At 41.9% G+C, this 57,671-nt stretch carries 56 protein-coding genes, 1 tRNA gene and 1 pseudogene (1 of these 58 running past the window's edge); 12 read left to right on the top strand and 46 right to left on the bottom strand.

The window, feature by feature from the left end:
- Positions 1-276: 276 nt before the first annotated feature.
- Positions 277-618 carry a tyrosine-type recombinase/integrase gene (locus FGK98_RS02670; protein WP_241993320.1) on the top strand — a complete coding sequence of 114 codons (342 nt, stop codon included), beginning with the start codon at positions 277-279 and terminating at the stop codon, positions 616-618.
- An 83-nt stretch (positions 619-701) separates the two neighbouring features.
- Here FGK98_RS02670 and FGK98_RS02665 read toward each other — a convergent pair whose 3' ends face one another.
- The 10 genes from FGK98_RS02665 to FGK98_RS02620 form a co-directional block, all read right to left on the bottom strand.
- Complete coding sequence (locus tag FGK98_RS02665; protein WP_001019005.1) at positions 702-1,583, bottom strand: class II fructose-bisphosphate aldolase; 882 nt, start codon at positions 1,581-1,583, stop codon at positions 702-704.
- A gap of 139 nt (positions 1,584-1,722) precedes the next feature.
- Positions 1,723-3,051, bottom strand: coding sequence for a sensor histidine kinase VncS (gene vncS, locus FGK98_RS02660; protein WP_138099910.1), 1,329 nt, complete (start codon positions 3,049-3,051; stop codon positions 1,723-1,725).
- Positions 3,048-3,704, bottom strand: a complete 657-nt coding sequence (vncR, locus tag FGK98_RS02655; protein ID WP_138099909.1) for a response regulator transcription factor VncR — start codon at positions 3,702-3,704, stop codon at positions 3,048-3,050. The genes vncS and vncR overlap by 4 nt, the downstream gene beginning before the upstream one ends.
- 141 nt (positions 3,705-3,845) lie before the next feature.
- Entirely contained in the window at positions 3,846-5,225 is a 1,380-nt protein-coding gene (gene vex3 / locus FGK98_RS02650; RefSeq protein ID WP_138099908.1) for an ABC transporter permease subunit Vex3, read from the bottom strand.
- 50 nt (positions 5,226-5,275) lie between these two features.
- Complete coding sequence (vex2, locus tag FGK98_RS02645) at positions 5,276-5,923, bottom strand: ABC transporter ATP-binding subunit Vex2 (RefSeq protein ID WP_000173740.1); 648 nt, start codon at positions 5,921-5,923, stop codon at positions 5,276-5,278.
- A gap of 127 nt (positions 5,924-6,050) precedes the next feature.
- The gene (locus FGK98_RS02640; RefSeq protein ID WP_138099907.1) at positions 6,051-7,328 is read right to left on the bottom strand and encodes an ABC transporter permease; all 1,278 of its coding nucleotides are present in this window, start codon (positions 7,326-7,328) and stop codon (positions 6,051-6,053) included.
- Positions 7,329-7,597: 269 nt separating this feature from the next.
- Positions 7,598-7,683 (bottom strand) — tRNA-Leu (locus FGK98_RS02635).
- Positions 7,684-7,763: 80 nt separating this feature from the next.
- Complete coding sequence (locus FGK98_RS02630) at positions 7,764-8,339, bottom strand: cysteine hydrolase family protein (RefSeq protein WP_138099906.1); 576 nt, start codon at positions 8,337-8,339, stop codon at positions 7,764-7,766.
- Complete coding sequence (codY, locus tag FGK98_RS02625) at positions 8,339-9,127, bottom strand: GTP-sensing pleiotropic transcriptional regulator CodY (protein WP_138099905.1); 789 nt, start codon at positions 9,125-9,127, stop codon at positions 8,339-8,341. The genes FGK98_RS02630 and codY overlap by 1 nt, the downstream gene beginning before the upstream one ends.
- 282 nt (positions 9,128-9,409) lie before the next feature.
- Positions 9,410-10,987 (bottom strand): DEAD/DEAH box helicase, encoded by a 1,578-nt coding sequence (locus FGK98_RS02620; RefSeq protein ID WP_138099904.1) that lies wholly within the window; start codon positions 10,985-10,987, stop codon positions 9,410-9,412.
- A gap of 315 nt (positions 10,988-11,302) precedes the next feature.
- Here FGK98_RS02620 and FGK98_RS02615 point away from each other — a divergent pair, with 315 nt between their 5' ends.
- From FGK98_RS02615 to FGK98_RS02600, 4 genes are all read left to right on the top strand, one after another.
- Positions 11,303-12,619 (top strand): FAD-containing oxidoreductase, encoded by a 1,317-nt coding sequence (locus FGK98_RS02615; protein WP_138099903.1) that lies wholly within the window; start codon positions 11,303-11,305, stop codon positions 12,617-12,619.
- A 99-nt stretch (positions 12,620-12,718) separates the two neighbouring features.
- On the top strand, positions 12,719-14,062 hold the full coding sequence (murT, locus tag FGK98_RS02610) for a lipid II isoglutaminyl synthase subunit MurT (RefSeq protein ID WP_138099902.1): 1,344 nt from the start codon (positions 12,719-12,721) through the stop codon (positions 14,060-14,062).
- Complete coding sequence (gene gatD, locus FGK98_RS02605; RefSeq protein WP_138099901.1) at positions 14,062-14,844, top strand: lipid II isoglutaminyl synthase subunit GatD; 783 nt, start codon at positions 14,062-14,064, stop codon at positions 14,842-14,844. The genes murT and gatD overlap by 1 nt, the downstream gene beginning before the upstream one ends.
- A 127-nt stretch (positions 14,845-14,971) precedes the next feature.
- Entirely contained in the window at positions 14,972-16,054 is a 1,083-nt protein-coding gene (locus FGK98_RS02600) for a M24 family metallopeptidase (RefSeq protein WP_138099900.1), read from the top strand.
- A gap of 42 nt (positions 16,055-16,096) precedes the next feature.
- Here FGK98_RS02600 and FGK98_RS02595 read toward each other — a convergent pair whose 3' ends face one another.
- The 32 genes and pseudogenes from FGK98_RS02595 to recJ all read right to left on the bottom strand — a co-directional run bounded on the left by FGK98_RS02595 (position 16,097) and on the right by recJ (position 47,481).
- Positions 16,097-16,558: an ECF transporter S component gene (locus tag FGK98_RS02595; RefSeq protein WP_138099899.1), complete on the bottom strand. Its 462-nt coding sequence runs from the start codon at positions 16,556-16,558 to the stop codon at positions 16,097-16,099.
- Complete coding sequence (locus tag FGK98_RS02590) at positions 16,536-17,309, bottom strand: bifunctional hydroxymethylpyrimidine kinase/phosphomethylpyrimidine kinase (RefSeq protein WP_138099898.1); 774 nt, start codon at positions 17,307-17,309, stop codon at positions 16,536-16,538. The genes FGK98_RS02595 and FGK98_RS02590 overlap by 23 nt, the downstream gene beginning before the upstream one ends.
- Positions 17,299-18,048, bottom strand: a complete 750-nt coding sequence (gene truA, locus FGK98_RS02585; RefSeq protein ID WP_138099897.1) for a tRNA pseudouridine(38-40) synthase TruA — start codon at positions 18,046-18,048, stop codon at positions 17,299-17,301. The genes FGK98_RS02590 and truA overlap by 11 nt, the downstream gene beginning before the upstream one ends.
- 96 nt (positions 18,049-18,144) lie before the next feature.
- On the bottom strand, positions 18,145-19,296 hold the full coding sequence (locus FGK98_RS02580; RefSeq protein WP_138099896.1) for an MFS transporter: 1,152 nt from the start codon (positions 19,294-19,296) through the stop codon (positions 18,145-18,147).
- A 112-nt stretch (positions 19,297-19,408) separates the two neighbouring features.
- On the bottom strand, positions 19,409-20,032 hold the full coding sequence (locus tag FGK98_RS02575) for a Pr6Pr family membrane protein (protein ID WP_125449194.1): 624 nt from the start codon (positions 20,030-20,032) through the stop codon (positions 19,409-19,411).
- A gap of 2 nt (positions 20,033-20,034) precedes the next feature.
- Positions 20,035-20,373 carry a zinc ribbon domain-containing protein YjdM gene (locus FGK98_RS02570; RefSeq protein WP_001061600.1) on the bottom strand — a complete coding sequence of 113 codons (339 nt, stop codon included), beginning with the start codon at positions 20,371-20,373 and terminating at the stop codon, positions 20,035-20,037.
- 211 nt (positions 20,374-20,584) lie between these two features.
- A complete protein-coding gene (locus FGK98_RS02565) occupies positions 20,585-21,103 on the bottom strand; it encodes a Dps family protein (RefSeq protein WP_000229893.1) in 519 nt (172 codons plus the stop codon).
- A gap of 147 nt (positions 21,104-21,250) precedes the next feature.
- The gene (locus FGK98_RS02560; RefSeq protein WP_138099895.1) at positions 21,251-23,032 is read right to left on the bottom strand and encodes an ABC transporter ATP-binding protein; all 1,782 of its coding nucleotides are present in this window, start codon (positions 23,030-23,032) and stop codon (positions 21,251-21,253) included.
- Positions 23,033-23,040: 8 nt separating this feature from the next.
- On the bottom strand, positions 23,041-24,777 hold the full coding sequence (locus FGK98_RS02555) for an ABC transporter ATP-binding protein (RefSeq protein WP_138099894.1): 1,737 nt from the start codon (positions 24,775-24,777) through the stop codon (positions 23,041-23,043).
- A gap of 178 nt (positions 24,778-24,955) precedes the next feature.
- Positions 24,956-25,714 (bottom strand): triose-phosphate isomerase, encoded by a 759-nt coding sequence (gene tpiA / locus FGK98_RS02550; RefSeq protein ID WP_000087899.1) that lies wholly within the window; start codon positions 25,712-25,714, stop codon positions 24,956-24,958.
- 96 nt (positions 25,715-25,810) lie between these two features.
- Complete coding sequence (locus FGK98_RS02545; protein WP_138099893.1) at positions 25,811-26,488, bottom strand: DnaD domain-containing protein; 678 nt, start codon at positions 26,486-26,488, stop codon at positions 25,811-25,813.
- A gap of 8 nt (positions 26,489-26,496) precedes the next feature.
- Positions 26,497-27,441 (bottom strand): homoserine O-acetyltransferase MetA, encoded by a 945-nt coding sequence (gene metA, locus FGK98_RS02540; protein ID WP_138099892.1) that lies wholly within the window; start codon positions 27,439-27,441, stop codon positions 26,497-26,499.
- A gap of 186 nt (positions 27,442-27,627) precedes the next feature.
- Positions 27,628-28,140 carry an adenine phosphoribosyltransferase gene (locus FGK98_RS02535; RefSeq protein ID WP_001049316.1) on the bottom strand — a complete coding sequence of 171 codons (513 nt, stop codon included), beginning with the start codon at positions 28,138-28,140 and terminating at the stop codon, positions 27,628-27,630.
- A 177-nt stretch (positions 28,141-28,317) separates the two neighbouring features.
- A complete protein-coding gene (rplA, locus tag FGK98_RS02530) occupies positions 28,318-29,007 on the bottom strand; it encodes a 50S ribosomal protein L1 (protein WP_001085672.1) in 690 nt (229 codons plus the stop codon).
- A gap of 96 nt (positions 29,008-29,103) precedes the next feature.
- Positions 29,104-29,529, bottom strand: coding sequence for a 50S ribosomal protein L11 (rplK, locus tag FGK98_RS02525; protein WP_001085804.1), 426 nt, complete (start codon positions 29,527-29,529; stop codon positions 29,104-29,106).
- A 122-nt stretch (positions 29,530-29,651) separates the two neighbouring features.
- Positions 29,652-30,368 (bottom strand): LD-carboxypeptidase LdcB/DacB, encoded by a 717-nt coding sequence (ldcB, locus tag FGK98_RS02520; protein WP_131200176.1) that lies wholly within the window; start codon positions 30,366-30,368, stop codon positions 29,652-29,654.
- A gap of 17 nt (positions 30,369-30,385) precedes the next feature.
- Positions 30,386-30,847 carry an HIT family protein gene (locus FGK98_RS02515; protein ID WP_131200177.1) on the bottom strand — a complete coding sequence of 154 codons (462 nt, stop codon included), beginning with the start codon at positions 30,845-30,847 and terminating at the stop codon, positions 30,386-30,388.
- Between the two features lie 206 nt (positions 30,848-31,053).
- Positions 31,054-32,010 carry a hypothetical protein gene (locus tag FGK98_RS02510; protein WP_061417361.1) on the bottom strand — a complete coding sequence of 319 codons (957 nt, stop codon included), beginning with the start codon at positions 32,008-32,010 and terminating at the stop codon, positions 31,054-31,056.
- 17 nt (positions 32,011-32,027) lie between these two features.
- Positions 32,028-33,065, bottom strand: coding sequence for a M42 family metallopeptidase (locus FGK98_RS02505; protein ID WP_138099891.1), 1,038 nt, complete (start codon positions 33,063-33,065; stop codon positions 32,028-32,030).
- A gap of 98 nt (positions 33,066-33,163) precedes the next feature.
- A complete protein-coding gene (brnQ, locus tag FGK98_RS02500; protein ID WP_171011102.1) occupies positions 33,164-34,489 on the bottom strand; it encodes a branched-chain amino acid transport system II carrier protein in 1,326 nt (441 codons plus the stop codon).
- 140 nt (positions 34,490-34,629) lie between these two features.
- Positions 34,630-34,939, bottom strand: a pseudogene (locus FGK98_RS02495) (rhodanese-like domain-containing protein).
- A gap of 21 nt (positions 34,940-34,960) precedes the next feature.
- Positions 34,961-35,452 carry a prolyl-tRNA synthetase associated domain-containing protein gene (locus FGK98_RS02490; RefSeq protein WP_138099889.1) on the bottom strand — a complete coding sequence of 164 codons (492 nt, stop codon included), beginning with the start codon at positions 35,450-35,452 and terminating at the stop codon, positions 34,961-34,963.
- A 12-nt stretch (positions 35,453-35,464) separates the two neighbouring features.
- Positions 35,465-36,049: a uracil-DNA glycosylase family protein gene (locus FGK98_RS02485; RefSeq protein WP_138099888.1), complete on the bottom strand. Its 585-nt coding sequence runs from the start codon at positions 36,047-36,049 to the stop codon at positions 35,465-35,467.
- Positions 36,050-36,102: 53 nt separating this feature from the next.
- Positions 36,103-37,503, bottom strand: a complete 1,401-nt coding sequence (gene pepV, locus FGK98_RS02480) for a dipeptidase PepV (protein ID WP_138099887.1) — start codon at positions 37,501-37,503, stop codon at positions 36,103-36,105.
- 12 nt (positions 37,504-37,515) lie between these two features.
- Positions 37,516-38,121, bottom strand: a complete 606-nt coding sequence (locus FGK98_RS02475) for a nitroreductase family protein (RefSeq protein ID WP_138099886.1) — start codon at positions 38,119-38,121, stop codon at positions 37,516-37,518.
- A gap of 185 nt (positions 38,122-38,306) precedes the next feature.
- The gene (locus FGK98_RS02470) at positions 38,307-38,831 is read right to left on the bottom strand and encodes a hypothetical protein (RefSeq protein WP_000720917.1); all 525 of its coding nucleotides are present in this window, start codon (positions 38,829-38,831) and stop codon (positions 38,307-38,309) included.
- Between the two features lie 151 nt (positions 38,832-38,982).
- Complete coding sequence (locus FGK98_RS02465; protein ID WP_138099885.1) at positions 38,983-39,828, bottom strand: metallophosphoesterase family protein; 846 nt, start codon at positions 39,826-39,828, stop codon at positions 38,983-38,985.
- The gene (gene uvrC, locus FGK98_RS02460) at positions 39,818-41,665 is read right to left on the bottom strand and encodes an excinuclease ABC subunit UvrC (RefSeq protein WP_138099884.1); all 1,848 of its coding nucleotides are present in this window, start codon (positions 41,663-41,665) and stop codon (positions 39,818-39,820) included. The genes FGK98_RS02465 and uvrC overlap by 11 nt, the downstream gene beginning before the upstream one ends.
- A 100-nt stretch (positions 41,666-41,765) precedes the next feature.
- Positions 41,766-42,467: a M57 family metalloprotease gene (locus tag FGK98_RS02455; protein WP_138099883.1), complete on the bottom strand. Its 702-nt coding sequence runs from the start codon at positions 42,465-42,467 to the stop codon at positions 41,766-41,768.
- Positions 42,468-42,573: 106 nt separating this feature from the next.
- Positions 42,574-43,353, bottom strand: a complete 780-nt coding sequence (locus tag FGK98_RS02450) for an alpha/beta hydrolase (protein ID WP_138099882.1) — start codon at positions 43,351-43,353, stop codon at positions 42,574-42,576.
- Positions 43,354-43,422: 69 nt separating this feature from the next.
- On the bottom strand, positions 43,423-45,084 hold the full coding sequence (locus tag FGK98_RS02445) for a ribonuclease J (RefSeq protein WP_138099881.1): 1,662 nt from the start codon (positions 45,082-45,084) through the stop codon (positions 43,423-43,425).
- A gap of 174 nt (positions 45,085-45,258) precedes the next feature.
- Positions 45,259-47,481 (bottom strand): single-stranded-DNA-specific exonuclease RecJ, encoded by a 2,223-nt coding sequence (gene recJ / locus FGK98_RS02440; RefSeq protein WP_171011144.1) that lies wholly within the window; start codon positions 47,479-47,481, stop codon positions 45,259-45,261.
- 177 nt (positions 47,482-47,658) lie between these two features.
- Here recJ and FGK98_RS02435 point away from each other — a divergent pair, with 177 nt between their 5' ends.
- The 4 genes from FGK98_RS02435 to FGK98_RS02420 are packed head-to-tail and all read left to right on the top strand — an operon-like array spanning position 47,659 to position 50,581.
- Positions 47,659-48,417: an amino acid ABC transporter ATP-binding protein gene (locus tag FGK98_RS02435; RefSeq protein ID WP_138099880.1), complete on the top strand. Its 759-nt coding sequence runs from the start codon at positions 47,659-47,661 to the stop codon at positions 48,415-48,417.
- A 10-nt stretch (positions 48,418-48,427) separates the two neighbouring features.
- On the top strand, positions 48,428-49,222 hold the full coding sequence (locus FGK98_RS02430) for a transporter substrate-binding domain-containing protein (protein WP_138099879.1): 795 nt from the start codon (positions 48,428-48,430) through the stop codon (positions 49,220-49,222).
- A gap of 12 nt (positions 49,223-49,234) precedes the next feature.
- Complete coding sequence (locus tag FGK98_RS02425; protein WP_138099878.1) at positions 49,235-49,912, top strand: amino acid ABC transporter permease; 678 nt, start codon at positions 49,235-49,237, stop codon at positions 49,910-49,912.
- Between the two features lie 9 nt (positions 49,913-49,921).
- Positions 49,922-50,581 (top strand): amino acid ABC transporter permease, encoded by a 660-nt coding sequence (locus tag FGK98_RS02420; RefSeq protein WP_138099877.1) that lies wholly within the window; start codon positions 49,922-49,924, stop codon positions 50,579-50,581.
- A 38-nt stretch (positions 50,582-50,619) separates the two neighbouring features.
- On the opposite strand, the gene FGK98_RS02415 is transcribed toward FGK98_RS02420, so the two are convergent.
- From FGK98_RS02415 to FGK98_RS02405, 3 genes are all read right to left on the bottom strand, one after another.
- Complete coding sequence (locus FGK98_RS02415; RefSeq protein ID WP_138099876.1) at positions 50,620-51,639, bottom strand: YdcF family protein; 1,020 nt, start codon at positions 51,637-51,639, stop codon at positions 50,620-50,622.
- Between the two features lie 67 nt (positions 51,640-51,706).
- Entirely contained in the window at positions 51,707-52,144 is a 438-nt protein-coding gene (locus tag FGK98_RS02410; RefSeq protein ID WP_138099875.1) for an Rrf2 family transcriptional regulator, read from the bottom strand.
- Between the two features lie 56 nt (positions 52,145-52,200).
- Positions 52,201-53,043, bottom strand: coding sequence for a metallophosphoesterase family protein (locus FGK98_RS02405; RefSeq protein WP_138099874.1), 843 nt, complete (start codon positions 53,041-53,043; stop codon positions 52,201-52,203).
- Positions 53,044-53,240: 197 nt separating this feature from the next.
- Between FGK98_RS02405 and FGK98_RS02400 the strand changes: the two genes are divergently transcribed.
- The 3 genes from FGK98_RS02400 (at position 53,241) to thrS (ending at position 56,453) form a co-directional block, all read left to right on the top strand.
- Complete coding sequence (locus tag FGK98_RS02400; protein WP_138099873.1) at positions 53,241-53,606, top strand: hypothetical protein; 366 nt, start codon at positions 53,241-53,243, stop codon at positions 53,604-53,606.
- A 266-nt stretch (positions 53,607-53,872) separates the two neighbouring features.
- Complete coding sequence (locus tag FGK98_RS02395; protein ID WP_171011101.1) at positions 53,873-54,499, top strand: adenylate kinase family protein; 627 nt, start codon at positions 53,873-53,875, stop codon at positions 54,497-54,499.
- 10 nt (positions 54,500-54,509) lie between these two features.
- Positions 54,510-56,453, top strand: coding sequence for a threonine--tRNA ligase (thrS, locus tag FGK98_RS02390; RefSeq protein ID WP_138099871.1), 1,944 nt, complete (start codon positions 54,510-54,512; stop codon positions 56,451-56,453).
- A 211-nt stretch (positions 56,454-56,664) separates the two neighbouring features.
- Here the strand turns inward: thrS and FGK98_RS02385 are convergent, their stop codons facing one another.
- On the bottom strand, positions 56,665-57,671 hold the 3' portion of the coding sequence (locus FGK98_RS02385) for a TIGR00341 family protein (protein ID WP_138099870.1). It continues 43 nt past the right edge of the window; only the last 1,007 of its 1,050 coding nucleotides appear in the window; its start codon lies off the right edge, out of view; its stop codon occupies positions 56,665-56,667.

The following is a 57,671-nucleotide window of genomic DNA, read 5'->3' as shown; positions in this document are numbered from 1 at the left end:
CCTCATAACATTTCAATTAATACTATTATACATTATTTTCCGAATTAACTTCTAAATAACTAAACAAATTTCCTGTGGAATCTATTTTTCTACTTATTAAGAGTTAAGAGAAAATAATGGTTCCGTCCATCTTTTGCATTCTCCTTATTTAGTCTGAATCGGACTGACTGATTGGGCAAATAAGAACAAATCAATCATTTTAAACCTTCCAGTCCGCCAGTAGAATGACCTCCAATTAGTTTACTTCTCGCAATCCTTCTTGATACTGACTCACTCTTGAAAAGCATTCATAAACCAGATTACAACAAGAAGCCTCTGAATTATAGTATTCTAAATAATTTCTTAAACTCATCTGAAAATGGAAAGTTAAATAAAAACGGTAAACCAAGACGAGTAGGAATTGATATTGATAATAAAATAAGTTTCAATAAGCATATTTCAACTCACATTTTTCGTCACACACATATCAGCTTTTCAGCTGAGCAAGGAATCCCACTCGGAGCAATTCAAGATTGTGTTGGACATACACGAGGAAGTCGTAGCACCGATATCTATTTGCACGTTACGCAAAAAACAAAAGATCTAATCCTTCCCGTATTAGATTCGTTAACAAAATAAGTGTGGCAAATTTGTGACAAAACAAAGAAAAAAGGGTTATCCAAATCGGATAAACCCTGTTATATCAAGCTTTTACAAGCTTATTAAGCTTTACCTTCTGAACCGAATACGTCGATACGTTCTTCAACTGATGCTTGGATAGCTTTTACACCGTCAGCCAAGAATTTACGTGGGTCGAAGAGTTTCTTCTTGTCGTATTCTGCTTCGTTTGCTTCGTAGTCACGAGCAAATTTACGAGTTGCGTTAGCAAATGCGATTTGGCATTCAGTGTTAACGTTAACTTTTGCAACACCAAGTTTGATAGCTGCTTGGATTTGGTCATCAGGGATACCTGAACCACCGTGCAATACGATTGGGAAGCCTGGAACTGCTTCTGTCAATTTTTGCAAGTGGTCAAGGTGAAGACCTTTCCAGTTTGCAGGGTATGGACCGTGGATGTTACCGATACCAGCTGCCAAGAAGTCGATACCAGTTGCAACCATTGCTTTAGCATCTTCGATTGGAGCCAATTCACCATCACCGATGATTCCGTCTTCTTCACCACCGATAGTTCCAACTTCAGCTTCTACTGATACACCATTTGCGTGAGCAAATTCTACAACTTTACGAGCTTTTTCAAGGTTTTCTTCAACTGGAAGGTGTGAACCGTCAAACATAACTGAAGTATAACCAACTTGAATACACTCAAGTGCATCTTCGTAGTGACCGTGGTCAAGGTGGATAGCTACTGGTACAGTGATACCCATTGACTCAACAAGGTTAGCGATCAAGTTGCGAGCAACTTTGTAACCACCCATGTATTTAGCAGCACCCATTGAAGTTTGGATCAAAACTGGAGCTTTTTTAGCTTCTGCTGCGCGCAAGATAGCTTGAGTCCACTCAAGGTTGTTTGTGTTAAATCCACCAACTGCATAACCGTTGTCACGAGCTGCTTGGACAAATTTTTCTGCTGAAACGATTGCCATTTGTCAGGCCTCCTATATATTTTTTGGGACATCCCATTTACATTGTTCATTTTATCACTTTTTGACAAAAAAAGCTAGTTTTTCCCATACTTTAGATTGAATTTCTTACAATTAAAGCAATGTAAACCTTTTCTTTCCCCTAGTCTTGCACGACTTTAGGATAACGCATGAAGAAGGTCAAACGATCATCTTGCATCTCAAAATGATAAGGTAATTTCTCATGTTCTAATAGACTCTTGACCACAAAGAGTCCCATTCCTGAACCCTTGGCCTTGCGACTAGCATTGCCAGAAAAAGACTGGGCCAGTTTTTCTTGTTCTTCAGGACTACAGCTATTCTCGATAAAGAGTTCCCCTTCTCTCTCCCCGATGCGGACCAAGCCGCCTAGAGTGGAGTGCTTGATGGCATTGCTGATGAGATTCGATAGGATTAGTTTCATGACAGATGGGTTTATGTAAGCCTGCTGATGGGTTAGGCTAATGTCTATCTGAACTTTTCTTTCCTTGGCTAGTAAAGTATAATCCTTAACCAGAGTTTGCGTCATTTGGAGTAGGTCAATGTTCTCCTTCTCCTCTCGCAATTCCTGAACCGAAGAAAGAGAAAGAATCTGAAGAACGTGGTGACTAAGGTCGTCCACAATCCCCAAGGCAACTCCCAGATAGTGGTCTCTATCCTTGTAACGACCAATATTTTCTTTCATATTTTCGATTAGGATTTTGAGACTAGCCAGAGGGGTTTTCAGCTCATGAGAGGCTCCTCGTAGAAATTCAACCTTCATCTTCTCAAGCTGGAGAATGGCTTCATTTTTCTCATGCAAATCGGCAATGACAGTCAAAAGATGCTGGTAAAGGCTATTGATTTGTTCCTTGAGATCACCAATCTCATCCTTAGAGTCCACGCGCAATCGCACTTGAGCATCTAGTTCCATCATCCGACGGGTCACCCGCTTGATTTCCAAAATCGGTGCAACAATGATTCGAGCGTAGATGTAAGCTACCAAGAGGGAAATCAAAAACGATGCCAGCAAGGTATAGGGAAGAAACTGGAGGCTAATTTGCTCTGCTTCCTTTTGCAAATCCATCGAAGCTAGAAATTGCAGAGTCATGGTACTACCATCCTGCGTTCTCACCTCACGCTCCTCGATAAAGAGAGAGGTGGTCTGGCGGTCTGTGTCCAGAGGAAGATTGTCCTTTACTTCTAACTTGTCCTCTGTCATCTCTCCCTTGACGGCCCCCTTGATATCACTAGTCTGGGAATACAAGTCTAATACTTGCTCGATACTTTGCCTATCCTTTCCTTCTAGGGACTGGGAAATGGCTGTTGCTTTCTGACCAATGGTTTCCTGACGATGACTCAGATAAGTCGAGGGAAAGAGAAAATAAATGGCTAAATGAAGACAGACGACCAGAACACTAAAAATCGAGAAAGTATAGATAAATATCTTTGTAAATAAACCTGTTCGTTTCATTTTCGCTCCAATTTATAACCAACATTGCGCACAGTGAGGATACAATCCAAGTCTAGCTTTTTCCGCAGTTCCTTGATATAAACATCAATGACACGGTCAAAGGGAACCTCATCTGTCGCCTTCCAGACAGCATCGATAATCTGAGAACGAGTCAAGGCCCGGCCTTCATTTTTTACCAGATAGTCCAGAATTTCCAACTCTTTGGCATTGATGGCCACTTCCTCACCTGCTAGGCTTGCACTGTAGCTCTCAAAGTCCACCTTGGTATCCTTATAGGAGAAGATTCGCCCCGTATCATAGTAGCGCTTGAAAATCGCATCTACTCTCACTTTTAAAAGGGAGAGGGAGAAGGGTTTTTCTAGATAGCCGTCTGCTAGCGAAGCAAAGGCACTCATCTTGTATTCTTCATCCTGAAAGGCAGTCAACATTAAAACAGGGACCTGGCTAGTCTTACGAATCTCTGTCAGAACTTCCAGTCCATTCAGTTTTGGCATCTGGATGTCCAGTAGAACCAAGGCAACTTCATAGTTTGAAAATTGCTCCAAAGCTTCTTCACCGTCTGCTGCCTGAATAGTCTCATAACCACAATCCGTTAAATAATCACTGACTCCTTCACGGATCATATCCTCATCTTCTACAATTAAAACTTTCATAGAAAAAACGTTTCACATTCCTTTAAATTTCTTGTAAATCTCTCTGTTTCCCCCTGATTGGAAGAAGCCTTATCAAGACGAAGCAGATAAAAATGCTACCTATATTATACCCCATTTAGGGGAGAATAGGTAGCAAGTTTTTTATTCGCTATCGAGCAAGAGTTCTTTTGGTTGTTTTCTAAGGAGATTGCTTGAAGCAAGCGCCATAACAAGAACGACTAGAACTAAAGCAAGAACAAAGACGATGATAAAGTCTGATGTCTGAATGGAAATGTCTAGGCTCGACAAGGTCTTGCTAAAGCCGTCTACTTCTGCACCACCACCAAGATTAGAGGCTTGAGCTGCCTTGCTGGCTTGCTTGGCAACACCTGAAGTAACATTGGCTAGGACGGTGTTTCCGATTGCACGCGCTGTGTAGTTAGCTAGGAAGTAAGCAGAAACAAGAGCAGGGATGGCAATCAAAATCGATTCAGTGATGAATTGACCCAAGATACTTGTCTGCTTGAGACCGATAGAGAGGAGAATTCCCACTTCCTTGCGACGAGCGTTGATCCAAAGGCTGAGTAAGAGGGCAAGGAGAAGGACTGAGAAACTCAAGCTACCCCAGAAGAGGAGATTAGCCATCTTGTACATACCAGAGATGGATTGCTCAAGAGCTGGGTAGTTAGAGGAGCTCTTAACGAGTGTGTAGCTCTTCCAGTTGATACCACTAATGCCATTCAACTCTTTCATGACATCATCCAAGTTCTTGTCCGCTGTTACAAAGAAGGTTGCATCCCCATAAATAGCTGTGTCTTCTGTGTATCCATAAAGTTTTGCAGCAGTGTGAATGTCTGTGATAGCTGTATTTTCGTAGAGTTCTTGTGAGTAGGTTACTGCTGACTTATTGTGACCATCAAAGAGTCCCTTGATTGTCACTTCAACTGTTTCCTTGGCACCTTTTTCATTGTCTGCATCGTAAACATTGGAGTCTAGTTTGACCTTATCTCCGACTTTCCAGCCGTGTTTTGCTGCCAAGTCCTTGTGCATGAGGATCTTGTCCTTGTCATCGTTGGTTAGGTGCTCACCTTCGACCAGCTTATACGAACCAGAGACAAACTTATCTTCTTTAGAGGAGTCATTGACACCTGTAAGCATCAAGCTGCTTCCAAACCGTTTGGCACGGTCTGCAGTGAGATTTTTCTTGGTTTCTGGCGTTTCAATGAGCTCATATCCAGTCAAATCTCCAATGGCGTTGATGCGTTTAACATAAGACTCGATGGCCTTGTTTTCGGTAATTTTTTTGATATCCTCACCCTTGATATTCCCAGCACCTCGAGGCGTTCCTTGATTGACGCGACGATTGATTTGCATGGAGAAGCTGTTGGTGATATTTTTAAAGGTCTCCTGAGAAGCCTTGGCAGTAGCTCCCTTGATCGACAAGCCGACCAAACTCAAGCTCGCCATGAGGAGAATAATCAGGAAGATAACAATCGATTTGAAAAACTTCCTTGTAACATAGGCAAATGCGTTGTGTAACATAGGTTCCCTTTCTAGATTTGATTTTATAATGCTATCAAAACAAGCTCATATTATTTAGTAGTATTGCGAGTTTCAGTCAGTTTCTTGTCCTTCAACTCAAGTGTAATATCTGACGCTTGCGCCACTTCTTTACTATGCGTAACGACAATTACACATTTACCTGTTTTCTCGGCAAGTGATTTGAGCAGTTCGATAATATCTCCAGCAGTTTTAGGGTCCAGATTTCCTGTTGGCTCATCAGCTAGAATAACTGGAGCTTCTGATACCAAACTGCGAGCGATGGCAACACGTTGTTGTTGCCCACCTGATAACTGGAGAACATTCCGCTTGATCTGACTTTCATCCAAACCAAGCTCAAGAAGGGTATCCTTAGTCGCCTTTTTGTTGACCAAGCGGATATTTTCCAGTGGAGAAAGATAATCAATCAAATTATAATTTTGAAAGACCAGAGAAATATGGTGCATGCGATGGTAAGAATATCCCTTATTCCGAATGTCCTCTCCTTGGAAAAGGATAGAACCCTCGACAGGACTATCTAGACCAGCAAGCAGGGACAAGAGAGTGGATTTTCCTGCTCCTGACTCACCAATGATACTATAAAATTTTCCGGGTTCAAAATTATACTTGATCTGATATAAAACTGCTTCAGCAGTGTTCTTATAACGGTAGGTAACATCTTGCAATTGTAATAAAGTCATGATTTCTCCTTCTTATACTCGATGAAAATCAAAGAGCAAACTAGGAAGCTAGCTGCAGGTTGCTCAAAGCACAGCTTTGAGGTTGCAGATAAGACTAACGAGGTTTGAATTTGATTTTCGAAGAGTATTAACTAATAGATGATAAAATTTCCTTAGGTGATTTTCTAAATAAGAATACGAAACAAAGGGCTACAGACAAGCAACTAATCAGGAGCAGAAAGACATAGGATTCTGCAAAGGATAGGAGACTGGTTGATAGACCACTTGCTTTGGCCAGCGTGTCCTGCAAGGTTGTCTGATCTCCACTGGCTAGTACAGTTTGTAGCAGATAGGAGGTAATGGCATTTCCAGCAATAAAGGATGGAAGCAAAGCTCCGAGGGATACCAAAACTACCTCTAAACAGAATTGTAGGAAGATTGAGCTCTTGCCTTTTCCAAGTGCGAGTAAAATTCCCACTTCGTAGACTCTTTCTCTCAACCAGAGAGACAAGACCAAAATTAAGGCTCCAGCTCCAGCTATCAACATCCCATAAAGGAAGATGGTCAGGAAGGTTTGGAAGGTTGCAACTGAGTCTTTGATCTGTTCAAAGGCTTTGTTTTCCTTCTCTACTTGGTAACCTTGATTTTCCAAGGCCAAGCTTTCCACTTGCTTCATGAGTCCGTCCATTTCCTTAGGATTTTCTACATAGAAGCGCGCTGCACTGACTTGAGGTTCACTATTTCCTAAAAGAGTCTGGCTACTTTCATAGTCTGTAAAGACTTGGTTTTCACTGAAGTCAGAAGACAAGCCTGTGAATTTTTCTTGCTTTTTACCAGAAAAGATGCCGACAATCTCAAACTCAACTGTTTTCCCTTTTCCAGATTCTGACTGTCCAGCATCCAAGCCAATCTTGTCATGAAGCGAAAGATTGTTCTTCTTAGCCAACTCTTCGTGGATCAGGATTTTCTTAGCATCCCCTTTTTGAAGGTGTCGGCCTTCTTTTAGATTGAAAGCCGAACTGGTAAAGGTGACATCCTTGGATGAATCCTCAAGAGCCGTTAAGCTGACCAAATTCTTGTCCGCAGCGGACAAATCATCTCGTTCTACGCTCTGCTCACCACTCACCGCTTCCTTGTCTTTCAGTTTTGCGACCGTCTCGAGTTCAGGAGAGACATTTTCCAGTCCCTTAATTTTGCTCACGGATGCTAGGTCTGACAACTTGAAAGTCTGACCATTCTCTATCTTCTTAATAGAAAAAGATGTATTGAGTGATTTGTAAAGATTCGTTTCTACTGTTTTGTTGGACTTCATCAGAGTCAAACAGGCTGAAATTCCGGCCAATAGGACCAATAAAATCAGAAATAAAATAAAACTTCTCAGTCGTTTTCTGCTGACATAAGCCCAAGCTCTTTGGATTGGATTCATTTGTCACCTCCATATTTGTAAGACTATTATAAAATCCAAATATGAAATGTTTATGAAATCGAAAAAACTTTTTGATTTATTTTTTGAAAAAATGAAGAAAGCTAGCAACTGCTAACTTTCCTCATATTAGAACACGTTTTACCAATCAAAAATCGACTCCATTCTATAAATGATAGTTCTTGATGCCAATAGCTTCCGATATCCAAAATACCTCCTCTAGTCCTCTTTAGAAAAATAAAAAGAGCTAGCCAAAGCTAACTCTTACCCTATGCGGAGAGAGGGACTTGAACCCTCACGACCTAAAGCGGTCACAGGATCCTTAGTCCTGCGCGTCTGCCAATTCCGCCATCCCCGCGTCGATTACTTTACTAGTATATCAACTTTCAAAATCTTTGTCAACACTTTTTTCAGATTTTTTTCATTTTTCCAAGGGAATCATTCTTTAATTTCATCAAGATTTTCATCCAGTAATTTGGCTCCCAGAGTATTCTTAAAATGTCCAAGAGCAAACTGATGATTTTCTGGCCAGATGGAGGCAACCGCAGGCTTGACAACCTCGATTTGATAACCTAGATTATAAGCATCAATAGCCGTATGGAGAACACAAATATCTGTCAAAACACCAATTAAGATGACTGTATCAACTCGACGTTCTCGCAAGCGAATATCTAAATCCGTTCCTGAAAATGCTGAATAGTGACGCTTGTCCATCCAAAAGACACGACTATCAGAAGCATGGGCTTGGTAAAAATCCGCTAGTTTTCCATACAAGTTGCGACCACTAGTTCCAATGATGTTGTGAGGTGGGAAAAGTTTACTCTCAGGATGAAAATCATCCCCTTCCTCATGAGCATCAATGGTGAAGAAAACATAGTCTCCACGATCAAAAGCCAGTCTAGTCACCTGAGCAATCGCCTCAGAAATAGCTTGAGCAGGAGCACCTGCTGTCAATTTTCCCTGATCTGCTACAAAATCCTCTGTATAGTCAATCGAGATTAAAGCCTTTGCCATTAGTAGTCCCTCTTTTTCACTTCCTCAAAGATATCTGAAATCAATACTTTGAGATAGGTTCCCTTCATTCCTAGTGAACGGCTTTCAATAATTCCTGCCGACTCTAGCTTACGGAGAGCATTGACGATCACTGAGCGCGTAATACCGATACGATCTGCAATGACAGATGCAGTCAATTGTCCTTCATTTCCATTTAGCTCAGATAAAATAGCTGAAACAGCACGAAGTTCTGAGTAGGAGAGGGTATTGACTGCCATAGTTACAGCAGTACGGCGACGGATATTTTTCTCATCTTCTTCACGTTGGAAGTTCAAGAGTTGAATCCCCACAACAGTGCTTGCAATCTCAACAAGTATCAAATCCTCATCTTCAAATTTCTTATCATTACGCCAAATAATCAATGAACCTAGGCGAATCCCTGATACATGAATGGGAGCAATGGTTGTCAAACCATCTGGAAAATCCGCACGACTCTCTACAGGGAAAATGGTCAAATCATGTTCAATAGGAAGATTGGCCTCCGTATCGTAGATCATGTTTGCCCCTTGTACATAGTCATCTGGGAACGTCTTGGTTTGGAAAAACTGCTCTACACGGTCTGTATTGGTTTTATAGCGCATAAAGTAGCCCAAAAGACGGCCATTGCTATTGACAATGCAGGCATTGCAATCAATAATGTCTGCTAGTTGACGTGTAATGGCATTGTATGGAAGTTCATCCTGCATTTGCTCTTCTGAGCGTTTTAAAATTGATGTAATTTTTCTTGTTTTTTCTAATAAATGTGCCATTTTTTACCTCGCATATAATCGCTTCCATTATAACATAGAAAAGTCTTTATTTCAATAATTATCTGAAAATTGCTTATTGAATTGCAATTTTTAAAAGCAAAAATATTTTAGAAAAAATAGGATTTTTGTGTTGACAGCAAAAATAAATTTTGTTATTATAACATTATAAGAAGATGAATTAAAGGTCCCTTCCCATCTCACCTTTCCTTGACTATTATCCATCTTCTTTTCCCCTTGGTCTCCTTATATATAAAAGCGATTCACTTTGTGAATCGCTTTTTCCTATTTATCTCCCTTGTTACGAATAACAAAGCCTGTTTTCTTTTCGCTTGAAGTGTTGCGAGGTTTTTTATTGTCTTTATTTCGGTAACGTCTGTCTTTATCAAAACGATCGTTCCCACGACTACCTTTCTTGAATTCATCACGACGACCATTGCCACGGCGATCACGGTCTCGACGGTCGTCCCCACGACGGCCTCCACGACCTCCCTTAGCTTTGCCAGCAAAGCCATTACCTGATGGTTTAAATGGCAGTGGTTTTTCACGTGCAATCTCAACCTCTGGTAAGCTGTCAGGATCTTGGACAGTCAGACTCAAGATATACATAGCCAATTCTTCTGGACTAAATTCGGCAGCTAACTTACGAGCATCTTTAGCAAATTTCTCAAAGTTGGAACGAATTTCTTCATTTGCGAAATCACGTTCGATTTTCTTGAGAGCTACCTGTTTTTTAGCTTGGAAGGCTTCTTCTGCACTTGCAGGTTTGAGACCTTTCATGCGTTTCTTGGTCAAGTTCTCAATGATTTGGAGATAGCCCATTTCGTTTGGTGATACAAAAGTAATAGACTGACCTGACTTACCAGCACGCCCTGTACGACCGATACGGTGAACATAGCTTTCAGGATCTTGTGGAATATCGTAGTTGTAGACATGGGTCACACCTGAAATATCCAAACCACGCGCTGCCACGTCTGTTGCTACGAGGACATCTAGATTGCCATTTTTGAAATCACGAAGGACACGAAGACGTTTGTTTTGGTCCAAATCACCATGAATGCCTTCTGCACGGAAACCACGGATTTTAAGTCCACGAGTCAATTCATCCACACGGCGTTTGGTACGACCAAATACAATAGAAAGTTCAGGTTGTTCTACATCCATGAGACGGGTCATGGTGTCGAATTTTTCTTGTTCCTTGACACGGATATAGTACTGATCTACCAGTTCTGTGGTTAATTCTTTAGCAGCAATCTTGACATGTTCTGGTTCTTTCATGAACTGAACCCCAATACGTTTGATGGCATCTGGCATTGTTGCTGAAAAGAGTAAGGTTTGACGACTTTCAGGGACACGAGAGATAATAGCTTCGATGTCTTCTAGGAAGCCCATGTTGAGCATTTCGTCCGCTTCATCAAGGATGAGGGTTTCAATATCGTGCAATTTCAAAGCCTTGCGTTTGATCAAGTCCAAGAGACGGCCTGGTGTTCCGACAACGATGTGGGCACCAGACTTAAGGGCCTTGATTTGTTTCTCAATGCTTGAACCGCCATATACTGAGCGGACTTTGACTCCCTTACTACGACCAAAGCGGAAGAGTTCCTCTTGACTTTGGACAGCTAGTTCACGAGTTGGAGCGATGACCAAGGCTTGAATAGTTGCTTCTTCTGTACGGATTTTTTCAAGGGTTGGCAAGCCAAAGGCTGCGGTTTTCCCTGTACCAGTCTGAGCTTGACCGATAACGTCTTTTCCCTCAAGAGCCAATGGAATGGTCTGTTCTTGGATGGGACTTGCTTCTACAAATCCAGCTTTTTCAATCTCTGCTAGCAAATCAGCAGACAAGTTAAATTCATTAAATTTCACGTTTTTCTTCTTTCTAAAGATGGTGCGAAGCCATCCTATAGCGCTTAGTATATACTTTTCTTTTCATGATGTATCTTCTTAAAAAACGAGATACCGTGTTGCTTCTTTTCCACGAAAGAAAAGTACGAGTTTCTTTGCAACCTATCTAGTATAACACAAGAGCGGGGCAAAAGATAGTAGAATCTTTAAGGAAAATCATGTAAACGATTTTCCACAAATATAAATACAGCCTTATATGGTTCGTTTCTCCCGTAGCAGAATTGTGCAAAAGTTTTTTTCTTGTGCTAGAATGAAACCAAATAGGAGGAACTAAAAATGTTAACTTATGATTTAATCGTTATCGGGTTTGGTAAGGCAGGGAAAACACTGGCTGGGAAACTGGCTTCAGCTGGTAAAAAAGTGGCTCTTATCGAACGTAGCAAGGCCATGTATGGCGGAACATGTATCAACATCGGATGTATCCCAACTAAGACCTTGTTAGTTGCTGCTGAGAAGGATTTGTCTTTTGAAGAAGTCATTGCTACCAAAAATACCATCACTAGTCGCCTCAACGGTAAAAACTACGCTACTATTGCGGGAACAGGTGTGGATATCTTTGATGCAGAAGCACACTTCCTTTCAAATAAGGTGATCGAGATCCAAGCAGGTGACGAAAAACAAGAACTGACTGCTGAAACAATCGTCATCAATACTGGCACTGTTTCAAACGTCTTACCTATTCCTGGACTTGCTACAAGTAAAAATGTCTTTGACTCAACAGGTATCCAAAACTTGGACAAATTACCAGAAAAATTTGGAATTCTTGGTGGTGGAAACATCGGTCTTGAATTCGCAGGACTCTACAACAAACTTGGTAGCAAAGTCACAGTCCTAGATGCCTTGGATACATTCCTTCCTCGTGCAGAACCTTCCATCGCAGCTCTTGCTAAACAATACATGGAAGAAGACGGCATTGAATTGCTTCAAAACATCCGTACTACTGAAATCAAAAACGACGGTGAGCAAGTCCTCGTCGTAACTGAAAACGAAACCTACCGTTTTGATGCCCTTCTCTACGCAACTGGACGTAAACCGAATGTAGAACCACTTCAACTTGAAAATACAGATATTGAACTAACTGAGCGTGGTGCTATCAAGGTCGACAAACACTGCCAAACAAACGTTCCTGGTGTCTTTGCAGTTGGAGACGTCAACGGTGGACCTCAATTTACCTACATTTCACTTGATGACTTCCGTGTTGTCTACAGCTACCTTGCTGGAGATGGTAGCTACACACTTGAAGACCGGCTCAATGTACCAAACACCATGTTCATCACACCAGCTCTTTCTCAAGTTGGCTTGACGGAAAGTCAAGCAGCTGATTTGAAACTTCCATACGCTGTTAAAGAAATTCCTGTTGCAGCTATGCCTCGTGGTCACGTAAATGGAGACCTTCGCGGAGCCTTCAAAGCTGTTGTCAATACTGAAACCAAAGAAATTCTCGGTGCAACTATCTTCTCAGAAGGTTCTCAAGAAATCATCAACATCATCACTGTTGCTATGGACAACAAGATTCCTTACACTTACTTCACAAAACAAATCTTCACTCACCCAACCTTGGCTGAGAACTTGAATGACTTGTTTGCGATTTAAGTTGAGACTGATTCGTTAACCAACAGCCCTCATCGGGCTGTTTTTGTTTCTGCGAAATCTCAAATCTGTCTTTTCTTTCTTTTATGATATAATAGAAACATGAAATTAAAAACTACTTTGGGCCTTCTTGCTGGGCGTTCTTCCCACTTCATCTTGAGCCGTCTTGGCCGTGGAAGTACGCTCCCAGGAAAAGTCGCCCTTCAATTTGATAAAGATATTTTACAAAATCTAGCTAAGAACTACGAGATTGTCGTGGTCACTGGAACCAATGGAAAAACCTTAACAACTGCCCTCACTGTCGGCATTTTAAAAGAGGTTTATGGTCGGGTTCTGACCAATCCTAGTGGTGCCAACATGATTACGGGGATTACGACAACCTTCTTGACTGCAAAATCTTCTAAAACTGGGAAAAATATTGCAGTCCTTGAAATTGACGAAGCCAGTCTATCTCGTATCTGTGATTATATCCATCCTAGCCTTTTTGTCATCACTAATATTTTCCGTGACCAGATGGACCGCTATGGTGAGATTTACACGACTTATAACATGATTTTGGATGCCATCCGCAAGGTGCCTACGGCTACTGTTCTCCTCAATGGTGACAGTCCCCTTTTCTACAAGCCAGCTATTCCAAATCCTGTAGAGTATTTTGGTTTTGACTTGGAAAAAGGACCAGCCAAACTAGCTCACTACAATACCGAAGGGATTCTCTGCCCTGACTGTCAAGGCATCCTCAAATATGAGCACAATACCTATGCCAACTTGGGAGCCTATATCTGTGAAAATTGTGGATGTAAACGTCCTGACTTGGACTACCGTCTGACGGAATTGGTTGAGTTGACTAACAATCGCTCTCGCTTTGTGATCGACGGCCAAGAATATGGTATTCAAATCGGTGGACTTTACAACATCTACAATGCCCTTGCTGCGGTTGCCATTGCCCGTTTCCTCGGTGCAGATTCGCAACGAATCAAACAAGGATTTGACAAGAGTCGCGCTGTCTTTGGTCGTCAGGAAACCTTCCATATCGGCGACAAGGAATGTACTCTCGTCTTGATTAAGAATCCAGTCGGTGCAACTCAAGCCATCGAGATGATTAAACTAGCTCCTTGCCCATTTAGCCTTTCTGTCCTTCTCAACGCCAACTATGCTGATGGAATAGATACTAGCTGGATCTGGGATGCAGACTTTGAACAAATCATTGACATGGACATTCCTGAAATCAACGCTGGTGGTGTTCGTCATTCTGAAATCGCTCGCCGTTTACGGGTGACTGGCTTCCCAGCTGATAAAATCACTGAGACAAGCAATCTTGAGCAAGTTCTTAAGACAATTGAGAACCAAGACTGCAAGCATGCCTATATCCTAGCTACCTATACTGCCATGCTGGAATTCCGCGAACTGCTGGCTAGTCGTCAGATTGTTAGAAAGGAGATGAACTAATGGTTTATACTTCACTTTCCTCAAAAGCTGGCAACTACCCTTATCAGCTCAACATCGCCCACCTCTATGGAAACCTCATGAATACCTATGGGGACAATGGAAACATCCTTATGCTCAAGTATGTAGCTGAAAAGCTAGGGGCTCATGTGACGGTTGACATCGTTTCTCTCCATGATGACTTTGACGAAAATCACTACGATATCACCTTTTTCGGTGGGGGTCAAGACTTTGAACAAAGTATTATCGCGGGAGACCTACCTGCTAAAAAAGAGAGCATTGACAACTACATCCAAAAGGACGGTGTGGTTCTAGCCATCTGCGGTGGTTTCCAATTATTAGGGCAATATTATGTTGAAGCTTCAGGAAAACGCATCGAAGGGTTAGGAGTCATGGGCCACTACACACTCAACCAGACCAATAACCGCTTTATCGGTGATATCAAGATTCACAATGACGAATTCGATGAAACCTACTATGGATTTGAAAACCACCAAGGCCGTACCTTCCTCTCAGATGACCAAAAACCACTGGGACTGGTTGTCTATGGAAATGGAAACAACGAAGAAAAAGTCGGTGAAGGGGTTCATTATAAGAATGTCTTTGGTTCCTACTTCCACGGGCCTATCCTCTCTCGTAATGCCAATCTGGCTTATCGCCTAGTCACTACTACTCTCAAGAAAAAATACGGTCAGGACATCCAACTCCCTGCCTATGAGGACATTCTCAGCCAAGAAATCGCTGAAGAATACAGCGACGTCAAAAGCAAGGCTGACTTTACCTAAACTAAGGAAAACTAGACCAAAGAACCCCGATATCTTGTCGGAGTTCTTTTTGCCTGTTCTTTTACCCTTCTCCCTTGCATTTTCTCTCATTTTTTGCCAAAATAGAGGGGTAGAAAGAAGGTAGCATATGTCTAAATTACAACAAATCCTAACATATCTTGAATCAGAAAAACTAGACGTCGCTGTCGTATCTGACCCCGTCACTATCAATTACCTCACTGGCTTTTACAGTGATCCCCATGAACGCCAAATGTTCCTCTTTGTCCTAGCGAATCAGGAACCTCTCCTCTTTGTCCCAGCCCTTGAGGTTGAGCGTGCAAGCAGCACTGTTTCCTTCCCAGTTGTGGGCTATGTAGACTCTGAAAATCCATGGAAGAAAATCCAGAATGCCTTGCCACAACTTGATTTCAAACGTGTCGCTGTTGAGTTTGACAATCTTATCTTGACTAAATACCATGGTTTGAAAACGGTCTTTGAAACTGCTGAGTTTGAAAACCTCACTCCTCGCATCCAACGCATGCGCCTCATCAAATCAGCTGATGAAGTCCAAAAAATGATGGTTGCAGGTCTCTATGCGGACAAGGCTGTTAATGTTGGTTTTGACAATATTTCTCTTGATAAGACTGAGACAGATATCATCGCACAAATCGACTTTGCCATGAAACGTGAAGGCTATGAAATGAGCTTTGATACCATGGTCTTGACTGGTGATAACGCTGCAAATCCACACGGCATCCCTGGAGCGAACAAGGTCGAAAAGGATGCCCTTCTCCTCTTTGACCTCGGTGTTATGGTTAATGGCTACGCCTCTGACATGACTCGTACAGTAGCTGTCGGCAAACCAGACCAGTTCAAGAAAGATATCTACAACTTGACTCTGGAAGCCCAACAAGCTGCCCTTGACTTTATCAAGCCAGGTGTGACTGCTCATGAAGTGGACCGCGCAGCCCGTGAAGTCATCGAGAAAGCTGGTTATGGAGAGTACTTCAACCACCGTCTTGGTCACGGTATCGGTATGAATGTCCACGAATTCCCTTCTATCATGGAAGGAAACGACATGGTCATCGAAGAAGGCATGTGCTTCTCTGTTGAACCAGGCATCTATATCCCTAGTAAAGTCGGTGTTCGTATCGAAGACTGCGGTGTTGTCACCAAGGATGGCTTTGACCTCTTTACCAGCACCAGCAAGGATTTGCTTTATTTTGATTAAACATAGAGACAAGCAAAAAGTCAGCTCAAATAGCTGACTTTTTTATTTTATCTTTTTAATACTTTGACAGAGAAGAAATCCTGCAAACATTCCAACAAAATTCTGCAATAAATTGTGAGGAACATCTGCCAAGGCTACACCCCATCCTTTCATCCAAGCAGTAGCAAAGGCATAACCAGCTACCATGACGATCGAGGCCAAGACTAATCCAAGCCACTGCCATTTGCCTTTAAAACCTGCAAAATAGCCCTGTGAACCATGGAAAATCAAGCTGAAGATCATCCAGTGAGGATAACCTGAAATAAGGTCAATGATAAAACCTCCTAGACCTCCAACGATGGCTCCTTCACGGCGCCCAAAATAAAAGGCGGTAAAGAAAATTCCAGCATCCAAAAAAGTGAGAATTCCAGTAGCTGTTGGGATTTTCACAACATAACCTAAAGCTACTGATAGGGCTGTTAAGATAGATACTAGGGCGATTTTATTTGTTTTGGTTTGCTTCATATTGTCTTACTCCATATTGATCTGCTTGTGCAATAGCACGGTAAACGAAAGCTTTAGAGCTTTCCACTGCTGCTAATAGTTCTTCATCTTTAACCAGGTGACTGGCAATGCTTGAGGCAAAGGTACAACCTGCACCAGCATTTTGCCCTTGGATAACAGGATTTTCTAGGATCGTAAAGTTTTGTCCGTCATAAAAGACATCCACAGCTTTGTCCTGACTAAGGCGATTGCCCCCCTTGATAATGACTGCTGGCGCTCCTAATTCATGCAATTTCTGCGCTGCAGTTTTCATATCTTCCAAGGTTTTAATCTCTTGATCAGCTAATAATTCTGCCTCTGGAAGATTTGGCGTAATCACACTGACATGAGGAAAAAAGCGGATCAATTCTTGGCAGAGTTGGCTGACTGCTACATCATGCGTTTCCTTGCAGACCAAGACAGGGTCTAACACCACAGGTACTCCTGGGCGTTGTTTGATAAAATCCAAGGCTTTCTCAGCCACACTGACAGTAGGGAGAAGACCAATCTTGATTCCCGCAAAATCCACGTCACGCAAACTATCCAACTCATGTTGGAAAATAGTATCATCCGTAGGGAAAACTTCAAAGCCTTTTTCGGTCAAGGCTGTCAAACAAGTCACTGCTACAAAGCCATGCAAACCATTTAAAGTATAGGTAGCCAAATCAGCTGACAAACCGCCACCACTAAAAATATCATTTCCAGAAAGTGCTAAAATACGATTATTCCTCATAACGAATCTCCTTTAAATACAAGCCATTCGGTGTCGCAGTGGGACCTGCAAACTGCCTGTCCTTCTTCTCCAAAATCAAGTCAATCTGCTCAACTGGCATTCGGTTATTTCCAATTTTGAGCAGCGTCCCCACCATATTGCGAATCTGCTTATACAAGAAGCCATTTCCAGAAAATGTAAAGGTCAAAAACTGCCCTGTCTCATCGACTGTTAAACTCGCTTCTGTAATGGTCCGAACCTTGTCCTCTACACTAGTCCCAGAGGCTGTAAAACCGGTGAAATCATGGGTTCCCTCTAGCTTTTTGATTGCCATCTGCATGCGTTCCACATCGAGGGGGTAGGGAAAGTGAGTAGCATAGTGACGGCGCATAGGATTTTTGGGTCGCCCTCTATCCACGATAAACTCATAGATCTTGCTATGCTTGGCATAACGGCAATGAAAATCATCTGCCACAAGCTCCATCGAGATTACATCGATATCTTCAGGAGATTGGGTATCCAGGGCAAAACGAAGTTTCTCCTCATCCATCTGATAGGGCAGGTCAAAATGAATGACCTGTCCCAGAGCATGAACCCCACTATCAGTCCTACCAGCACCGTGAACAGTGATGGCTTGCCCCTTATTGAGTCTCGCTAAGGTTTTTTCGATTTCCTCCTGAACGCTCCGCGCATGAGGCTGGCGCTGAAAACCAGCAAAAGCGTAACCGTCATAAGAAATGATTGCTTTATATCTTGTCATGTGTCTATTTTATCAGGAAATAATAGTACAAACAAGTTTAAAAAACAATAATTGTCTGGGGACAAAAATGAAAAAGAAAAACTTAGGAAATCAATCCTAAGCTTTCTTTTGAAGTACAAACATGACAAATACGGAAGTCACTATTAACCAGCATCCTAGAATGGTGAAGACAAACATACCGTTTTGAGTCATCAAGCCAATCGCCCCAAGAATGAAAGGTGTAGTAAAGGCTCCAAAGCTACATCCTAGCACTGCGAAAGACGTTGCCTGATTAAGGAGGTTAGCTGGGATTCTTTCAGAAAGAAGCTGAAAGACAGTGGTCAAGGCTACGCTGTAGGCAAAACCTGCCACAATACTTCCAACTACCATCACACCCAATGACGGAGACAAAGCTATCACAATCTGTCCCAATCCAAAGGTGATACCTGACCAAAGGAGCAACCTTTCTTTAAAGAGAGAGATAAAGAAAGAAAAACTCACACCTGCCAAGATACCAATCAACTGCATGATACTTAAAACCAAACTCGATAACTGGGCATCCCCTAGACCTCTTTCCACCATCAGACTAGGAATACGAATAGTGATAGCTGTATTGGTGCAGACAACAACTGCTGCTTCGACAGCCAATAGAAAAATTAAGCCTTTCATCTGTCCTGTCAAACGAGTCATTTCGGCCTCTTTTTTCTTTGTTTCTTTCTTTTCTTTCCCATAAGGGACAAAGAGCAGATAAAGAATCAATACTAAAAATCCCGCACTGTAGGCCAAGAAGGTCACTGTCCATCCCAAGGATAAGAGTTGACCTACCACTAGAGTCAAAATCGACGCCCCGACAACTTCTGCTGATCCGCGAAGACCCAACATCTGGATCCGTGTCTTTCCATGATAGCGTTCGCTAATGATGGAAATGGCCTTGGCATTGATCATTCCAACACCCAAGCCAAATAAAATCCGCATCGCAAAGACAAAGTTATAATCCTGATACCAGAAGGGAGCTGTTCCACCGATAGAAAGGATGAGAAGCCCCAGACTAATCTGAAGACGTTCAGGAAACAAACGCTCTAGCACCCCGTTTAAGACTAGCATAATCATGATTCCAAAAGAAGGGAGACTGACTAGGAGCTCGATTTGTTCTTTGGGATAGCCCTGATAGTAGTCAAACATGGCTGGTAAAGCACTTGAGATGGAAAAGGAGGTAATCAAAACGAGGGAGAGGGCCAAAATACTAGCCCGTTCTAAAAATTGTTTCATGAATTTTCTTTCTGTATATTTCTCACTGTTAATCCTTTTAAAAGGAAGAGGGCAAGAAAAGAAGGAGCCCGATTGAACTAGAGACTCCGTCCTAATTTCCCTTATAGGAAGACTATTTTCGCTTGATTTGCTTGATCAGATAGAAGATAAAGCCTGCAACCATATACGCCACAAAAATGATCAAACACCATTTGATAACCACGTCCCAACCCTTGTTCACATTTAAAAAGAAATAAGGGAAGGGATTGTCCTTGGAATTCGGAATATTGAGTTTTAAGACCAGACCGTTAAACAAGGCAAAAATCATATAAACCAAGGGCAAGATGGTCCACAAGACTGGATCCCAGATCTTGTATTGACCCTGTTTATCAAAGAAGAGGGTATCTGCTAAAAACCAGAGTGGAACGATATAGTGGCAAAGGAAATTTTCCACACGGTAAAAGTCTGTCGCGATCGGAGCAAGCATAAAATGGTAAATCACACAGGTAATCATGATACTCATGGTAACGCCACCCTTGAGACGAAGCAAGGTCGGACTTTGCCAATTTTCACCTGAACGGCTCATCACACGGAGCAGATAGCCCGTGAAAATCGTTACCAAAAGATTAGACAACACTGTGTAGTAAAGGAGCATACCAAAGCCACCGTGCTTGGTAATCTCCAAATAAACTCCTGTAAATGCCGCTAAGAACAAAAGTACACGACTATAAAAGATAAATTTATAATTCAGTTTCATGGCTAGATTTTCTTAACAAATTCTGACTTGAGTTTCATAGCTCCAAAACCATCAATCTTACAGTCGATGTTGTGGTCACCTTCTACGATACGGATATTTTTAACACGAGTTCCTTGTTTCAAATCCTTAGGCGCCCCTTTTACTTTCAAGTCCTTGATAAGGGTTACAGTATCTCCGTCAGCCAATTTATTTCCATTGGCATCGATAGCAACAACACCTTCTTCTACTTCTGCAACTTCTGCAGGATTCCACTCATAGGCACACTCTGGACAGACCAAGAGACTTCCATCTTCGTAGACATATTCTGAATTACATTTTGGACAATTTGGTAAGTTGTTCATGGGTTCTCCTTATAACATTTCACTATTTTTTGAAAATCAAAATTTCTCGAACAGCAACTATTATACCGTAAAATCCTACTTTTGACAATGTGTCCTAAGTCCAGCAGACAAAAAAAGTCATGCACCTTTTTACAGTTACATGACTTTTAAAAGATGATTGGTCATGGGCACTTATCAAGCACCTCATGATAAAAGGGGTAGCAACTATATCTTACAAACCAGGAGCTTGTCCAAGTTCTGCCGCAAGCATCCAAACTGTTTTTTCAAGTTCAGCCTTAGCCCCAACAAAGATATCGTTTGTAACATCATCGCCTTCTTCGTCAGTTACATCCAAAGCTTTTTGGAAAAGAGTGATGAGGTAGCGATAAATAGCTAGAACACGTTCCAAGCTTTCTTCAACGTTACGGAATTCTCCTTCTTCTTCTTCAATTTCACTGTGTTGAAGGAATTCTGTCAAAGTTGAGTAAGGTTTGCCACCAAGGGTAATCAAACGTTCGCTAATTTCGTCAAGATAGCCATCAAGGCTGTCCATGTATTCATCCATTTTTGGATGCCAAACGAGGAAGCCACGGCCACGCATATACCAATGAACTTGGTGAAGGGCGATGTGAGCCACATACAAGTCCGCTACTGCTTGGTTCAATACTTCCTTTGTTTTTGCCAATGCTACTGGCGCTGTTTTAGATAATGTTGTTACGTCTTTTACTGCTTCTTTTTTCAATTCAACCATTTTTCTTACCTCGTAATATTATTTTTGTAACCAATTTATTGATTACTACCTAAGTATACTACTCCTGATATACAAAAGCAAGGGAATTAACTCATATTAAAAAAGTTGTAATTGACTGATAATTTAAGAAAATCTAGCTTTATTTTCTTAGCTGACTTGATCGGATTTGCTTGAAAATTGGCTTTGGTACAGATCATAATAAAAGCCTTTTTCTTGGAGCAAGCTTTCATGATTTCCCTGCTCAATAATCTGCCCATCTTTAAGAACGAGAATCTTGTCTGCTTCTTGAATGGTAGAGAGACGGTGAGCGATAACAAAGCTGGTTCTTCCCTTCATCAAGCGTTTCATAGCTTTTTGAATCAAGAGCTCCAAACGGGTATCAACAGAAGAAGTCGCTTCATCCAGAATGAGAATTTTAGGATTGGCTAGGAGAGCACGCGCGATAGTCAAGAGTTGTTTTTGCCCGAGGGAAATATTGCTGGACTCTTGGTTCATCTCCATGTTGTAACCACCAGGAAGAGTTCGAATAAAGTGGTCTACATTTGCTGCTTTGGCAGCTTCTATTATTTCCTCATCACTGGCGTCAAGATTTCCAAAATGTAGGTTTTCTTTGATAGTACCTTCATAAAGCCAAGCATCCTGCAAGACCATCCCAAACTGACGGCGGTAGTCTTGTCGTGACAACTCGCGAATATCCTGGCCGTCAACCAAGATTGCACCTGCTGTAACATCATAAAAACGCATGAGTAGATTGATCAAGGTTGTCTTACCAGCTCCAGTCGGACCAACAATCGCTACCATCTCTCCTGGTTGAACTTCTAGATTAAAGTCTCGAATCAATGGTTTGTTTTCGACATACTGGAAATCAACTTGCTTAAAAGTTACCTGACCCGTTAAAGGTTCAAGGATTTCGAGTTCTTCTCCCTCGACTTCCTCTGTCTCATCCAAGACCTCAAAAATACGGTCTAGCGAAGACTTGGCACTTTGCATTTGACCCGCAAGTTGTGTGATGTTTTGGATAGGCTGGCTAACCTGCCAAACATACTGAACAAAGGCCTGCATATTCCCCACTGTCAAACGGCCCGCAATAACCTGCAAACCACCAAGAACTGCAACGATCAGATAGGTCAAGTCTGATACGGCATGGAGAGCTGGCATCATGAGTCCAGAGATAAAGCTGGCTTTAAAGCCAACACGTTGGAGGTCGTCCGTAATCTCAGAAAATTCTTTATGAGAAGTTTCCTCACGACCATAGAGTTTCAAGACATTAAAACCTGTGAGATTTTCCTGCACATAGCCATTCATACGTCCTAAAATAGCCGCCTGCTCTTTAAAATAAGGCTGAGAACGTTTCAGGATACTTCTTGCACCAAAATAGGTCACTGGAATGGATAGAATCACCACTATAGCCAGCTGAAAGTTTAAGTATAATACCATTCCCATCACGAGGACAATCGTCAAAAGGGCATTGACAATTTGAAGAAAAGACTGCTGAAGAGCGTTGGACATTGTCTCAACATCACTGGTAAAGCGCCCCAACAAATCACCGAACTGGTGTTTGTCAAAGAAGGATACTGGGATACGATTGATTTTTTCAGTCATTTCATTTCGCAGATCCTGAGTCATAGACTGGACCGCATTGGTCATGAAATAGTTGGAATAATAAGAACCAAGTTCATACAAGAGACCTCTAAAGAGGTAAATGATTAAAACAGTTCCGATGTAGCTAGTATTGATAGCAGCACCTGAAAGGCCCTTAGCCATATCTAAGAGATTCTTTGTCAACTCCGTAATGGCTAGCCCCAATACAAAAGGTTCTAAGACACTCATGACCACACTCAAAATTTTTAGAAAGACTGCAAAGAAGACAGAAAAACGGTAGGCTTTTAAATAGCTCCACAAACGAGCCAAACTAGATTGTGTTTTCATATTTCCTCCTATTCTTCTGTTAGCGATGCATTTTTCAACTGCGACTCAGCAATTTCACGATAGATGTCATTTGTCTCCATTAATTCCTCATGTCGACCGCGACCCACGATTTCTCCCTTATCAAGAACGATGATCTGATCCGCATCCATGATGGTTCCGACACGCTGGGCAACAATTAAGACTGTTGCATTTTGAGTGACTTCCTTAAGTCTACGACGCAAAATGGCATCCGTGCGATAGTCCAAGGCTGAGAAGGAATCATCAAAAATATAGATATCAGGATTCTTTATAACCGCTCGGGCAATTGATAGACGTTGTTTCTGTCCACCAGAAAGATTGCTTCCGCCTTCAGCTAGATGGGTCGCAAAGCCTTCGTCTCGGCTATCGATAAACTCTTTGGCTTGCGCCACATCTGCCGCCTGATTTAAGTCTGCAGAACTAGCGTCTTCTTTCCCATAGCGGATATTTTCAGCGATGGTTCCAGTAAAGAGTAAGGCCTTCTGTGGAATAAAACCAATCTTTTGACGAAGAGACTTAAGTCGATAATCCCTCACATCGACACCATCAACTTTGATTTTCCCAAGGATAACATCGTAAAAACGGGGAATCAATTGCACAAGAGAGGACTTACCAGATCCGGTCGAACCGATAAAGGCAATGGTTTCACCCGGTTTGGCACAGAACGAAATATTGTGCAAAACAGGATTTTCCGTCTCACCTGGATAAGCAAAGGTGACATTTTCAAATTCCAAATAGCCGTGGGTTTCAGTTTCTCTGATACCTCCTTCATTTGGATCAATAGAAATCGGCATATCCATGACTTCTTTCAAACGTTCACTCGAAACGGCTGTACGAGGATACATGGTGAAGAGATTGGATAGGAAAAGGAAGGACAAGAGGGCGTGGAAACTATATTCGATAAAGGCTACTAGGTCCCCAATTTGAAGAGAACCTTGTTTGATAGGATCCAGAGCAAACCAGACAATAGCCACAATCATGGCAATGATAATCTGAACAAACAAGGGTTCCGTTAAACCGGTTAGTTTAAACAGACGATTGGAATTAGCTGCATAGACCGCATTTTGTCCTGCAAAGCGTTCCTCTTGAAACTCTTCACGAGCAAAGGCACGAATGACACGGAGCCCCATCAGATTTTCCCTGGCATATTGATTTATCTTATCTAAGGTAGCCTGCTGTTTTTCTGATAAAGGTCGCGTCTTGACCGCTACATAAATGACCACCACAGCCAAGAAAGGTACTGCAAAAGCTACTATCCAAGCCAATGACGGACTGGTCAAAAAGATCATTAAAATACTAGACAACATCATCATGGGAGTAATGACACCCAGTTTTAAGGTCTGTTCTGCAAACTGCATGAGAACAAAGGCATCACTGGTGATACGAGTAACCAGTGAAGATACTCCTATCTTTTCATATTCATGATGAGAATACTCTTGCAATTTGGCATAGAGATCATCCCTCATATCCTTGACCATATTGGTCGTTAGCTTACTAGCAGCATAGGCTAAGACTATACGCCCCAAGGTTCCACATAGGATGATCACCAGCATGATTGCCGCCCAAACATACAATTGATGTTCATTTCCTTTATTCACACCTTCATCAATCATCCGAGCCAGAACGGTTGGCAATCCAAGATTGACGATAACGAAGAAAATCGCTCCAAAGAAATCCAAGAATAACCACTTGGGATATTTTTTCAAATAAGACCAAATATAGAGCATAACTCCTCCTTTCATAACTTTTTAATACAGAAAAGAGCGCGCATCCGCACGCCTTTCCTTCCCTGAGGAACTTTCCTAGTCGGAAAAATTCCTCTTTCACAAGAATACTCCAAGTAAAAACAAGACAGGCAGTCAAAGTCACCTAGTACTTTTGACTGTCTGTCTGGAATAAGTTAGATTATTTTACAAAGTCAAGCAATGCCAAGAAGCTTTCAGCTTCAAGTGACGCACCACCAACAAGGGCACCGTCAACGTCTGGGCAAGCCATGTATGAAGCAACGTTTTCAGGTTTAACTGAACCACCGTATTGAACACGAACTTTGTCAGCAACTTCTTGACCAAAGTCAGCCGCTACAACGTCACGAACAACTTTACACATTTTTTGTGCGTCGTCTTGTGAAGCTGATTTACCAGTACCGATAGCCCAGATTGGCTCATAAGCGATAACTGATGCAGCAACTTGCTCAGCTGTCAATCCAGCCAAAGCAGCAGATACTTGAGCACCTACGAATTCAGCTGCTTTACCAGCTTCGTAAGTTTCAAGTGACTCACCACAACAGATAATTGGAAGCATACCGTTTGCAAAGATTGCTTTTGCTTTTTTGTTGATATCTTCGTCAGTTTCATGGAAGTAGTCACGACGTTCTGAGTGACCGATAACAACGTAGTCAGTACCGATTTCTTTCAAAACTTGTGGGCTTGTTTCACCAGTGAAAGCACCTGCATTTTCAAAGTAGCAGTTTTGAGCAGCAACTTTAAGGTTTGAACCTTTTGCAGCAGCAAGAACAGCTGTCAAATCAACTGCAGGAGCTGCGATACCTGCTTCAACAAGGTCTGATGAAGGAAGTTTTGATGCAACGGCTTCAACGAACGCTTTTGCTTCTTCTGGATTTTTGTTCATTTTCCAGTTACCAGCGATAAATGGTTTACGTGACATTTCACATACCTCTTTTTTCATTTTATTTTCTATTATTTTATCATATTTATAAAGAGCTTGCAAACCTTACTCTAATTTTCAATATTTTTCAAGCGACTAATCTTGCCACAAATTCATGGCATCGAGAAAATCGGCTGAAGCTTGAACTTGTTTAGGATTGTTTGCTTCTCTCTCAGCTCGTTTAGCTTCCACTTGGGCCACAGACTGGATGCCTTCATGGCGCCAATTCCGAAGGATAGCCTGAATATATTTCCAATTTGGTTTGCCATTTAGAACGGCCTCTCGAAGAGCTTCTTTGATCAAATCCGCCTTGATTCCATCGTCTTTGACTGTCTTGGAAAGATCTTCGATTTCAAACGGCGTTAACAAACGTCCTAATTCCTGCTGGAAAGTCTCAACCAAATCCTTCAATTGATTTTGCGGGTTTGGGGTAGTTGTAGCTGGAGTTTGGCTGTCCAACAAGCTATCCAAGCGTTCAAAAGCTAAACTAGCATCAAAAATAAGCTCAATCTCCCCATTTAGTTCAATCGTTCGATATTGTAGTAGTCCATTTTCAGTCAAGTTTGAAATGGATTGGTTGACATCTGAAAGTTCTTTGCCAATAGTTTCTGCGATTTGGCTTGGCGACAGCTCATCCAAAGCAGATGTATTTTGTAGATAGAAAAATTGCCAGACGAGAAAATCATCGCTGGAAGGAAAGAGTTCTTTAAAATGCAAGAGCAGGGCACTTGGCAAAACCAAGTTCCCTGATTTAAAAGCGTCAAAATATGTCATAATTCCTCTTATAAATATCCAAATGAAGCTGCATCGTCCTCTACCTTTTTCCAGTCAAAAGGAGTTTCCTGATAGACAGCATAGTTAACCCAGTTACTGAAAAAGAGGGCAGCTGATGAAGACCAACAGAGACACGGTGTCTCATTCACATCATCATTTTTGAAGTAATTTTCTGGAATGTGAGGATTAAGTCCTGCCTCATAATCACGAAAATACTCTTTTGCTAGAGTATCACGGTCATATTCTAAATGACCAAAACTATAGATCTCCCGAAGATCCCGACTGGCTAAAATAGCAACACCGACTTGTTCTCCCTCAGAGAGGATTTCCAGATTGGTTTTTCCTAATATCTCTTCCTTATAGATTTCTGTATGACGAGAATGGGGAGCTACATAGCTATCATCAAAACCACGAAAGAGAAGATGCCCCTCTTTCAAGGTATCCTGCGGGTAAATGCCTGATAATTTCTGCTCCATTTGGTGTTTTTCAACTCCATAGCGAGCATAAAGACCTGCTTGGGCACCCCAGCAGATATGCAGAGTAGAAAAAACATGCGTCTTGGACCATTCGATGACCTGTTTAAACTCCTCCCAGTAGTCCACCTCCTCAAAAGGCAAGTGCTCCACTGGAGCTCCCGTGATGATCATTCCATCAAAAAAGTCATTCTTGACCTCTGGGAAGGTCTTATAGAAGGTTTCCATATGTTCGGCACGGGTCGTTTTTGAACGATGCGTCTCCATATACAAGAAATCAATATCTAACTGTAGGGGCGTATTGGCCAAGTGCCGCAAGAGTTGTGTTTCTGTCACAATCTTTTGGGGCATCAGATTTAGAATCAAAATCTTCAAAGGTCGAATATCTTGGTGAGCAGCCCGTTGATCGTCCATGACAAAGATATTCTCTGTCCTTAGAATCTCAACAGCAGGTAATTTTTTTTCAATCCGAATCGGCATAATACCCTCCTAACAGTCATCTATTTCGGGAATGGCTTTATCTGCTTGAAAGCACAATCTTTCAAACTTTTCTTCCTTTTATTATACTGTATGAAGATATAGTTTTCAATTATAGTTTTTCTCTAACTAGCTATAGTTTGTTTATATAGCAGATGAAGAGAAAACAGCCCCAAGGACTGTTTTTCATTAATAATGCATAAGTACCTTGTAATCGTAATCTCCGATTTTTTCACGGCCTTTAAGTTCATCAAGTTCAATCAAGAAAGCACAACCTGCTACAACTCCACCAAGTCTTTCGATCATTTCAATGGTTGCCTTGACAGTTCCACCTGTCGCCAAGAGGTCATCTACAATGAGAACACGTTGACCTGGTTTGATGGCATCAGCGTGCATGGTCAAGGTATCAATACCGTACTCTTTTTCATAGTCAGCAGAAATCACTTCACGTGGTAATTTCCCTGGTTTACGAACAGGAGCAAATCCGATGCCCAACTCAAAAGCAACGGGACAACCGACAATAAATCCACGGGCCTCTGGTCCCACGATCATGTCAATCTTCTTGTCCGTTGCATACTGAACGATTTCACGAACAGCATAGCTATAAGCATTGCCATCTGCCATCAATGGGCTGATATCACGGAAGGTGATGCCTTCCTTAGGATAATTTTCAATCGTTGCGATATAATCTTTTAAATTCATCTTTTTCTTTCTTTCAAAGTTTTTTACTCTCTATTATACCATATTTTCTGTGAAAGAAGAAGAGGAAAGCACTTTTCCTTGATCCATCAGGAAATAAATGAACTCATTTTTTCTAGAATAAAAATATCATCAAAAAAAAACGAGCACTTTTGTACTCGTTTTTTATAAACTTATTGATTAAAGTGAGTTCACGTCAACCTTGATACCAACACCTTGAGTAGTTGTGATTGTCAAGCTTGTTACGTAAGTTCCTTTAGCAGTAGCTGGTTTAGCTTTTTGGATTGTTTCGTTGAATGCTTTGAAGTTTTCAACCAACTTGTCAGCTTCAAATGAAACTTTACCGATGATAGCTTGTACGATACCTGCACGGTCTGCACGGTAAGTGATTTTACCACCTTTAGACTCTTCAACTGCTTTAGCAACATCCATTGTTACAGTACCAGTTTTAGGGTTTGGCATCAAGTTACGTGGTCCAAGGACACGTCCAAGACGTCCAACAAGAGCCATCATATCAGGTGTAGCGATAACTACGTCGAAGTCCAACCAACCGTCGTTGATTTTAGCAACAAGGTCGTCTTCACCAACGAAGTCTGCACCAGCAGCTTTAGCTTCTTCAGCTTTAGCACCACGTGCAAATACAAGAACGCGAGCTGTTTTACCAGTACCGTTTGGCAATACCATTGCTCCACGGATTTGTTGGTCAGCTTTTTTAACGTCAATGTTCAAGTTGTAAGCAACTTCTACAGTTGCATCAAATTTTGCAAAGTTAGTTTCTTTTGCAAGAGCTACAGCTTCTTCTACGCTGTACGCTTTTGTGCTGTCGATTTTCTCAAGAGCAGCACGAAGTTGTTTGCTTTTTTTAGCCATTTTCTATTCTCCTTGTAAGTGGTTCAATCGATTTTCATCTCCCACGTCACTTCTCGAAATGATGAAGTCTTGCGGGTTATATAGGGATGTTATTGATTAGTCAACAACGTTGAATCCCATAGAACGAGCAGTACCTTCGATCATACGCATTGCAGACTCAAGGTTTGCAGCGTTCAAATCTGGCATTTTAGTTTCTGCAATTTCTTGTACTTGCGCACGAGTAACTGAAGCAACTTTAGTTTTGTTAGGTGTACCTGATCCTTTTTCAACACCTGCAGCTTTTTTCAAAAGAACAGCAGCTGGTGGTGTCTTAGTGATGAAAGTAAATGATTTATCTTCGTAAACTGAGATAACAACTGGAATGATCATACCAGCTTGATCAGCTGTACGAGCGTTGAACTCTTTTGTGAATCCCATGATGTTGATACCAGCTTGACCAAGAGCAGGTCCAACCGGTGGAGCTGGTGTAGCTTTACCAGCAGGGATTTGCAATTTTACAAGTTTTTCGACTTTTTTAGCCATTTTTAAATCCTCCTTTGTGGTTTTGGCGGTAATGTAAGATTTTTACCTCCCACAAGTATGCTTTACACATACCTTTCCATTATACACTATTTATCTAAAAATGCAAGAGAAAACTTTCGTTTTTAATCAACGTAATCTCCGCCTTCAAAGCCATAGTACTCTTCCAAACTGAGACCACTTGCAGCAATTTCTTTGGCTTCTTTTCCAACGTAGCGGAGATGCCATTCTTCTGTCATGTAACCTGTCTCTTTTTCCTTGCCTTTGAGATAGCGAACAACAAAGCCATAGTCAGCCGCATGGTCCAAGAGCCACTGGGCTGCTTTTTCTTCAGTAACTAAATCACCATCTGTACCAATAAGGTCAAAAGCAAGACCCGTCTGGTGTTCACTGTAACCTGGGCGGGATGAGTAGCGATCTGCTGCTTCCTTCCCGTCTTGATTGACATAGTCTTGGTATAGCTTAGCCTGAGTTTCATAACTTCTAAAACCACTGTAGTGGTCACTGATTGGATAGCCCTCAGCCTGCATGGCTGCGATTAGTTTGAGCAACTCTGCCTTGGCTGTTGGATTCTCTCCTGGATTGTAGTCTTTTGACAAAGGATAGCGTTTATTGGCAATGATAATTTCATCGTATTTCCCTTGGATACTATAATAACTTCCTTTATCTACAACCTCTGCTTTTTTCTGGCTAGAAGTTTGGGATTTGCTACCCACAGTTCCTTCTTCCTTGGTACTTTGCTCCGTCTTTTGGGTAGTTTCTTCAACTTTGGTTTTTTCTTGCGAACAAGCTGCAAGGGTCAACGCTAATAAACCAGATAAAATGACATATCTTTTTTTCATTTCTTTCTTCCTCTCTCTTAGGCCAAGCATTTCTCCAATTCATGTGATAAGGCTCTAATCATTTGTTCCAGCTCTGGTGATTGTACTTGGCAATCTGCTGCTGCCATTTCTTCCCAGGGCACCCACCAGACTGGGCCACGGCCATTAAGTCCGTAACCTTTCATATCACCTGCTCTTCGCGGGAAAAGATGCCAATGAGCGTGGGCATCACCATTTCCTAGGAGTTCAATATTCATCTTTTCAGCCTCAAATGCTTTGGCGACTGCTTCTTGGACCAAACTCATTTCCTCTAAAAAGCGAAGTTTTACAGGATTTTCCATTTGGTGGAGTTCTGTGACATGCTCTTTTGCTAAAAATAAGGTATAGCCCTTAAAGTATTGGTGGTCTCCAATAACTACATAGCCTGTTTCTAGTTCTTTGACAAAGTAGGGGTTTTGCCCAACTTTGATGAGTTCAATTCTCTGACAGATGAAGCACATGAGTCTCTCCTTTTAATTATAATATCTTCAACCTTGAATCTGACAGTTTGGGATAGCTGTGCTTGTATTCTCAAGTATCTAGGGATTAAATCACTCACTGTCAATCCCTGCTTTATTTACCCCTTGAATATCTGATATCAGACTCCCCCTAATCCTCAACTGTTTCAAAGTTGAGAAGGGAACAGCCAAGGTCAAAGAGTCGATGTTTATAGGTCATCATTCCCCTCCCTCTTATCTTTGTGAAATAAATTCTTAATCTTACTAAAAAATGGAATAACTGTAAAATTATCTATAAAGCGTCTCTTACTTAACTTAGGTCCCTGCAGTTTTCTATATTCTTCGATATAAATTGTAGATACTTTACTAATTTCACTTTCTCCGAAAATAATAGCTTTAAAAAATACTACACAAATACTTAGACAAAGTGAAACTATTCCAACAATAAGAACAATAAATAAATTTTTATACAAATAATACGATACTACAGTATCAACTACGACAATATAGAAAAGGGACACTGTAATAAATATTCCAGATCTTCCATCATCACTTCCATCAACACTCAATTCTGGAAGTAAAAAAATTAAACTTACTACCATAATCAAGCAACAAGCTAATAACGGAGAGAATTCAGTCGGTTGTTCGATAAAACTTTTGTACCCAGAGTAAATGAAAAATAGCTGAAGTAATAACATCGCATACTGAAATAAATAAAACCATATTTTAACTGAACTTATGATCGGAATATTTTTTTCTACTTTTATATCTAGTAATCGTTTAGCAATTTGTATCCGATGAGCTAGTTCTTTTAAATCCTCTATTTGAAGTATTTGAGAAGCAAGTTTTTTCTCTATAATTTCTATTTGATACCATATATATCCATCATCTTCTATCCACTGATATTTTCCAAAAGTTTTTATTTTTCGTCCATACGGATTAATGTTTTGAGAAATTCTAAAAAGTAGTTTTTCTAAATCTGGATTAGTAATCCCTTTATCTACCAGTTCATCAGCATAAACAACTAGTTCTTTAAAGTTTTCTTGTTTATTTTCATACACATACTTACGATATTCCTCTTTTTTCTTTTGGAAATAAGCATACAAACCCGAAATTATCCCTGTTATTATAGCAGGCGTTGCTAATTGTTTCAGTATTTCATACATAATACTTTATCGCCCCTTCAGTCCACCAACTCGCTCTTGAGATAGGCATCAACCATACGCTCAGTCGACACGACCGAATCAATGTGTGTTCGTTCGTAAGAGTGACTGGATTCAATACCAGCTCCAAGGAGGGCATGCTTAACCTCTGCTCCTGCTGACATAGCTGCGGAAGCATCCGAACCGTAAAATGGATAAATGTCAAGCTTAAATGGAATATCTTGCTCCTTTGCCAAAGCCACTAAATGTTGACGAAAGTCATAGTGATAAGGACCGGAAGCATCCTTGACACAGATAGACACTGTGTACTCATCCGTCTGCTGGTCATCGCCCATAGCTCCCATATCGACAGCTAGATATTCCACTACCTGAGCTGGAATATTGGAGTTGGCACCATGGCCCACCTCTTCAAAGACTGAAAAGGCAAAATGAGTTGTTACCGGTAATTCAATCCCCTCTTCCTTATAAACACGAAGAAGATTGAGCAAAATCGCTGCGCTAACCTTGTCATCCAAGTGACGTGACTTGATAAAACCAGTCTCTGTCACGACAGTTCTCGGGTCAAAACTGATAAAGTCGCCGACTTCAATTCCAAGGGTACGGGTTTCTTTTTCATTGGTTACTTTGGCGTCCAAACGCACTTCCATATTGTCCTGTGTGCGTTCTGCAGTTCCTGCATCCTTGTAGACATGACAAGAAGTCTGGTGGATGAGGATGGTTCCAGATACCTTTTTACCTGTGCTAGCCACATGAACCGTACAGTTTTCCCCTTCAATCATGTTCCAAGGAAAACCACCGATACGGTCCAATTTGAGACGGCCATCCGGTTTGACTGCACGAACAATAGCACCCAGCGTATCCACATGGGCAGTCACATAGCGGTGTTGCTCATCATTTTGACCTTTAATGGTCACATTGACACCGCCCTTTGCTGTGCGAACAGGCTGGTAACCAAGCTCTTCTAAAGTATGGACTAGGTAGTCTGAAATCTCACGAGTAAAGCCCGTCGGAGATGCAATTGCGGTTAGTTCTTTGATATAGTTTACAGTTTGATTCATTTCTTCACCTCTTTTGCTACCTATTATAACACATTTATCATCGGATAAAAAAAAGAAAATCACTCCTGTAGACTTGGCTACAAAAGTGATTTTAGTGATTATTCCATCTCAAAAACGTCACTCTCTTGCTTGTTTGGTAGAACCAATGAGAGCAAGATTCCTACGATGGCTGGCACCAACCATGGGAGAGATGCCTTGGCAAAAGGAAGGGCGTTGACAAGATTTGCAAGAAACTCAACCTTAAACGAGCTTCCTAGTACGCTTGCAATGGCAATAGCTGTAACAACAGCAATTGTCAACTGCATACCTGGTTTTGAAAGAGCCACAAATTTGTTGACAATGACAATCATAACGATGGCAATCGTGATTGGGTACAAGATTACCAGTACTGGAACTGAGTACTTGATGATTGCATCAAGACCCAAATTGGCAATGGCAAATCCAATCAAGGTAAAGGCTGTCGCATAAACCTTGTAGCTGATTTGTGGGAAACGTCCGTTAAAGAACTCAGCTGTTGACACAATCAAGCCAACTGTCGTTGTGAAGCAGGTTACAGTTACCATAACAGCAAGGAAGAGTTGAGCTGTCGAACCAAAGATTTCCTGGGTTGCTTGCGACAAGATATAAACACCTGGTGTTCCACCCTTCATCGCTTCTGCTGGTACCGGGAAGTGATTTCCAAGGAATCCTAAACCGATGTAAAGAGCGCTGAAGGCAAGAGCTACAACGATACCAACCACCCAAATAGTTGAGATGTATTCTTTCTTACTTGAAAATCCAAGCTGTTTCAAGGTTTGAACAGCGATGACACTGAAGGCCACTGAGGCTAGGGCATCCAAGGTATTGTAACCTTCTAGGAAACCTGTACCAAAAGCAGAAGCTTGATAGGCTTCTGAAGCTACTTGAGGGCTGGTTCCACCATATTTGAAGGCACCTAGTACAACCAAGATAACAATCAAAATCGCAAAGACTGGTGTTAAGATTCGTCCGATACGGTTCAAGATTTTTGATGGATTGAGTGAAATCAGATAGGCTGCTGCAAAGTAAAGCACGGTAAAGATAATCAATCCTAGGCCTTTATTTGCTTCAGACAGGAGGGGGCTGATACCGACCTCATAAGCTGTTGTTGCTGTACGTGGAATGGCAAAGAATGGGCCAATCGATAGATAGAGGACTGCAAGATAAAGAGTCGCAAACCAAGGTGAGATTTTCTTAGAAATCTCATAAATGTATCCTTTAGGATTGAGCGTTCCGATGATGAGCGTTAGGACGGCAATCCCGACACCCGAAAATACAAAACCTGCGATGGCAGGAAGAAACTGTTCTCCAGATAGGGCACCTAGAGAAGGCGGAAAAATCAAGTTCCCCGCACCAAAAAATATTCCAAACAGGAGCAAGCCTGTTAGGGCACCTTTTTTAGCCATAAAAATCTCCTTCATATTTCTAAAATACTGACCTAGTATACCATGATTAGAACTTTGAAAAAAGCATCTCTGATTAAATATTGAATGTTTTCAATTTTCTGAACTAGTAAGAAAAGAAAAATTCCTCAGAAGCTCCAAGATTATTTGACTCTTCTCTGTGGAATAAGTTCCCATTCAAAAGCGTCCATGCCTGCAGCTACATTAACCACATCATAGCCCTTTTCAGCCAGAAATTGACAGGCTTGGGCAGAACGGACACCAGACTTGCAAATGACATAGTAGGTCTGATGTTTATCCAACTTTTCATAGATTTCACGTAAGGTACTCCGTGAGAAGTTTGGCGCACTTTCAATGTGCACCTGCTAAAACTCTGCTACTTCTCTCACATCTATGATGGTAGCAGCCAGTTTGACAAAGTTTATAAAAATCTTCAAAGGTGATTTCTTTCATCATTTCTCCTCTTTGATACCATTAAGGCAAGATTAATATCTCATAGGTAAATCCAATCGACTTTAAAAATCGGAACAAGTCTTTGCTTTTGATAAAGATAGTTTTTTCATTGGTATTAGGATGGAAGGTCATGGCATCCTCTGAAATAATGTCCTTATCAAAATAAACATGAATATCTTTTTCTTCATTATTTAACAAACCAAAAGGCGATACCGTTCCTGCTGGTAGGTTCATTTTCTTAGCCAAGGAGTCCAATGAGGCCATGCGAATCCGATCAGCTCCCACTTGCACTTTAAAGTCATCCATATCCAATCGCTTCTTATCGTCCATGATCAGCAGATAGTACTGGGTTTTCTTTTTGTTAGTCAAAAACATAGACTTGGTCCGAACTCCTTCCAGATCTTTAATATAGCTATCTGCCTGCTCTGTCGTAAATACAGGTGGATGATCTACCACATTATATGTAATTCCCAATTCTTGCAACTTTTTAGCTACTTGTTGATAAGCATCCATAAATTTTCTCCTTTATTGATGAATAATCTTATTTACTAATGCTTGAAGTTCTGGCACTACTTCTTCCTCGAACCAAGGATTTTTTTTCATCCAGATTTGGTTCCGAGGTGACGGGTGCACAAGAGGGAAAAATTCTGGCAGATAATCCTTAAACCGATGCACACGATCTGTTACCTTTCCACTGACTTTCTCATGCAGATAGTAAGCCTGAGCATACTGACCAATCAAGAGCGTCAATTGAATATCTGGTAATTCTTTCAAAAGTTTAGGGTGCCACTTTTCTGCAAAACCCGTTCTGGGCGGTAAGTCACCGGATTTCCCATGTCCTGGAAAGTAGAAATCCATGGGCATAACTGCAAAGTAACCTGAGTTATAAAAAGTGTCTTCATCCACGCCGAGCCAGTCCCGTAAGCGGTTGCCACTTTTATCCTTCCAGTAAAGACCTGCTTTCTGGGTTTTAAGTCCCGGTGCCTGACCGATGATATTGATGCGAGCTGTCTTTGGCGCTGCAAAGAGGGGCTCTATCCCCTGATCTGTATAGCTTTTGTTTTGCGAATCAGCCATAATGGCTTGTTTGATTCTTTCGATTTGAGACATCTGTTTTCCCTCCAAAAAGAAGTCTAAGCATAAAATCTCAGACTTCTATCGTTTTATTTGATTAATTCATAGATAGCTTCTGCATATATTGCTGCTGCTCGGAAGAGATCGTTCAAGGCGATAAATTCATTGGCTTGGTGCATGGTATCGATAGAGTCTGGGAACATGGCTCCGTAGGCAACTCCGCGTTCCAATAAACGTCCGAAAGTTCCACCACCGATAACTTGCTCGTGACCTTGAAGACCTGTTTGTTTCTCATAAACGCTCAACAAGGTTTGGACAAGCGGATCTTCCATTGGCACATAGTGAGGGGTATGACCATGTTCTGACAAGCTAACAGAAGCAACTGGCAAGCTTTCAAGGATTGACTGGATATGCTCAGGGCTCGTTCCTTTTGGATAACGGAAGTTGAGGGCAATGGTATTATCAGCACTTGTTTCGTCAAAGCGGAAGACACCCGCATTCATAGAAAGGGCACCCATCTTTTCATCAACATGAGCCACCTTGAGATTTTCACCCTCATGGTCATTCAAGAGAATATTACCAGCGATGTCAAGATAGTCTTTGGCAGGACCTGCAAAGGCAAACTGGCTGAGGAAGAGAGCAAGGTAAGTTGCACCATTGACGCCTGATGCAGGCATAGCACCATGGGCTGATTTACCAATGATGGTAACCTTGTATTTGCCAGCTTCTTCTTGGATTTCTCCTCTGAGTTTGTGTTCTGAAACAAAAGTATCTAGTTTCCCTTGCAAGTCAGCCAAATCACCTGAAACGAGTGCCGTTGCTGATTCTGGTACCATGTTTTCACGCAAGCCACCTGTGAAGCTGTGAAGACGGGCAGCACCTGCATTTTCACCACTAAAGTGGAGGTATTCAGTAATGTTTCCTTTTTCACCATTGATGATTGGGAATTCAGCGTCTGGTGAGAAACCGAAGTCTGGTTTTGCTAGTCCTACATGTTCAAAATAGTAGTCCATGTCTGCCCAGCCTGATTCTTCATCCGTTCCAACGATAAAGCGGACTTTCTTAGAAGTTGGAAGGCCCAGTTCTTTGATGATTTTCAAACCATAGTAACAAGCTGTTGTAGGACCCTTATCATCAGAAGCACCACGCGCGTAGAGACGACCGTCCTTGATGGTTGGTGTGTATGGATCAGTGTCCCAACCACTACCAGCTGGCACTACATCCATGTGGGCAAAGATTCCGAGAACTTCTTCTCCATCACCAAACTCAAAATGTCCTGCATAGTTATCAACATTTTTAGTTGGATAACCATCACGGTCTGCGATTTCAAGGAATTTCTCCAAGGCTTTTACTGGACCAGGTCCAAATGGATGTTGCGCATCCGCTTTGCTGTCATCACGTTCTGAGTTGATTTCCAAAAGGCTAAACAAGTCAGCCAAGAGGTCTTCTTTGCGTTTTTCTACTTCTGCTGTAAAATCAATTGCTGTCATTTTTTCTTCTTTCTATCTTTTCTCGATGATTTCATCCACTGGCAAGCGGTAGCTTGGTTCCAATTTTTCGTCTGTGTAACCCACTGTGATCAAAAGTTCTGGGCGGAAACGGTCTTCGATATCTAAAACTTCATTGGCTTTTGATTTGTCAAATCCAAGAATAACGTTAGAACCGATTCCTTGGTCTGTAAGAGCCAGAACCAAGTTCATGGCAACCAAACCAGCATTGAGGGCTAGGTAGTCACTGACCTGTTGTTCACTGTAACGTACAAATTCAGCAGGCAAATTCTTCATAAAATATTGAAGTTGCTCTTCTGAGAAGTTCTTTGCACCACCAACGCGGGCAATCTTGCGGGCTCGTTTGGCAAGGTCTGTATCGGTAAACAAGGCAATGGTTACAGGTGCCGATGATACCTGCTCAAAGTTCGAACCATAAGCCAATTTTGCCAATTCAGCATTTTTCTCACGAACGACCACAAATTTCCATGGCTGGCTGTTGTGGGCACTTGGGGCTAAAGTTGCGATTTCAATAGCTGTGCGAACATCTTTGGGATCCACTGGCTTATCAGTGAAATGCTTAGTCGCATGACGTTTTTTATTTAATTCAAGAAATTTCATAATCGATTTCCTTTTCTAATTCTACTTCTTCCATTCTACCATATTCTGAAAGAGCTTGCAGAGATTTTTCATAGAGTTAGTACTTCTTTCAAACTCTCTGCTATTAATTTGGAGCTATTTAAGTAGGTATCGCTTTAGATTTGAAGCAATCAAAAAGCAGGTGATCGAACACCTACTTTCTTATATTATTGACCAGATGTGTATGGAGCAATTGCTTTATAAGCCGCTTCCAGCGCTTTCTTCATTGTGTCACGTCCAGTTTTCAACTGTTGAACAAATAGAGTACGAGTTTGTTCTGGCACTACTGTATCATCAGAACCAATACTTGAAAGGCTTTCGTTAAATGACTCTCTTACAGTCTCCATAGACTTAAGCGCTGGTTCAACTTGGGCGTTATATGCTTCTTTTCCACTCTCTGGAATTTTTTCCCCAATTTCAACTGCATGCTTTTTATAATTGTCGACTAGTTTACCAAAGACTTTCTTCACATCTCCAACAGTTTTAGCATTGTCAATTTCTTCATCGGTGATCAAAACAACCTCATTATTTTCTGTCTTTGAACTAGACGTTGTTGATGAAGTCTCTGAAGAAGAAGTTTGTTCTACAGAGCTTGAAGTCTTAGTCGAAGAATCAGACGTTGTTTTCCCTGAACATGCTGCTAAAACAACAACAGATAAAAGAGCCATACTGGCTGTAATAATTTTCTTCATAATGTTCTCCTTTATATTAAGAATTAAGTTCATTGTATAACAAAATAATTTCAATGTCAAACTTTAGCTAAGCCATCTTTTCTTCCTTATCGTCTGACTCTCTTCTAAACAATTCGGCTACCACCTCACTTCAAAATATGGGCTACCCGCTTTATTTCTCACTTTGCAAAAAATCAAAATAATTCTTTACATCCTCTACATACCCATGCTTTTCAATTAAACTAGCTAAAAGTTCCAGATTGTGCCCCTGATAATTGTCATCTCGGCGTAGCTCTTCATACATTTCGATAAAGGGAAGGCCCTTGGACTTGGCCAATTCTAACTCCGCTTCGTAATCATAAGAAACTTTTCGAAATAGAATATTTACCAATTCTCCATCTTCAACCTCTATCACGGCATACTGGGCACGGTGATTTTTTAACGCCTCCCAGTCAAAATAGGGCATGCCAATCGTACCTGGATTGATGATTTGTTGTCCTTGACTACCATAACGAAGCAACTGCTTGTGGACATGACCGTAAACTGCCACGTCGGTTTCCTCATCTAGCAGTTGGTCAAATTTATCTGTATCATTGTGAACCAGCAAGTCACCACCATAGTTCTTATCAGGCAAATTATGAGAAAGAGAAAAGCGCAGTCCGTCAACTTCTTTCTTTTCCAGCATAGGCAAGCTTCGTAGCCAGACAATCGTTGCAGGATCCATTCGCTCCATCAAATACTGTGTCATACGTAAGAGCTGAACTTCCTGTGGGTCTTCTAAGCCATATTGCCCATCTAAAGCCTCAAGGACACAATCATCCCAATTGCCTCGAACACTTGCCGTGATAGGAAGATCCTTTAGCAGGGCGACCAAGTCATTTGCACCTGGACCAGGGAGGAAAATGTCTCCCATAAGCCAATATTCACTGACTCCTTGAGTTTTAGCATCTGCAATCACTGCTTCTAGTGCCGTTGCATTGCCATGAATATCTGATAAAATTGCGATTTTATGGTTCATGATACTCTCCTTCTGTTTGGTAATCTACACTCTCTTCTGCCACTTGAGCCAACTCCACTTCTTCCTGAGGGTTCAACTTTCTCTTCACAGTTTCTGCGACTGCCCTTGGCACACCAACTTCGACAATCTCATCCACACTGGCTTCCTTGATTTTAGTCAGAGACTTGAAATGCTTCATGAGATTCTGCTTGCGTTTAGGTCCTAGACCGTCAATCCCATCCAATTGTGATGAAAAAGAATTTTTGGAGCGCAGTTGCCGGTGGAAGGTGATGGCAAAGCGATGCACCTCATCTTGGATGCGTTGGAGGAGGAAAAATTCCTGAGAATTTCGTGATAACTCCACCACCTCAAGCGGATCTCCAAAGAGCAGTTCATGGGTTTGGTGCTTATCATTTTTTTGCAGCCCAGCAATGGGAATGTCCAAGCCCAGCTCCTCTTGAATAACTTGCTTTGCGATATTGACTTGACCTTGTCCCCCATCGATGACAATCAAATCTGGAGGAGTCAAACCATCACGTTGAACTCGGCCATAACGTCTGCGAATGACTTCTCTCATGCTAGCATAGTCATCTGGTCCAACAACCGTTTTTATCTTGTACTTTCGGTAATCCTTCTTACTTGGTTTGCCATTAACAAAGACCACCATAGCTGAAACAGGACTGGTTCCCATGATATTGGAGTTGTCGAAGGACTCGATGCGGACTGGGGTCGGGATTTGGAGCAAGCGACCCAGATTTTCAATAGCTCCTTGGGTCTTTTCGACAGATTTTTCTAGCAGATTAAACTTCTGCTCCAGACTAACACGGGCATTTTTTATGGCTAGATTGACCAGTTGTTTTTTCTCTCCACGCTGGGGTTTGAGAATCTTGGTATCCACCAAGGCCTTGACAGCTTCTTCATCAATATCCTGCGGAATCAATACCTCATTGGGAACCAGGTGGGATTTTTCTTGATAGAATTGTCCTACATAGGTCAAAAAGTCCTCGTCCGGATCGTTGTAGTAAGGGAAGAGATTGACATCCCGCTCAATGAGCTTGCCTTGACGGACAAAGAAAACCTGAACACACATCCAGCCCTTATCCACATAGTAGCCAAAGACGTCGCGATTTTGCAAATCTTTCGCCATAACCCGTTGCTTGGTCCGAAGTGTTCCAATGGCCTGAATCAGGTCACGGTATTCCGCTGCCCGTTCAAACTCCATACTTTGAGCAGACATTGCCATCTTTCCTTTGAGGTCATCGATGATTTTGTCATCCTGTCCTTTTAGAAAATCAGAAACCTCCTGAGCCATGGACTTGAAATAGGCCTCATCCTTCTTACATATGGTGTGGGCCATACATTGGCCGATATGATAGTAAAAACAAACCTTAGACGGTGGATTGGTACACTTACGAAAAGGGAAAATCCGATCCAGTAGTCGCTTGATTTCATTAGCCGCTCCCACATCGGGATAAGGGCCAAAATAAAGACCACCGTCCTTTTTAACCTGACGGGTAATAATCAAACGAGGATAACGCTCATTGGTGATTTTGATGAAGGGATAAGACTTGTCATCCTTGAGCATGATATTGTACTTGGGCTTGTTTTCCTTGATAAGGTTGATTTCCAGCAGAAGCGCCTCAATATTGGACTCAGTGACGATAAATTCAAAATCCACAATCTCAGATACCAGAGCCTCCGTCTTGGTATCGTGACTGCCACGGAAGTAGGACCGCACGCGATTGCGTAGATTTTTAGCCTTTCCTACATAAATAATGGTGCCATTTTTATCCTTGTGAATGTAACAACCAGGGCTGGTCGGCAAGAGCTCTAGTTTTGATTTGATCAAGTTATTCATAGTTCCATTATAGCAAAAAGCCTGTAACAGGACGAACAAAAAGCCCCACCGATCACTTGATGGAGGAGCTTTGATTTTTTTCAGATTGCACCGACTTCATCTAATCGCTACTGGTATAGAGTTCTTGAACAGCTTTCACATCCTGAGGCTGAATCCCATAGTAGGAGCCGGCAGGCTGCATAACAGAAGTCTCGTTGGTATGATCCAATCCGATAGCATGCCCCAGCTCGTGCTCCGCCGTATGCACGATCCGTTCATAAGAATAACCATAACTTGGATTGGATAGATAATAATGATTCAGGCGAACCGTTACAGATATAAACTGATTGGTCAACAGATTGGTTTGACTCTCGGCTTGGCCAGCTACGGCTGTCGATCCATCATTCATTTCACTTGCCACAATATCTGCTTGGCTTGAATCCGCTACCACCTCAAAGGTAAAGGCTCCCGTTTGATTCCAGTTTTTAATCGCTTCTGCATAGGCAGCTTGGAAGGTCTCATCCATCCGAGAATCAATATAGATACGGGCTGAAGCCTGAGCCCACTTGCCTTCAGCATGTTGGTGACTGTCATTCTGAGACAAAACTTCCAAAGTTCCCGTTTCCTGCCATTGATTCCAGCCGCCTTGACCAATCTGGCTCATTTTTTCAACCTGATTGACCGCAGAATGAAAATCACCTGTCAGATACCATAGCACTCCAAAAGCAAGGAGAAGGATGATGATCAAGGTCCAGACCAGACGCCAAAAGAAACGCCAAATTCCCAAAAGAAATCGGAGAAATAATCGAATAATCCAGAACATGACACTCCACCTTTCATAAAAATAAGAATCTATCTTAAAATCGATGGTCTCCCATAATCAAGATAGATTCTCTATTTTACTCAAAAAAACTGAAAAAAACCTAAAACTAAGATAAGCGCTCTTCCAAAACAAAGTTAATTGGTAGAGTAGCTAAAAAACGCTCCAATTGTTTTTCCCAGTAGTACCACTCATGAGTGCCAGCACTATGACTATAGGTCACTTCAAAACCAAGCTTTTTGAGGTTTTTTACAGCGAGCTTATTGGCTGAGTAGAGATAGTCTTGTTCGCCACACCAAGCCCAAAGTTTGGTTTTTTTATCCGATTTCGTAGCAATACTTTCAAGCGAATGAGGGCTAGCTGTCCAGTCTTTGATTTCTCCAAAAACTCCTCGCCAGTAGGCAAGAGAGCCCAAATCCTGACTTTCAGGAGAAAATTCCTGAAAACTGAGTGCACCAGAAAAACTAGCCGCATGAGAAAAACGATTGGTTGCGAGAGCCAGCTTGAAGGAACCATAGCCTCCCATGGAGAGACCCGCAATGAAGGTCTTTTCTCGCTTGCTGGTCATATTGGGGAAGAAACGTTTCATAACCTGAGGCAACTCTTCTGCTAGAGCAGTAAAGTAGTCAAAACCATACTGGGTATCTGTGTACCAACCATTACTAGTATTGGGCATGATAACAATAAGATTGGTTCCCCGCAACAAGCGCTCGACATTGGTACGCTTGAGCCAGCTATTCTGATTTCCTGACATTCCATGCAAAAGATAAAGAACAGGAATATCTGTGCACTCTGGTTCTGTTACCCGACTGGCATCAGGATAGAGTACGGTAACGCCCCACTCCATATCCAAAACTTCAGAGTAATACTCGATATTCATAACTGCCATGGTTTTCTCCTTTATACTATTCTATAAGAAAAAGCCGAAATTCGACTTTTTCTGTAGGTATGTTGCTTATTATTTTGCTTCCATCACGACTGGCAAGATTGCTGGACGACGCTTGGTTTGATCAAAGAGATACTTGGCCAAGCCATCACGGACCTTCCCTTTGAGATCAGCCCAGTCAAAATCATCACCTTGGAGATAGTCTTCCACAATTTGGTTGATCAGTTCTGAACTTTCACGGAGAATGTCACGGCTCTTCTTGAGATAAACAAATCCGCGCGTGTGAACTCGCGCCTTAGCGATGATTTTTTTCTCACGTCTATTTACGGTAATGGCAACGATGAAAATCCCGTCCTCTGACAAGACTTTACGGTCGCGAAGAACGACATTCCCAACATCTCCGATAGCATTTCCGTCAATCAAGACATCACCTGCAGAAACTCCGCCAGCAGGAACAAAGTCCCCGTGTTCGTAGGACATGGTTGTTCCCTTTTTAGGGATAAAAATACGCTCTGGCAACATCCCAACTGCCATGGCAGCCTTGGCATGCGCATCCAACTCACGGTATTCCCCTTGGATAGGGAAGAGATACTTGGGTTGCAAGAGATTAATCATCAACTGAAGATCACGCGCATTCCCGTGTCCAGATACTCGCAAACTTTGGGTAATGAGTTTCACTACACCACCAGCTTGGTAGATCATATTTTCCACACGTGCCATAACAGCTTCTTTGGCGATAGATGGAGTCGTTACGATATAGACCAAGTCCCCATCTTTGATTTCCACATAACGGTGGCGTCCGATAGACATCTTGCGAAGTCCATTAATAGGCTCACCCATACGACCAGTCTCAAGGATAATCAACTCATGGTCTTCAAATCGAGACATTTCTTTGGGTTTAATCAAGAGACTTTCGTTTGCTAGAGACAATTTTTTGAGACGAATCGCTGTGCGGACGATATTTTCAACATCAAATCCAGTCAAAACAACTCGACGACCTGTGTCCGCTGCAGCATCAAAGACCTGCTGGATACGAGAGAGGTTGCTGGCAACAGCCGCAACGATGATTCGACCTTCCCAGTCTGCAATGGTTTGGGTAATTTCCTCTCCAACTTCACTCTCACTCGCTACTTGGATATTGCTGTCCGCATTAGCCGAGTCACTGAGAAGAGCCAAGACACCCTCACGACCAATCTCGGCCAAGCGACCAAAATCAGTCGCATAGGATTCACTAGCAGTCTGGTCAAACTTGAAGTCACCTGTGTAAACAATGCTCCCTTTTGGAGTTTTCAAGACGACTCCCAAACTTTCTGGGATGGAGTGAGTTGTACGGAAGAAGGAAACTACAGTTCCTCCAAAGTCAATCTCCGTATCCTCATCAATCACATGGAAGTCATTGAATTTCTTAACAGCATCATTTCCTTTGACAAAGAGTTTTGCCAACTCGATGGTCAACTCAGAGCCAAACACAGGCACCTTAGCCTCTGCCAAAAGGTAAGGCAGAGCTCCAATGGCATCCGCATGTCCGTGGGTTAAGAAGACCCCAGCGATACGATCGCTATTTTCAAAAAGATAATCCATATTTGGAATGACGACGTCGACCCCAAGCTGTTCATTTTCAGGGTATTTAAGCCCCGCATCCAAAACAAAAATAGATCCATCGATCTCTGCAATGTACATATTTTTCCCGTTTTCACGCACACCACCAAGTGTTGTTAAACTGATATTACTCATTTTCCCTCCGAAACCTTAGTTTATCTTGATTATAGGGTAGGTTCACCCTCTTATTCTAAAAGTTCTAAAACTCTCAGCCGAATCTTTTCCTACCATTATACCATTTTTTTGATGATTTTCAAAATGAAGATTTGTTTTCAAAAAAGAGCTGGTTCCCCAACTCTTTCCTATCTTCTAGTTTTCTGCCATTAAGAAATCATATATTTCTTGCACGGTACCTAGTGCCATGATTTCTTGATTTTTGACGGTTTGTTTGAGATTTTGGTAAATCTGACTTTCTCCTATCTCCCGCTTCGGCGCTTCTTTATTGACTGTCATGACACCATCTTTGATCGTCACAAAGCCAAGTTCCTCAAATACTTGAATCATCTTGACCAATAAGATTTGTTGGATATTGAGATAGGCTGCTAAGTCTTTAAGCTTATAGCGAATATCAAACTCTGGGAACTGGTAAATGGTCTTGTACAATTTAGCAAACTGTTCTCTGGTCCCATAACCTGTTAGATAGTAGGCCTTGTCAATGTCGTTCTTGAAATAGACTGCAGAGAAATTTTGTTCCTGAAAAATGGTCTTCAGCTGAGTAATATCTTCAGGAATGGTTTTCACAACAACAGCATCACTGGTTGCTAATTCTGGTAATTCTCCAGCAAAGTCCAAGACTGGAACCCCTTCTGGCAAGGCTGTATTCTTCCCACGAATGTTAAAGAGTTGAACACCCTCCACACGCGCATCCACCATCATCAACTGGAGGGCAGTTTGCCCATTCCATTGGTTGACAGACAGGGTAACTGCCAATTCTAGATTCTTGGTTTGAGCAAATTCCGTTACCAATCTGCCTTGACCGAAGGCTACCACTTCAAAACTCGCTTCTCCCTTAGAAATTTTCAGCTTGAGATGGGCATTGCCCGCCCCCATACTGCGAGCACTCTCGACATTGAAATCCCTGATGTAAAAAACAGGTTTCTGATTGTCCATTCCAAAAGGTGCCAAACGTTCAAAACTTTTGACCGTTTCTAAGCTAAGTGTCTCTAAATCCAACTCCTCATCTAGATTTAACTTGTTCTTACCACTAGCATCTGCACCTTTTTCACGGATATAGTCCTCCAAGACCTGAGATAAATCTGAAAGTTTCTCCACTTCTAGCGTCATACCCGCCGCACCAGCATGGCCTCCAAAGGCGATGAAGAGATCCCGATGGGGATCCAAGGCTTCAAAAATATCGACCGCTTCCACACTACGAGCACTCCCCTTGGCACGACCGTCTTCGATATTAAGAACAATAACTGTTTGCCCCAATTCTTCCAGCAAGCGCCCAGCCACGATTCCTAGAACCCCAGGATTCCAACCTTCCTTGGCTAAGACCTGGACCTTCTTTTCAGGATCCACCATGGTCTTGGCTTCTTCATAGATAGATTGTACGATTTCCTTACGCTCTTCGTTTTTCTGGTGAATCATAAGGGCAATCTCATGCGCTTCCTCATCATCAAATCCGGTCAGCAAATCAATGGCTGGATTAGGATCATCCAAGCGCCCCAAAGCATTCAGGCGAGGTGCCAATTGGAAACCAACCGTTTCTTCTGTCACTTCGTTGGCAGCAATCCCAGCCATGTCCAGCATTTCTTGCAAACCTATGCGTTGAGTATGCCCCAACATTTCCAGACCATATTGAACCAAGATACGGTTTTCATCCGTCAGACTCACCATATCGGCAATGGTTCCGATGGCAACCAAATCAAGCAACTCCACTTGTACTTCTTCTAAAAGAGCGCAAGCCAGCTTGAAAGCCACTCCGCAACCAGCCAACTGTTTGAAAGGATAGTCCGCATCTGGATGCTCGGGATGAACAATCGCATAAGCATCTGGCAAGGTTTCAGGCATGGAGTGGTGGTCGGTCACAATAACATCCACTCCCATAGACTGGGCAAAATCAATGGCTTCGTGACCCGCAACTCCATTGTCCACCGTCACAATCAAGGAAATCCCCTCTTGCTCGATAAAGTACTTATAAACACTGGCATTAGGTCCATAACCGTCGGTAAAACGATTGGGCAGGTAAACACGGCACTCAGCGCCAAGCTGTTCCAAACTTTCCTTAACAATAGAAGCTGAAGTCATTCCATCCGCATCGTAGTCTCCATAGATGAGAATGTTTTCCCCTTCTTCAATGGCCTGACGAATCCGTGCCACTGCCTTATCCATATCATGGAGCAGATAGGGATCATGTAAGTCCTCTAAAGAAGGTTCTAAAAATTTTTTCAGACTTTCTTCATCCTGAATCCCTCTTTCAAATAATAACCGAGCCACTTCAGGACCCAGTCCAGCCTTCTTGGCTATCTTTGTAAAATCCGCATCTTCTACCTGCGGGGCAAACTGCCATTCATAAGTAGGAGTTATCAAAAAAACATCCACTCTTTCTAAGAATTCTATCGTTTCATTATAACATGATTTAGGCATTTTCTCTATCCAGATTGCTTTTTTATAAAATTTTAGTGAATTTTTTTCAGATATGATTTGACAAGGCAAATCTTTTGTTGTAAAATCGTGTTATAAAATCTAACACAAAGGAGATCTCTCATGGCTTTAGTAGAATTTAAACACGTCGAAAAATATTACGGAGACTACCACGCACTCCGCGACATCAATCTCCGTTTTGAAAAAGGACAAGTCGTTGTCCTGCTTGGACCTTCTGGTTCTGGAAAATCCACTCTTATCCGTACGATTAATGGTTTGGAGGCTGTTGACAAAGGAAATCTCCTAGTCAATGGACACCAAGTAGCAGGTGCTAGCCAGAAAGATTTGGTGCCTCTTCGTAAGGAAGTCGGTATGGTTTTCCAGCATTTTAACCTTTACCCACACAAAACTGTGTTAGAAAACGTAACACTAGCACCCGTAAAAGTTCTAGGAATTGATAAAAAAGAAGCTGAAAAAACAGCCCAAAAATATCTGGAATTTGTAAATATGTGGGACAAGAAAGATTCCTATCCAGCCATGCTATCTGGTGGACAAAAACAGCGGATCGCCATCGCTCGTGGTCTTGCCATGCATCCGGAGCTACTTCTCTTTGATGAGCCAACATCTGCCCTTGACCCTGAGACTATCGGTGATGTACTAGCAGTTATGCAAAAACTGGCACATGACGGGATGAATATGATCATCGTTACACACGAAATGGGATTTGCTCGAGAGGTTGCGGACCGCATCATCTTTATGGCTGACGGAGAAGTTTTGGTGGATACGACAGATGTCGATGACTTTTTCGACAATCCAAGCGAACCTCGTGCCCAACAATTCCTCAGCAAAATTATCAACCACGAAAGTGACAAAGTCAAATAAGGAGGCACCTATGAAAAAGAAACCCTTTTTATTAGTTTTATTGATGAGTCTTATCAGCCTTAGCCTAGCTACGCCAGTTCAGGCCGACACTAGTGTCGCAGATATTCAAAAGAGAGGCGAGCTAGTTGTCGGTGTGAAACAAGACGTTCCCAATTTTGGCTACAAGGATCCCAAGACAGGGACTTATTCTGGTATCGAAACTGACCTTGCCAAGATGATTGCAGATGAGCTCAAGGTCAAGGTTCGCTACGTTCCTGTTACCGCTCAAACCCGTGGCCCTCTTCTTGACAATGAACAGGTCGATTTGGATATCGCGACATTTACCATCACAGAAGAACGTAAAAAACTCTACAACTTCACCAGTCCCTACTATACGGACGCTTCTGGTTTTTTGGTCAATAAATCTGCCAACATCAAAAGCCTTGAAGACCTAAATGGCAAAACCATCGGGGTTGCCCAAGGCTCTATCACCCAACGCTTAATTACCGAACTGGGTAAAAAGAAGGGTCTGAAGTTTAAATTCGTCGAACTTGGTTCCTACCCAGAATTGATTACTTCCCTTCACGCTCACCGTATCGATGCCTTTTCCGTGGACCGCTCTATCCTATCTGGCTACACCAGTAAACGAACAGAGCTCCTAGATGATAGTTTCAAACCATCTGACTACGGTATTGTTACCAAGAAATCAAACACTGACCTCAACGATTATCTTGATAACTTGGTCACTAAATGGAGCAAGGACGGTAGTCTGCAGAAACTTTATGACCGTTACAAGCTCAAACCATCTAGCCATACTGCAGATTAAGGAGGACACCCCATGACAGATTTATCATCTTGGACAGCCTATTTTCAGGATTTTGGACAATTTTTCAATGGTTTCCTCTTCACCCTTGCCCTAGCGATTGGATCCTTTATCCTAGCTATGGTCTTAGGAATCATCTTTGGAGTCCTATCAACTAGCAAACATCAAATTTTAAGAATTTTGGCTCGTATCTTTGTCGAATTTTACCAAAACACCCCCCTCTTGGTACAGTTTGTCATCGTTTTTTATGGTCTACCTCTTATCAGTGATCACACCATCATGATTTCGATTTATTGGACAGCTGTTCTCTGCGTCGGACTTTATCACGGTGCCTATATTGCTGAGGTTATTCGTTCAGGGATTCAGTCCATCCCTAATGGTCAGATGGAAGCTGCCTTATCACAAGGTTTCACCTATATCAGTGCCATGCGCTTGATTATCTTGCCTCAGGCCTTCCGTATCATTCTCCCTCCTTTGACCAACCAAATCGTTAACCTTATCAAGAATACTTCAACCGTTGCTATCATCTCTGGGGTGGACTTGATGTTTGTGACTAAGTCTTGGTCGGCTCTCAACGGAAACTATATCCCAGCCTTTTTAGGCGCTGCTCTTCTCTACTTTGCTCTATGCTTCCCTGTTGCCCAGTTTGGTCGCAAGATGGAGCAAGCCAACAAAAAAGCCTATTCACTTTAGGAGGTTACTATGGAATCTATTTTAGAAGTTTTGACCCCAGATAACCTAATCTTTATCTTTAAAGGATTTGGCTTGACCCTCTATATTTCTCTAATTGCCATCGTCCTCTCTACCCTGATCGGGACGGTACTTGCAGTTATGCGAAATGGGAAAAATCCTGTCTTGCGAATCATCTCCAGCATTTACATCGAATTTGTGCGTAATGTTCCCAACCTTCTCTGGATTTTCACTATTTTTTTGGTATTCAAGATGAAGTCGACACCAGCTGGCATTACCGCCTTCACCCTCTTTACGTCAGCAGCCTTGGCTGAGATTATCCGAGGTGGCCTCAATGCCGTAGACAAGGGACAATACGAAGCAGGAATGTCGCAAGGATTCACCTCTGCGCAAATTCTCTACTACATCATTCTCCCACAAGCAATCCGCAAAATGCTGCCAGCTATCATTTCTCAGTTTGTAACCGTGATTAAGGATACCAGCCTTCTCTACTCTGTTATCGCCCTACAAGAACTCTTTGGCGCCAGCCAAATTCTCATGGGTCGTTATTTCGAACCAGAGCAGGTCTTTAGCCTTTACATCCTGATTGCCCTCATCTACTTCAGCTTTAACCTAGTAATTTCAAGCCTGTCCCGTATGCTAGCCAAACGGTGGCAACAAGCAGCAGAATAAAGAAACAGCTCTCCATGTATGGAGAGCTGATTTTTTGATTACCATAGAACACCTCTATAGGAGAAAATCAGAGCTAAAATTAATAAAATATAGAAGGCGATAAAAAGCCATCTCATCTTCACACATAGAGCAATATATTCTCTGATAAAGGCCGATGGGATATAGTAGGCGGCTGTACGGCAACCAAGGCCATCTCCCTTCATCCCAATACGGCGAGCATAGGTACTGGTACGAAAAACATGGTAATCATTGGTCACAAAGAGAAAACGTGGACTGGTCACCAGCTTCTCTCCCATTTCTTTTGAGAAGAGAAGATTCTCATAGGTCGTCGTTGAGTCTTCCTCTAGGAGAATCGCTTCTCTCGGAATATCTGTCTCTTCCAACAAATAATTACAAATCGCCTGAGCTTCGGATATCTTTTCATCTCCACCTTGACCACCACTCGCGATGATTTTAACATTGGGATTACGAGACTGGCGATAGGCTTCTACTGCCTTATCAATGCGACTCTTTAGTAAGGGAGTCACTTTTTCTCCATTCAACAAGCCTGCTCCGTGAATGATGATAAAATCATAATATTTTTTCTTAGGAATAAAAAGATACAGGATAGAATAAAGCAGAAATCCTGCAAAGGCAAAACCAAAAATCAAATACGAATAAATCAAAAAGAAAAAGATAATATTCACTAGATGATTGGTGTAGAACAAGCCCTTGGTATCGCTCACTCGAATCGCCATGATCACAAAAAAGAATAGAATCACGCACCCTAATCCTAGAGACAAATAATTTGCCTTGGAACGTCCTTCTCGTTTCAGTAGAATGACACCATTATAGATTAAAAAGATGCCACTCAGAAAAATCAGCAAGGGGAGTATAATAAAGGCAAATACATAAAAAGCTAACTGAACATTCTCATACCCATTTTTATAAAAAAGGTAGGATAGATAAATATAACTTGAAATAAGGGATAATAAAAATAACACTGGATTCCACAAACTTCTATTATCCTTCAAAAATGACACTATAAAGGCTAATACAATTCCTATAACGAGATACATTTCTTCCTCCTTTTATAAGTACATTTTATCATAATTATCCATATAGAAAAAGAGGACTCTAGCCCTCTTACTTTGTCATTTTATCCTGAGCATCTTCCACAACCTGAGCCAGACTCATCTGACGAAGCTGGTTTTCCATCGCTAGTTGGATATCCAGCAATTTTTGATCCAAGACTTCATGAATGTGTGCCCCTACTGGACAGTTGGGGTTGGGATTGTCATGAAAACTAAAGAGTTCACCTGATTTTCCTAAACATTCAACAGCCTGATAAACATCAAAAAGGCTGATATCTTGGAGGTCTTTGATAATCTCGGTACCGCCCGTCCCACGCGCAACTGATATCAGCTCAGCTTTTTTGAGTTGGGACAAGATTTTGCGAATAATGACTGGATTGACTCCAACGCTGGCTGCGAGAAAATCACTGGTCACTTTGCTCTCTTGACTCTTGATGGCAATAATGATTAACATATGAGTCGCAATCGTAAATCGACTTGAAATTTGCATCTTCTTCTCCTTTCACATCCTATCTGATACCCATTATACCCTTTTATGTTGTAATGTCAATCGTTACCACTATCCAGCCACGCATCCAACTCAGCATCATGCCCTTGTTCTTGGGCGATTTCAGACAGAAGCCTATGATTATGAGTGTGGTGAATTCCATTTATCAAACTTTCATAGTAAATCTGGAAATAGGGGAGCTTTAAGTCCCTAGCCAGTTGCAATTCGGCTTCTACATCATAATCCACTCGACGAAAATCAACATCAGACAAACCTGCTTCATCAAACTCTAAAATCATATACTGAGCACGCAGATCCTTACGCAACCCTGCATCTAAAAAGAAGGGTTGCCCAATCGAACCTGGATTGAGAATCAACTGTCCATCACTTCCATAACGAAGCAACTGTTGGTGGATATGACCATATACTGCGATGGAGGCGTGTGGATTCGTCACTAATCTATCAAAATCTTCTTGTTTTCCCGTATGAATCAACTCCCTACCCCAGTTTTTATCAGGGAGATGGTGAGTGATTCCTACCGTCAAATCACCAAACTGACGATGAACTTGCATGGGTTGATTGTGGAGGTCTTCGATTTCTTTAGGGCTAATTTCTTCTAAGATGTACTGACTTTGGCGCAGGAGATAACGATGACTCGCTTTTGTAGGTTCTAGCTTACGATGCAAGCCTCGCCAGAGACTATTCTCCCAATTTCCCAGCACTCTTGCAGTGATGGGCAAGCTAGCTAAGAGATTCAAAATCCTTCTACGCCCCGTTCCCGGCATAAGAATATCCCCCAAAAGCCAGTACTCATCTACCTTTGCCTTTTCAGCATCAGCCAGTACAGCCTCCAAGGCTGTCGTATTCCCATGTATATCTGAAAGAACTGCTATTTTCGTCATTCTTTCTCCTCATTTCCTCTTACTTCTTCTGTTAGTATTATAGCAGAAAACACTCCAAAAAATCACTATCACTGCTTACCTGATCAACTTGTAAGAGCTTCCAAATCGTGCTATAATATAGGTAGAGAACTCCCCTTCATTTAGGATCATGTGGTCTTCAACATCTCTCTATTTTTGCAGATTGGAGGACTATTGCCATGCGGAACTATCTTAAGTATATCCCATACTACCTTGTCATTTTCTTCTTTTACTGGCCTTTCTATGAGTTGCTTTTACTGCTGATATCTGACCCTTATACGCTGAAAGGACTTTACATTTATAACATCATCCTCTTTTCACCTTTGGCAACCTTCATCGTGTCCCTTCTTTATAGCTACCGTTTCCAATTCTCACTGTGGTGGCTGATCGGTATTGGTCTGCTCTATTGCTTTACCATCATCACTTTTGGTGAGTTCATTCTCGTTTATTTCCTAGCTTATGAACTCTTTACCCTACTTGGTATGGCTTCAGGGAAAGGTCTTAGTCATCTTACAAACAAGCAGAAAAGTAAAAAAATAGGATAAAAGCCTTGAAAAATCTCGCAATCATGCTATAATAATCCATAGAGACAAGTCACTTAGTCCCTTTCTACTAGAGAGTGCGTGGTTGCTGGAAACGCATAGAAAGCCTAAACTGATACTACTCTACTGACTTTTATGCAAACATAAAACGGTGGCCACGTTAAAGCCAATCAGAGGTGTCCCTCTTTTTGAGGAACATAAATGAAGGTGGAACCACGTTGCGACGTCCTTTTGAGGATGTCGTTTTTCTTTTGTTAGAAGGAGGGAGAATGGTACTTTATATGATTGGCGGATCGCCTTGTAGTGGGAAGTCAACAATTGCTTCACTTCTTGCTAGACAGTATCAGCTGCTTCATATCAAACTGGATGATTTGGTAGACGAGATGATGAGTCAAGCAAGTGCAGACTCACAGCCAATTTGCCTTCTTAGACAGGACAGAAATCCGGAACAAATCTGGATGAGAAATCCAGAAGAGATGGCAGATGAAGAATGGCGCTTTTATGAAGAGATTTTTCCTTATGTAAAATCTTACTTGATAAAAAATCAAGATAGGCCTCTCTTGGTGGAGGGAGCAGGACTTTTGCCTCACTTGGTAAAGGAGCTTGAATGCCCAGTGCCCTCTTATCTATGCTTGACTCCGACAGCTGATTTTCAGAAAAAGCATTATAGACAGAGAGAATGGGTTCCTTATGTCTTAGAGGGTACAACCAACCCTGAACAAGCTTTTGAAAACTGGATGCAACGAGACATTCTTTTTGCTCAAATGGTTCGTAAGGAAGCGGTGTTATTAGGCTATCCTAACCTCATAACAGATGGCAGTCAATCAGAGAATCAAACTGCGGAAGAGGTTGCTCGGCTCTTAAAATTGTCCAACAAAAATATAATAAATATTTAAGGAGAAAACCATGATTAAGATTACTTTCCCAGATGGCGCTGTTCGTGAATTCGAATCTGGCGTTACTACTTTTGAAATTGCGCAAAGTATCAGCAATTCCCTAGCTAAAAAAGCTCTCGCTGGTAAATTTAACGGCAAACTCATCGACACGACTCGTGCGATTACTGAAGATGGAAGCATCGAAATCGTGACACCTGATCACGAAGATGCCCTTCCAATCTTGCGCCACTCAGCTGCTCACTTGTTTGCCCAAGCAGCTCGTCGCCTTTTCCCAGATATTCACTTGGGAGTTGGGCCAGCTATCGAAGATGGTTTCTACTACGATACCGACAATACTGCTGGTCAAATCTCCAATGAAGACCTACCTCGTATCGAAGAAGAAATGCAAAAAATCGTTAAAGAAAACTTCCCTTCTATTCGTGAAGAAGTGACTAAAGATGAAGCGCGTGAAATCTTCAAAAACGACCCTTACAAGTTGGAATTGATTGAAGAACACTCTGAGGACGAAGGTGGTTTGACCATCTACCGTCAGGGTGAATACGTGGACCTCTGTCGTGGCCCGCACGTCCCATCAACAGGTCGTATCCAAATCTTCCACCTGCTCAACGTAGCTGGTGCCTACTGGCGTGGAAATAGCGACAACGCAATGATGCAACGAATCTACGGTACAGCTTGGTTTGACAAGAAAGACTTGAAGAACTACCTTCAAATGCTTGAAGAAGCCAAGGAACGTGACCACCGTAAACTCGGTAAAGAGCTTGACCTCTTCATGATTTCACAAGAAGTCGGACAAGGTTTACCATTCTGGTTACCAAACGGTGCCACTATCCGTCGTGAATTGGAACGCTACATTGTCGACAAGGAAATCTCTGCAGGCTACCAACATGTTTACACTCCACCAATTGCCTCAGTGGAACTCTATAAAACTTCTGGTCACTGGGATCACTACCGTGAAGATATGTTCCCAACTATGGACATGGGGGACGGTGAAGAGTTTGTCCTCCGCCCAATGAACTGTCCTCACCATATCGAAGTTTATAAACACCATGTACACTCATACCGTGAATTACCAATCCGTATCGCTGAGATTGGCATGATGCACCGATATGAAAAATCTGGCGCCCTTACAGGCCTTCAACGTGTACGTGAAATGTCCCTAAATGATGGTCATACTTTTGTGGCTCCAGAACAAATTGAGGAAGAATTCAAGAAAATTCTTCAATTGATTATCGACGTGTATGAAGACTTTAATTTGACAGATTACCGTTTCCGCTTGTCTTATCGTGACCCAGAAGATAAACACAAATACTTTGACAACGATGAGATGTGGGAAAATGCACAACGCATGTTGAAAGCAGCTATGGATGATATGGAACTGGACTACTTTGAAGCTGAAGGTGAAGCAGCCTTCTACGGACCAAAATTGGATATCCAAGTGAAAACTGCCCTCGGTAAAGAAGAAACCCTTTCTACTATCCAGCTTGACTTCTTGCTTCCAGAACGCTTCGACCTCAAATATGTTGGAGCAGATGGTGAGGAACACCGTCCAGTTATGATCCACCGTGGAGTTATCTCAACTATGGAACGCTTCACAGCTATCTTGATTGAGAACTACAAGGGTGCCTTCCCAACATGGCTTGCACCACATCAAGTGACCCTTATCCCAGTATCTAACGAAAAACATGTGGACTACGCTTGGAAAGTAGCCAAGAAACTCCGTGACTGTGGTGTCCGTGCAGATGTAGATGAACGCAATGAAAAAATGCAGTTCAAGATCCGTGCTTCACAAACAAGCAAGATTCCTTACCAATTGATCGTTGGGGACAAGGAAATGGAAGACGGAACAGTCAACGTTCGTCGCTATGGCCAAAAAGAAACACAAACTGTCTCAGTTGATGACTTTGTTCAAGCTATCCTAGCTGATATCGCCAACAAATCACGCGTTGAGAAATAAGAGATAAAACCTGGGATAAAATCCTAGCTACCTAAAAAGCAACAACTGAAACAGCTGTTGCTTTTTTATATTTTATTTAACCTGAGCTTATAGTGATCTGTCAAACCACCTCAAATGATATCCTCATCAACAATCCATTTTATCCACTAACTTTTGGATATAGGATACCCTCCCAAGATTTGGTTTCATGAGTTGGATAAGGTCAATATCCTCAATCCTTGTCTGCTTCATTTTCTTTTACGAGATCTTTTTGTGAATCTTTTTCAGAGAGTTTTTGATCGATATACTTGTTAATAGTTTCATAAAATTCCTTGGTCGTCTCACTGTCTAATTTTGTCGAATTATGGACTTGATTGACTTTCAATTGAACAGATTGAATACCGTAAGAGGCTTGTTTTTGATGAATCGTTTCTAATTCTTCTTCTGAAATCGGATCTCCAACAACCGTCAAGACCAATTCATTGTCCCTTGACTTGTAGACTTGATTAATGACCGTATAATTGGCGAACTCTTTTCCTACAAACTGTTTGATTCCTTCTTTTCGCGCTTGGTCTATCGTCAGAGTGACTGCTGAATAGCTGGCCGGAAGAATCAATAATACAATCAAGGATATCAACCCAATTCTCATTTTAATGTTTAACTCTTTAAATGAACTTAAGGGAGATTTTCTCATCAAAATTCTTGTTCCAACAATGTTTGTTAGCATGATAAAGACACAGTTGATCAAGAAAAGATAAAGAGCTCCAAATAAAAATCGTACATTTCCATTAGCTAAACCATAGCCTGCAGTACAGATAGGTGGCATCAGAGCTGTTGCAATGGCTACTCCTGGCACGATATTATTTGCTTCTTTTTTCCTTGAACCAATTACACCTGCTATCCCACCAGCAATAGCAATGAGAACATCCCAAATGGTTGGAGAGGTTCGTGCAATCAATTCGCTACTTGCATAAGATAAGGGAGAAATCCAGAAATACAGAGTCGAGACAAGCAAACTGACCAATACTTGAGTAAATAAAACCTTTAGAGATTGTTTGATTAAACGCGTATCAAAAATAGCTAAACCAAATCCCAGTCCAACAATTGGTGTCATAAGAGGGGAAATCAGCATGGCTCCAATAATGACAGCTGTTGAATTCATATTTAGTCCGATAGAGGCAATAAAAATCGCACACATCAAAATCACTGTATCTCTTAATCGAACATGAAGATCATCAT

This window comes from Streptococcus australis, assembly GCF_901543175.1.
Taxonomy (GTDB): Bacteria; Bacillota; Bacilli; order Lactobacillales; family Streptococcaceae; genus Streptococcus; species Streptococcus australis_A.
Note: the sequence above shows the minus strand (reverse complement) of the source record. Positions and strands in the feature narration are given on the sequence as shown.

Coding starts and splice junctions, on each gene's coding strand:
- FGK98_RS02665 (WP_001019005.1), bottom strand. CDS start 1,583: ATGGCAATCGTTTCAGCAGAAAAATTTGTCCAAGCAGCTCGTGACAAC.
- vncS (WP_138099910.1), bottom strand. CDS start 3,051: ATGAAACGAACAGGTTTATTTACAAAGATATTTATCTATACTTTCTCG.
- vncR (WP_138099909.1), bottom strand. CDS start 3,704: ATGAAAGTTTTAATTGTAGAAGATGAGGATATGATCCGTGAAGGAGTC.
- vex3 (WP_138099908.1), bottom strand. CDS start 5,225: ATGTTACACAACGCATTTGCCTATGTTACAAGGAAGTTTTTCAAATCG.
- vex2 (WP_000173740.1), bottom strand. CDS start 5,923: ATGACTTTATTACAATTGCAAGATGTTACCTACCGTTATAAGAACACT.
- FGK98_RS02640 (WP_138099907.1), bottom strand. CDS start 7,328: ATGAATCCAATCCAAAGAGCTTGGGCTTATGTCAGCAGAAAACGACTG.
- FGK98_RS02630 (WP_138099906.1), bottom strand. CDS start 8,339: ATGGCAAAGGCTTTAATCTCGATTGACTATACAGAGGATTTTGTAGCA.
- codY (WP_138099905.1), bottom strand. CDS start 9,127: ATGGCACATTTATTAGAAAAAACAAGAAAAATTACATCAATTTTAAAA.
- FGK98_RS02615 (WP_138099903.1), top strand. CDS start 11,303: ATGTTAACTTATGATTTAATCGTTATCGGGTTTGGTAAGGCAGGGAAA.
- murT (WP_138099902.1), top strand. CDS start 12,719: ATGAAATTAAAAACTACTTTGGGCCTTCTTGCTGGGCGTTCTTCCCAC.
- gatD (WP_138099901.1), top strand. CDS start 14,062: ATGGTTTATACTTCACTTTCCTCAAAAGCTGGCAACTACCCTTATCAG.
- FGK98_RS02600 (WP_138099900.1), top strand. CDS start 14,972: ATGTCTAAATTACAACAAATCCTAACATATCTTGAATCAGAAAAACTA.
- FGK98_RS02595 (WP_138099899.1), bottom strand. CDS start 16,558: ATGAAGCAAACCAAAACAAATAAAATCGCCCTAGTATCTATCTTAACA.
- FGK98_RS02590 (WP_138099898.1), bottom strand. CDS start 17,309: ATGAGGAATAATCGTATTTTAGCACTTTCTGGAAATGATATTTTTAGT.
- truA (WP_138099897.1), bottom strand. CDS start 18,048: ATGACAAGATATAAAGCAATCATTTCTTATGACGGTTACGCTTTTGCT.
- FGK98_RS02580 (WP_138099896.1), bottom strand. CDS start 19,296: ATGAAACAATTTTTAGAACGGGCTAGTATTTTGGCCCTCTCCCTCGTT.
- FGK98_RS02575 (WP_125449194.1), bottom strand. CDS start 20,032: ATGAAACTGAATTATAAATTTATCTTTTATAGTCGTGTACTTTTGTTC.
- FGK98_RS02570 (WP_001061600.1), bottom strand. CDS start 20,373: ATGAACAACTTACCAAATTGTCCAAAATGTAATTCAGAATATGTCTAC.
- FGK98_RS02565 (WP_000229893.1), bottom strand. CDS start 21,103: ATGGTTGAATTGAAAAAAGAAGCAGTAAAAGACGTAACAACATTATCT.
- FGK98_RS02560 (WP_138099895.1), bottom strand. CDS start 23,032: ATGAAAACACAATCTAGTTTGGCTCGTTTGTGGAGCTATTTAAAAGCC.
- FGK98_RS02555 (WP_138099894.1), bottom strand. CDS start 24,777: ATGCTCTATATTTGGTCTTATTTGAAAAAATATCCCAAGTGGTTATTC.
- tpiA (WP_000087899.1), bottom strand. CDS start 25,714: ATGTCACGTAAACCATTTATCGCTGGTAACTGGAAAATGAACAAAAAT.
- FGK98_RS02545 (WP_138099893.1), bottom strand. CDS start 26,488: ATGACATATTTTGACGCTTTTAAATCAGGGAACTTGGTTTTGCCAAGT.
- metA (WP_138099892.1), bottom strand. CDS start 27,441: ATGCCGATTCGGATTGAAAAAAAATTACCTGCTGTTGAGATTCTAAGG.
- FGK98_RS02535 (WP_001049316.1), bottom strand. CDS start 28,140: ATGAATTTAAAAGATTATATCGCAACGATTGAAAATTATCCTAAGGAA.
- rplA (WP_001085672.1), bottom strand. CDS start 29,007: ATGGCTAAAAAAAGCAAACAACTTCGTGCTGCTCTTGAGAAAATCGAC.
- rplK (WP_001085804.1), bottom strand. CDS start 29,529: ATGGCTAAAAAAGTCGAAAAACTTGTAAAATTGCAAATCCCTGCTGGT.
- ldcB (WP_131200176.1), bottom strand. CDS start 30,368: ATGAAAAAAAGATATGTCATTTTATCTGGTTTATTAGCGTTGACCCTT.
- FGK98_RS02515 (WP_131200177.1), bottom strand. CDS start 30,847: ATGTGCTTCATCTGTCAGAGAATTGAACTCATCAAAGTTGGGCAAAAC.
- FGK98_RS02510 (WP_061417361.1), bottom strand. CDS start 32,010: ATGTATGAAATACTGAAACAATTAGCAACGCCTGCTATAATAACAGGG.
- FGK98_RS02505 (WP_138099891.1), bottom strand. CDS start 33,065: ATGAATCAAACTGTAAACTATATCAAAGAACTAACCGCAATTGCATCT.
- brnQ (WP_171011102.1), bottom strand. CDS start 34,489: ATGGCTAAAAAAGGTGCCCTAACAGGCTTGCTCCTGTTTGGAATATTT.
- FGK98_RS02490 (WP_138099889.1), bottom strand. CDS start 35,452: ATGGATGCTTATCAACAAGTAGCTAAAAAGTTGCAAGAATTGGGAATT.
- FGK98_RS02485 (WP_138099888.1), bottom strand. CDS start 36,049: ATGTCTCAAATCGAAAGAATCAAACAAGCCATTATGGCTGATTCGCAA.
- pepV (WP_138099887.1), bottom strand. CDS start 37,503: ATGACAGCAATTGATTTTACAGCAGAAGTAGAAAAACGCAAAGAAGAC.
- FGK98_RS02475 (WP_138099886.1), bottom strand. CDS start 38,121: ATGAAATTTCTTGAATTAAATAAAAAACGTCATGCGACTAAGCATTTC.
- FGK98_RS02470 (WP_000720917.1), bottom strand. CDS start 38,831: ATGAAGAAAATTATTACAGCCAGTATGGCTCTTTTATCTGTTGTTGTT.
- FGK98_RS02465 (WP_138099885.1), bottom strand. CDS start 39,828: ATGAACCATAAAATCGCAATTTTATCAGATATTCATGGCAATGCAACG.
- uvrC (WP_138099884.1), bottom strand. CDS start 41,665: ATGAATAACTTGATCAAATCAAAACTAGAGCTCTTGCCGACCAGCCCT.
- FGK98_RS02455 (WP_138099883.1), bottom strand. CDS start 42,467: ATGTTCTGGATTATTCGATTATTTCTCCGATTTCTTTTGGGAATTTGG.
- FGK98_RS02450 (WP_138099882.1), bottom strand. CDS start 43,353: ATGGCAGTTATGAATATCGAGTATTACTCTGAAGTTTTGGATATGGAG.
- FGK98_RS02445 (WP_138099881.1), bottom strand. CDS start 45,084: ATGAGTAATATCAGTTTAACAACACTTGGTGGTGTGCGTGAAAACGGG.
- FGK98_RS02435 (WP_138099880.1), top strand. CDS start 47,659: ATGGCTTTAGTAGAATTTAAACACGTCGAAAAATATTACGGAGACTAC.
- FGK98_RS02430 (WP_138099879.1), top strand. CDS start 48,428: ATGAAAAAGAAACCCTTTTTATTAGTTTTATTGATGAGTCTTATCAGC.
- FGK98_RS02425 (WP_138099878.1), top strand. CDS start 49,235: ATGACAGATTTATCATCTTGGACAGCCTATTTTCAGGATTTTGGACAA.
- FGK98_RS02420 (WP_138099877.1), top strand. CDS start 49,922: ATGGAATCTATTTTAGAAGTTTTGACCCCAGATAACCTAATCTTTATC.
- FGK98_RS02415 (WP_138099876.1), bottom strand. CDS start 51,639: ATGTATCTCGTTATAGGAATTGTATTAGCCTTTATAGTGTCATTTTTG.
- FGK98_RS02410 (WP_138099875.1), bottom strand. CDS start 52,144: ATGCAAATTTCAAGTCGATTTACGATTGCGACTCATATGTTAATCATT.
- FGK98_RS02405 (WP_138099874.1), bottom strand. CDS start 53,043: ATGACGAAAATAGCAGTTCTTTCAGATATACATGGGAATACGACAGCC.
- FGK98_RS02400 (WP_138099873.1), top strand. CDS start 53,241: ATGCGGAACTATCTTAAGTATATCCCATACTACCTTGTCATTTTCTTC.
- FGK98_RS02395 (WP_171011101.1), top strand. CDS start 53,873: ATGGTACTTTATATGATTGGCGGATCGCCTTGTAGTGGGAAGTCAACA.
- thrS (WP_138099871.1), top strand. CDS start 54,510: ATGATTAAGATTACTTTCCCAGATGGCGCTGTTCGTGAATTCGAATCT.